Genomic DNA, 57,671 nt, shown 5'->3' with positions numbered 1-57,671 from the left:
TCGGTGTAGATGTTGCCGGTGGCGTGGAGCAGGATGTCGACACCGGTCAGGTCGGCTGTGGCCAGCGGTCCCATCGCGTGGCCGAAGCCGAGCTTGCAGGCGATGTCGATGTCCTCGGCGGTCGCCACGCCCGACTCGTACAGCTTGGCGGCCTCGACGACGAGCGCCGAGATCAGACGGGTGGTCACGAAGCCGGCGACGTCGCGGTTGACGACGATGCAGGTCTTGCCCACGGACTCGGCGAACTCGCGGGCGGTGGCGAGCGTTTCGTCGCTGGTCTTGTAGCCGCGGACGAGTTCGCACAGCTGCATCATGGGAACGGGCGAGAAGAAGTGTGCGCCGACGACGCGCTCCGGCCGCTCGGTCACGGCCGCGATCTTGGTGATCGGGATGGCGGAGGTGTTGGACGCCAGCACCGCCTCGTCCCGTACGAGCTTGTCGAGCGCACGGAAGATCTCGTGCTTCACCTCGAGCTTCTCGAAGACCGCCTCGACGACGATGTCCGCGTCGGCGACCGCCTCGAGGTCCGTGGTCGTGGTGATGCGCCCCAACGCGGCCTCGGCGTCGGCCGCTTCGAGCTTCCCCTTGGCCACGAACCTGTCGTAGGACGTCTTGATGCCGTCGGTGCCGCGGGTCAGGGCCGCGTCGGTGACGTCACGCAGCACGACGTCCCAGCCCGCCTGGGCGGAGACCTGCGCGATGCCGGACCCCATGAGTCCGGCCCCGATGACGGCGAGCTTCCTGGCCACTGCTGCACCCCTTAACACACGTTTACATATCGGATCTCTGCGGAGGTTAGCGGCCGCGGGGCGCCGTGTGGCGGCGAAGAGATGCGCGTCACGTCTCAGATGACGGACATCACACCGGAAGTCGGGAGGGGGCCGCTCCACGCGCCGTCCCCGGCGGTGCCCGCACGGTCGCGCCGGGCCGGGACCCGAACACGCGGCGCCTCGGACGCGCACTCACCGGGTCGCCGCGGCCGCCCCGGCGCGACCGGCGCGGGGACGGGCCCGCCGTCCTGCGGCGGTACGCGCCGACGGACCGCGAGGACCGCCCTCCGGGCAGGGGCGGCGCAGCGTCGCGGACACGCCCTGAGGGCTGTCCCGTAATCACCGGTGGATCGGCGCGCGGCGTCAGATGGGGTGCATCGCAAGGCGGAGGGTCGTACTGGGCGTATTCGGGCGATCCGACAACGCAGCGAGGTGCCGCAGCTGTCGTTGTGCGCCCGCTGGGGATTACGGGACAGCCCTTAGGCTGGCCGCATGGTCAATCTGACGCGCATCTACACGCGCACCGGCGACAAGGGCACCACGGCTCTCGGGGACATGAGCCGCACGAGCAAGACCGATGTGCGCATCTCCGCCTACGCGGACGCCAACGAGGCCAACGCGGCCATCGGTACCGCCGTCGCGCTCGGCGGGCTCCCGGAGGAGGTCGTGAAGGTCCTCGTGCGGGTCCAGAACGACCTCTTCGACGTGGGAGCCGACCTTTCCACTCCCGTCGCGGAGAACCCGGAGTACCCGCCGCTGCGCGTGGAACAGCAGTACATCGACAAGCTGGAGGCGGACTGCGACCGCTTCCTCGCCGACCTGGACAAGCTCCGCTCGTTCATCCTGCCGGGCGGCACGCCGGGCGCCGCGCTGCTGCACCAGGCGTGCACGGTGGTACGGCGGGCCGAGCGCTCCACCTGGGCGGCCGTGGAGGTGCACGGCGAGACGATGAACCCGCTGACGGCGACCTATCTCAACAGGCTGTCCGACCTGCTCTTCATCCTCGCCAGGACGGCGAACAAGGAGGTCGGGGACGTTCTCTGGGTGCCCGGCGGCGAGCGCTAGCCGTACTGCGCCGCGTGGCGACGCCCGGCACGGCACCGACCGTACTGCGCCGCGTGCGCGCCGGCACCCGGGCCGTGTGCCGCCGGGTCGTGTCCCGCAAGGAGCGTCGTCCGCCCGGACGAAACTCTCGAAACACGACCTCACAAACACGACCGCACAGGGCAATACACCTAGGGCTCGGCGCGGGCCTGCTCGCGCCCGTCCTCGTTCTGGGCGCCCACCGGGGCCTTCTTCGGGAAGAGCGCGTAGCTCAGCGCGAAGAGCCCGTGGAAGGCCACGATCTGCCAGGAGGTGCGCATCCAGCTCTCCAGCGAACCCGTCCGCCCGGCATCGCCGACGTACCAGGCTGCGGCCTGCAGCAGACCGGTGGCGACGGCCGCACCGACCACCGTGCCCAGCCAGACCCGGCCCTCGTGCCGGGCGCGGGCGGCGCCGTGGCGCGGGGGCTTCACGGGCGGCGGGCCGCCCCCGAGGCGGTGCGCGGCATGGCCGTCGAGCCACTTGACGGTCCGGTGGCCGTGGCCCGCGGTGTAGCCGATGTAGAGCGCGGCGAGACCGTGCTTCCAGCTCGGCTCGGCCCCGTTCCTGAGGTCGAGGGCCGTCACCACCAGCAGGACGATCTCCAGCAGCGGCTCCATGAGCAGGATGGCCAGCCCGGTCCTCGGCATCCTGAGCGGATAGCGCGCGGCGAGCCCGGCGGCCAGTAGCACCCAGAAGCCGACCTCGCAGACGATGATCAGTGTGACGATCACGGTGGTTCCCCCTTCGTACCGGAACCAGGCTCCCCGACGGCGCACCCGGACGCGTCGTCGCCGGTGACGAACCGTGACTGCACCCTTCGATGTACCCGGGCTCCCCCCGGACGGGGAGGCCGGGAGGCTCCCCGGCGTGTTTCATGGGGTGGTGACCATCCCCCGCCCCCATCGCGACGACGTCCTCATCGCCGCCACCGGCCTCCTCGGCGGTCTGCTGCTGTGGTCGCTCGGTCTGCACACCACCGAGGGCGGCCGTCCGCTGTCCGGGCCGTGGGTCACACTCGTACCGCTCTTCGCGATGTCGGGGCTGGAGCTGCTGCGGCGGACCATGCCGAGGACGGCGCTCCTCGCCGGCACGGCCGCGATCGTGGCGGACCAGTTCACACCGGGGAACCTCGCGACGGTCCTGATGTTCACGGACATCGTGTACGCGGCCGTCGTGTACGGCCCGCCGGCCTCGGCCCGGCGCATCCCGTACGCCACCGGGCTGGTCACGGTCGGGGTGACGATCGGCTTCCTCACCTGGTTCCGGCATCCCTCCGCGCTGCTCGTCGGGGTGGTCGTGGGGCTGGTGTCGTTCGGCCCGGCCGCTACCGGCGCGCTCGTCCGCGACCACCGCGAGGCCGCGGAGGCGGCACGGCTGCGCGCGGAGCAGACGGCGCTGCTCGCCGAGATGGACCGGAGGGAGGCGATCATCGCCGAGCGCGCCCGGATGGCCCGGGAACTGCACGATCTGGTCGCCAACCACCTCTCCGCGATCGCCATCCACTCCACCGCGGCGCTGTCCCTGGACGAGCCCGCGACGACGCGGCAGGCACTCACCGTCATCCGGGAGAACAGCGTGGAGGGCCTGGCGGAGATGCGGCGGCTGATCGGGCTGCTGCGGGACAGCGGCGACGACGCCGAGCCCGCCGTCGCACCCACCCTGGCCGGCCTCGACGCGCTCGTGGCGCAGGCCCGCACCAACGGAGCCGCGAGCGGGCTGGAGTTCATGCTGGACGACGCGATCGACGCGGATACGGCGCCTCCCGTCCCGGTGGCGCTCGCGGCCTACCGGATCGTGCAGGAGTCGCTCACGAACGCGCTGAAGCACGCGGACGCGGGCGAGGTCGCCGTCCGGCTCACCGGCACCACCGGCCGGGCGCTGACGGTGACGGTGACCAGCCCGTACGGCAGCGGGCCGGGGCCGCGCGCGCCGGGGTCGGGCGCCGGGCTGGTCGGAATGCGCGAGCGGATCGCACTGCTGGGCGGTGAGTTCGAGGCGGGTCCCGAGCCCGGCCCGGCCGGCGGTCCGGCGAAGATCTGGCGGGTACGGGCGGTGCTGCCCATGGTGGACGACAAGGAGCCCTCGGCATGATCCGGGTAGTGGTCGCGGAGGACCAGAGGTCCGTCAGGGCCGGTCTGGTCCTGATTCTGGGCAGCGCCCCCGACATCGAGGTGGTGGGCGAGGCCGGGGACGGCGAGGAGGCGGTACGGCTGACCCGGAGGCTGCGGCCCGATCTGGTGCTGATGGATGTGCAGATGCCGCGACTGGACGGGGTCTCGGCGACCCGTCAGGTCGTCGCGGAGGGTCTCGCGGACGTCCTGGTGCTGACGACGTTCGACCTCGACGAGTACGTCTTCGGCGCACTGCGCGCGGGGGCCGCCGGCTTCCTGCTCAAGAACACCGAGGCGAAGGATCTGATCGAGGGGGTGCGCACGGTCGCGCGCGGCGAGGGCCTGGTCGCGCCGGCGGTGACCCGGCGGCTGCTCGCCGAGTTCGCCTCGCCCACGCCCGTGCCGTCGCCGGACGCTCCGGACGCCGCCGTGCTCGACGTGCTGACGCGGCGTGAGCGCGAGGTGCTGTCCTGTCTGGGCGAAGGGCTGTCGAACGCCGAGATCGCGGTGCGGCTGCAGATGGCCGAGGCCACGGTGAAGACCCATGTCAGCAGGCTGCTGGGCAAGCTGGAGCTGCGGAGCCGGGTGCAAGCGGCCGTTCTGGCACAGGAGTTGGGGGTCTGACAGCTCCGGGGCACCCCCACCCACCTCTGGTCTGGACCTCTTGACGATTGGTCCAGACCTTCCTACGCTCGCCGCACGCACACCGCGGTGAGCCCCGCGGAGTGCTCTGCACGGACCGACCCCCGACCCCGTCCGTCCGCGAACTCGAGGAGCACCCTTGAGCACGAGTACCCCCCTCACCAGAAGCAGGTTCAGATCCAGAGCGACGGCGGGACTCACCGCCCTGCTGCTCCCCCTCGCCGCCATGGTCGGACTCGCCACACCCGCCCAGGCAGCCACCTCCGTCACCGCCGCGTACGCCAAGGTCCAGGACTGGGGCAGCGGCTTCGAGGGCAAGTGGACGGTGAAGAACACCGGCACCACCTCGATCAGCACCTGGACCGTCGAGTGGGACTTCCCCTCCGGCACCTCCGTGACCTCCGCGTGGGACGCCGACGTCACCGGCTCGGGCACCCACTGGACCGCGAAGAACAAGAGCTGGAACGGCACCCTCGCCCCCGGTGCCTCGGTGTCCTTCGGCTTCAACGGCACCGGCGCCGGCTCGCCCGCCAACTGCCGGATCAACGGCGGTTCCTGCGACGGCGGCACGGTCCCCGGCGACAACCCGCCGTCCGCGCCCGGCACCCCGTCCGCCGGCGGCGTCACCGACACCTCGGTGGCGCTCAGCTGGACCGCGGCCACCGATGACAAGGGCATCAAGAACTACGACGTCCTCCGCGACGGCACGCGCGTCGCGACCGTCACCGGCCTCACGTACACCGACTCGGGACTCACCGCGGGCACCGACTACTCGTACACGGTGCAGGCCCGAGACACCGCCGACCAGACCGGACCCGTCAGCGGCGCCCGCGCCGTGCGGACCACCGGCGGCGACCCCGGCCCGGGCCCCGGCCCCGGCTCGAAGATCAAGCTCGGCTACTTCACCAACTGGGGCGTCTACGGCCGCAACTACCACGTGAAGAACCTGGTGACCTCCGGCACCGCCGCCAAGATCACCCACATCAACTACGCCTTCGGCAACGTGCAGAACGGCCAGTGCACCATCGGCGACTCCTACGCCGACTACGACAAGGCCTACACCGCCGACCAGTCGGTCGACGGAGTCGCGGACACCTGGGACCAGCCGCTGCGCGGCAACTTCAACCAGCTCCGCAAGCTCAAGCAGCGCTACCCGCACATCAAGATCCTGTGGTCCTTCGGCGGCTGGACCTGGTCGGGCGGCTTCCCGCAGGCCGTCCAGAACCCGACGGCGTTCGCCAACTCCTGCTACAACCTGGTCGAGGACCCGCGCTGGGCCGACGTCTTCGACGGCATCGACCTCGACTGGGAGTACCCGAACGCCTGCGGCCTCTCCTGCGACACCAGCGGCCCCGCCGCCTTCAAGAACATGATGCAGGCCATGCGCGCCAAGTTCGGCCCGAACAACCTGGTCACGGCCGCCATCACGGCCGACGCGAGCTCCGGAGGAAAGATCGACAAGACCGACTACGCGGGCGCCGCGCAGTACTCCGACTGGTACAACGTGATGACGTACGACTTCTTCGGCGCCTTCGACGCGGACGGCCCGACCGCCCCGCACTCGCCGCTGACGTCGTACGCCGGCATCCCGCAGCAGGGCTTCACCTCCGCGGAGGCGATCGCCAAACTCAAGGCCCAGGGCGTTCCGGCGGGCAAGCTGCTGCTGGGCATCGGTTTCTACGGCCGGGGCTGGACGGGTGTCGCCCAGTCCGCGCCGGGCGGTTCGGCCACCGGACCCGCACCCGGCACGTACGAACAGGGCATCGAGGACTACAAGGTCCTCAGGAACAGCTGCCCCGCCAACGGCACCGTCGCCGGGACGGCGTACGCCCACTGCGGCTCCAACTGGTGGAGCTACGACACACCGGCGACCATCGGCAGCAAGATGGGCTGGGCGAAGAACCAGAGCCTGGGAGGCGCGTTCTTCTGGGAGTTCAGCGGGGACACCGCGAACGGTGAGCTGGTGAGCGCGATCAGCACCGCGCTGGGATAGCCGCAACGCCCGAGCGGGGGTGGTGCCCGGCACCACCCCCGCTTCCGGTACGGCGCGGGACGTCGGCGGCTCACCCCGCGCCCCGCCGCTGCCCTACACCGTCACCGGATAGGACAGCAGAAGGCTCACCGCCGCCAGCAGAGCCGCCACGGTGAGCCCGAGCAGCACCCACTGGGCGCGCCCCGCCCGGGACCGCCCGGCCACCGCGGCGAAGAACAGGACCAGGGCGAACAGCACGGCCGTCAGGACGTAGTTGTCCGATCGCTGGTTCGACTGCCGCGCCGTCGCCGACTTCCGTTCCGCCTGGCGGAGCAGGCGGTCGGCCGCCTCGTCGGCGGCGAGCCGGTACTCCGGCATGGCGAAGGGAGTAGGTGGCGCCTCGGGGTTCGCCAGAGGACGGTTCACGAGCCAGGCGGACATGGCCGGCTTGAACTCCTTCCGGAACCGTGTGAAGAGAAAACCGGAGACGCTGTCAGGGTCCGGTGTGTACACTCCCTCGGGCCGCCTCGACGGGTCGGCGACGATCTCCTCGTTGAGCGCGGTGAGCCACTGGGTGAAGGAAATGACGTCGATGGTCACGAGCTGGCCCGCCTCGTTGGAACGGCGTGACGACTCGGTGCGCGCCGCGGACGCCTGTGCGTAGGAGTTCGCCTGCACACCACTCCATTTGGCGCTCTGGAACCCGGCCCACGCCGTACCGACCGCAGCCAGCGCGAGGATGACCGTCAGAACGAGCTCGATCCGGTCCCGTGCGCGTCCCCCGTCCACCGGCTCGTTGCCGGCCCGGCTTCCCGTCCCCCCGCTTCCCCGGCCCGATCCGTCTTCGCCGGCGCCCGCCTCGGCACGCCCGTCCGCTGTGCTCATGGCGCGAGCCTATGGGTGCGGAGATCGGAAAGCGGCCCGAACCGGACCGCAGTCGTCCGGGCGGGGGGTGCAACGGGCCGAGTATCACCCGGACTACGTAAGGACACCGGGTCGCCCCCGGCGTTCGGGCCACCGCCAGCACGTGGCGCGACGCCCGCCGCCCCAGCCGAGGAGGCCCTCCGATCGGGCCACGTTGACCCTCCCTCAGGCTCCGTTCCGGGGGGAGTCCCTCTCATCAGGCCACATTGCCCCTCCCCCAGACTTCGTCCCGGGGCCCCCCCAACCAACGAGGACCCCTCCATCAGGCCACATTGACCCGCCCCCAGACTCCGTCCGGGGGCGCCCCCAACCAACGAGGAACCCTCAATCAGGCCACATTGACTCGTTGGCCGGGAGGTGCTGCCTCCAGCCAGGCCAGGAAGCCGGTCAGCGCGTCCTCGCTCATCGCCAGCTCGAGACGGGTGCCGTGGTGCAGACAGCCCAGGACGACCGCGTCCGACAGCAGCGCCAGCTCCTCTTCGCCCTCGGGCAGGCGCCGGGCGACCACCTCGATCGCCGAGCGCTCCAGGGCGCGTCGCGGGCGGAGGGCGTAGGAGAAGACCCGGAACCACTCGACCCGGTCGCCGTTGTAACGGGCCACGCCGTACACCCAGCCCTTGCCCGAGTGGTCACCGTCCTCCGGGACGTTCCAGCGCAGGCTGCAGTCGAAGGTGCCGCCCGAGCGCTGGATCAGTCTGCGGCGCAGACCGAAGACGAAGAGCCCGATCACCACCAGTGCGACGACCAGTCCGCTCACGAGCAGAGCGAGGAACATCTTCACCGACCTCCTCGCTTCGTCCCGTAGCGGAATACGACCTGCACCTGCATCTGCACCTGCATTGCCTCAGCCGCGACCTGGTCTGGAGAAGTCCAGTCCGGGCCGCGGCTGAGAGTGGTTCATCGGCGGGGTGCGCTCAGCGCACCGCCACCGCGCGCAGCCGAACCTCGGCGCGCCGCTCGGCGGCGGCGTCGTCGTCGGCCTTGGCGCGCTCCAGCGCACGCTCGGCGCGCTGGGCGTCGATCTCGTCCGCCAGCTCGGCGATCTCCGCCAGCAGCGACAGCTTGTTGTCGGCGAACGACATGAAACCGCCGTGCACTGCGGCGACGACCGTTCCCTCGTTCGTACGGATGGTCACCGGGCCCGACTCCAGCACACCGAGCAGCGGCTGGTGACCGGGCATGACGCCGATGTCGCCGGACGTGGTGCGCGCGACGACCAGGTTGGCCTCGCCGGACCAGACCTGACGGTCGGCGGCGACCAGCTCGACGTGCAGCTCAGCAGCCAAGGGTGGCTCCTCGGGTCACCACCCGGCGGTCATGCCGGGTGTTGGGTCATAAGTCTAATGGGGGCCCGGGCGCCGAAGCGCCCGGGGCCGTCCGGGGCCCGCCGCACGGGCGGCTGATTCAGGACCCCGGGAGGGCGTGAGAAGGGGGGCGGGACGGACCCCGCCCCCCGTCATGAGTCGCGGGACTCAGGAGACGCCGAGCTCCTTGGCGTTCTTCTTGAGGTCCTCGAGACCACCGCACATGAAGAAGGCCTGCTCCGGGAAGTGGTCGAAGTCGCCGTCGCAGATCGCGTTGAACGCGGCGATCGACTCGTCCAGCGGGACGTCCGAACCGTCCACACCGGTGAACTGCTTCGCCGCGTGGGTGTTCTGGGACAGGAAGCGCTCGACACGACGGGCACGGTGGACGACCAGCTTGTCCTCCTCGCCCAGCTCGTCGATACCGAGGATCGCGATGATGTCCTGGAGGTCCTTGTACTTCTGCAGGATCCCCTTGACGCGCATGGCGGTCGTGTAGTGGTCCTGCGAGATGTAGCGCGGGTCCAGGATGCGGGACGTGGAGTCCAGCGGGTCCACCGCGGGGTAGATGCCCTTCTCGGAGATCGGACGGGAGAGAACCGTCGTCGCGTCGAGGTGGGCGAAGGTGGTCGCCGGCGCCGGGTCGGTCAGGTCGTCCGCGGGGACGTAGATCGCCTGCATCGAGGTGATCGAGTGACCGCGGGTCGAGGTGATGCGCTCCTGGAGGAGGCCCATCTCGTCCGCCAGGTTCGGCTGGTAACCCACCGCGGACGGCATACGGCCGAGCAGGGTGGACACCTCGGAACCCGCCTGGGTGAAGCGGAAGATGTTGTCGATGAAGAACAGCACGTCCTGCTTCTGCACATCGCGGAAGTACTCCGCCATGGTCAGACCGGCCAGGGCGACGCGCAGACGGGTGCCCGGGGGCTCGTCCATCTGGCCGAAGACCAGCGCGGTCTTGTCCAGAACGCCGGACTCTTCCATCTCGGCGATGAGGTCGTTGCCCTCACGGGTGCGCTCACCGACGCCGGCGAACACGGAAACACCCTCGTGCAGCTTCGCCACACGCATGATCATTTCCTGGATGAGGACGGTCTTGCCGACACCGGCACCACCGAACAGACCGATCTTTCCACCCTTGACGTACGGGGTGAGAAGGTCGACGACCTTCAGACCGGTCTCGAACATCTCGGTCTTCGACTCGAGGTCCTCGAACTTCGGGGCCTTGCGGTGGATCTCCCAGCGCTCGGACTCCTGGCCGTTCGCCTCGGGCTCGTTCAGCACCTCACCGAGGGTGTTGAACACCTTGCCCTTGGTGAAGTCGCCGACCGGGACGGTGATGCCCTTGCCCGTGTCGGTCACCGGGGCCTGGCGGACCAGGCCGTCGGTGGGCTGCATCGAGATGGTGCGGACGACACCCTCGCCGAGGTGCTGCGAGACCTCGAGTGTCAGGGTCTTGGTGGTACCCGGGTTCGCCGGGTCCGGCACCTCGACGTTCAGCGCGTTGTAGATCTCCGGCATCGCGTCGACGGGGAACTCCACGTCGACGACCGGGCCGATGACCCGCGCGACGCGGCCAGTGGCCACGCCAGCAGGAGCGGTCGGCTCAACAGTGGTGGTCATTAGTAGTCACTCCCCGCGGTCGCGTCGGCCAGGGCGCTCGCGCCACCGACGATCTCGCTGATTTCCTGGGTGATGTCGGCCTGGCGGGCCGCGTTGGCAAGTCGGGTGTACGTGTTGATCAGATCACCCGCGTTGTCGGTCGCCGACTTCATCGCCTTGCGGCGGGACGCGTGCTCGGAAGCCGCGGCCTGCAGCAGGGCGTTGTAGATCCGGCTCTCGACGTACCGCGGAAGCAGTGCGTCGAGGACGTCCTCCGCCGACGGCTCGAAGTCGAACAGCGGAAGCAGTTCGTCCTTCCTGCCGCCCTCGGCCTCCGCCTTCGCCTCGTCGAGGCTGAGCGGCAGCAGCCGACCGTCGATCGGCGTCTGCGTCAGCATCGAGACGAACTCGGTGAAGACGATGTGGAGCTCGTCCACGCCGCCCTCGGCCGTCTCCTTCTCGATCGCCTCGATCAGCGGCGCCGCGATGTCCTTGGCGTTGGAGTACGAAGGGTTGTCGGTGAAGCCCGTCCACGAGTCCGCGATCTTCATCTCACGGAAGCCGTAGTAGGCCACGCCCTTGCGGCCGACGATGTAGGTGTCGACCTCCTTGCCCTCGCCGCGGAGCCGCTCGGTCAGCCGGGCGGCCGTCTTGATCGCGTTCGAGGAGTAGCCGCCGGCCAGACCGCGGTCGCTCGTGAGGAGCAGGACAGCGGCACGGGCCGGGGACTCCGCCTCCGTGGTCAGCGGGTGCTTCGTGTTCGAGCCGGTCGCCACCGCCGTGACCGCGCGGGTCAGCTCGGTCGCGTACGGCGTGGAGGCCGCCACCTTGCGCTGCGCCTTGACGATGCGCGAGGCGGAGATCATCTCCATCGCCTTGGTGATCTTCTTCGTCGCGGTGACCGACTTGATACGACGCTTGTAGACCCGGAGCTGGGCTCCCATGAGTCAGGTCCCTTCCGTCGTCACTTCGAGACGTTGACGGTCGCCGGGGCGTCCTCGCCGAGCAGCTTGCCGTCGGAGGTCTCGAACTGCTTCTTGAAGTCGGCGATCGCCTCGGCGAGCTTCTCCAGCAGGTCGTCGGACATCTTGCCGCCCTCACGGATGGAGGTCATCAGCGTCTTGTGCTCGCGGTGCAGGAACTCGAGCAGCTCGGACTCGAAGCGGCGGATGTCCTCGACCGGGACGTCGTCCATCTTGCCGGTGGTGCCGGCCCAGATGGAGACGACCTGGTTCTCCGTCGGGTACGGGGCGTACTGCGGCTGCTTCAGCAGCTCGACCATGCGCTTACCGCGCTCCAGGGCGGCCTTCGAGGCGGCGTCCAGGTCGGAACCGAAGGCGGCGAACGCCTCCAGCTCGCGGTACTGGGCCAGGTCGACACGGAGTCGGCCGGAGACCTGCTTCATGGCCTTGTGCTGGGCGGAGCCACCGACGCGGGAGACCGAGATACCGACGTTCAGGGCCGGGCGCTGACCGGCGTTGAACAGGTCGGACTCCAGGAAGCACTGGCCGTCGGTGATGGAGATGACGTTGGTCGGGATGAACGCCGAGACGTCGTTGGCCTTGGTCTCGACGATCGGCAGACCGGTCATCGAGCCGGCGCCCATGTCGTCGGACAGCTTGGCGCAGCGCTCCAGCAGACGGGAGTGCAGGTAGAAGACGTCACCCGGGTAGGCCTCACGGCCCGGCGGGCGGCGCAGCAGCAGCGACACCGCGCGGTAGGCGTCGGCCTGCTTCGACAGGTCGTCGAAGACGATGAGGACGTGCTTGCCCTCGTACATCCAGTGCTGGCCGATGGCCGAACCGGTGTACGGCGCCAGGTACTTGAAGCCGGCCGGGTCGGACGCCGGGGCGGCGACGATCGTCGTGTACTCGAGGGCACCGGCCTCCTCCAGCGCGCCGCGCACGGACGCGATGGTGGAGCCCTTCTGGCCGACGGCGACGTAGATGCAGCGGACCTGCTTCTTCGGGTCGCCGGAGCGCCAGTTGTCGCGCTGGTTGATGATCGTGTCGACGGCCAGGGCGGTCTTGCCGGTCTGGCGGTCGCCGATGATCAGCTGCCGCTGGCCGCGGCCGACCGGGGTCATCGCGTCGACGGCCTTGTAGCCCGTCTCCATGGGCTCGTGGACCGACTTTCGCTGCATGACCGTCGGGGCCTGCAGCTCGAGGGCGCGGCGGCCCGAGGTCTCGATCTCGCCGAGGCCGTCGATCGGGTTGCCGAGCGGGTCGACAACGCGGCCGAGGTAGCCCTCGCCGACGGCGACGGACAGGACCTCGCCGGTGCGCTGGACCGGCTGGCCCTCCTCGATGCCGCTGAACTCACCGAGGACGATGGCACCGATCTCGCGGTCCTCGAGGTTGAGGGCGAGGCCGAGGGTGCCGTCCTCGAACTTCAGCAGTTCGTTGGCCATCGTCGAGGGAAGACCCTCGACCTTCGCGATGCCGTCGCCGGCAAGGCTGACCGTACCGACCTCCTCGCGCGAGGCCGCGTCCGGCTTGTACGACTGGACAAAGTTCTCCAGCGCGTCCCGGATCTCCTCCGGCCGGATCGTGAGCTCCGCCATCTGGGTTCCCTGCTCTCCTTGTTGGGCCCGAAGTTTCTTTGGGGGTCTGGGGCTGTGTCCATGACGGCTCGCGCCGCGGGACCCCCAGGAATCCTCTGCGGCCCAACCGGGCCGCTCTAGCAATTCTTGTTTGACTTGGTGGCCGGTCAGCCCGCGAGACGGCGCTGCGCCTCGGCGATGCGGTCCAGGACCGTCCCGTCGATCAGCTCGTCGCCGACCCGCACCGAGATCCCGCCGAGGACCTCGGGGTCCACGTCCAGGTTCAGGTGCATCTCGCGGCCGTACACGTTCGCCAGTACGGCTCCGAGGCGCTGCTTCTGCCGGTCGGACAGCGGTACCGCGGAGGTGACCACGGCGACCGTCCGGTTCCGGCGTCCGGCGGCGAGCTTGGAGAGGGACTCGAGTCCCGCTTCCAGGCTACGTCCACGCGGGGCCGTGACGAGACGGGCCACGAGCCGCTCGGTGCCGGCCTTGGCCTTGCCTCCGAGGAGGCTGCGGACCAGCTGCGACTTGGCGGCCGCCGTGGCGGTCCGGTCGGTCAGCGCGGCGCGCAGTTCCGGGTTGGAGGAGACGATCCGGCCGAACCGGAACAGCTCGTCCTCCACGTCGTCCAGGGCGCCGGCCTTCTGCGCGGCCGTGAGCTCGGCGATGGCCGCCAGCTCCTCGAGCGCGTCCACCAGGTCGCGGGACTGCGACCAGCGGGAACGGACCATGCCGGAGACCAGGTCGACGGCCTCGCCGCCCACCTGACCGCTCAGCAGTCGCGCGGCCAGCTCGACCTTGCCCTCACCGGGCTGCGCCGGGTCGGTCAGGACCCGACGCAGCGACACCTCGCGGTCGAGCAGCGCGGTAACGGCGACCAGCTCCTCGGCGAGCTTCGCCGCGTCGACCGACGTGCTGTCGGTCAGCGCGTCGAGACGCTCGCGTGCGGCGGCCAGTGCCTCGCGGCTCGCTCCGTTCATCGGGCAGCCTCGGCCTTCTCCTCGAGCTCGTCGAGGAAGCGGTCGATGACGCGGCTCTGGCGGGCGTGGTCCTCGAGGGACTCACCGACCAGCTTGCCGGCCAGGTCGGTGGCGAGCTTGCCCACGTCCTGGCGCAGCGCGGACGCCGCGGCCTTGCGGTCGGCCTCGATCTGGGCGTGACCGGCGGCGACGATCTCCTCACGCTGCCGCTGGCCTTCCGCGCGCATCTCGGCGATGATCGCGGCGCCCTGCTCCGTGGCCTCCTGGCGCAGACGCGCGGCCTCGTGACGGGCCTCGGCGAGCTGAGCGCGGTACTGCTCGAGCACGCTCTGGGCCTCGACCTGGGCCGCCTCGGCCTTCTCCATGCCGCCTTCGATGGCCTCGCGGCGCTCTTCCAGAACCCTGTTGATGTTCGGGAGGAGCTTCTTGGCGAGGAAGAAGAAGACGATGGCGAAGGCGATCGTGCCGACGAGCAGCTCGGGGCCCGGGGGAAGGAGCGGGCTCTGCTCCTCCCCGGCCGCCAGCTGAACGAGGTTGGCGATCACATCAATGCCTTTCGTCGAGAAGTGTCAGGTAGCTGAGAATTAGCGACCGAACACGAACGGCATAACGATGCCGATGAGGGCGAGCGCCTCACAGAAGGCGAAGCCGAGGATCTGGTTGGCACGGATCAGGCCGGCAGCCTCGGGCTGACGGGCCAGAGCCTGGGTGCCGTTACCGAAGACGATGCCGACGCCGATACCGGGGCCGATGGCGGCGAGGCCGTAGCCGATGGAGCCGAGCGAACCGGTGACAGCGGCGAGGGTCTCAGTGGCAGCCATGCTGATTCTTCCTTTTCATTCACGGACCGGTGGGGGTTGGCCACCGGACGTTCGGGGGGTGGTGCGGGCGAGGTACGACTCAGTGGTGCTCGGCGAGAGCGCCCTGAATGTAGGAGCAGGCCAGCAGGACGAAGACGTATGCCTGGACGGCCTGGACGAAGAGCTCGAAGACGATCATGGCCATCGTCATCGCGAAGGAGACGCCGGCGGCCGGGATCATGTAGCTGTTCAGCAGGTACCAGGAGGCGACGGTGAACATCACCAGCATCAGGTGACCGGCGAACATGTTCGCGAAGAGCCGGACCGCGTGCGTGAACGGGCGGACCAGCAGGTTCGAGAACAGCTCGATGAACGAGACCAGCCACTTGATGGGGCCGAGCGACGGGTCGTATCCCGTGATGTTCTTCCAGCCGCCGATGAAGCCGTGACGCTTGAAGGTCAGCGACACCCAGATCACGTAGACGAGCACCGCGAGGACGACCGGGTACGCGATGATCGACGACACCGGGAACTGGGCCAGCGGGATCACGGACCAGATGTTCATGATCCACACGAAGAAGAAGATCGAGACCATCAGCGGGACGTACTTCTCGCCCTCCCGCTTCCCGAGGGTCTCGTAGACGATCCCGCGACGCACGAAGTCGTAGCCGGCCTCGCCGATCATCTGCAGCTTGCCCGGGACCACCTTGGCCCTACCGAAGGCCACCCAGAAGAAACTGACGACGACGAGCGTGGTGAGCAGCGCGAGCAGCATCACCTTGTTGAACTCGAAGCCGCCGACGGTGGCGATCGGCTGGAAGAGGAAGGAGTGCAGGCCCGGTGCCGGAAAGCCACAGCCGTTGTCGGCCATGATGCGGCAGCTCCAGTCAAAGGCGAGCGTGGTCTGTTCAGCACTCACCGCGGGCTCCTTCGGCGTGACGCATGGGTTCGGCAACCTCGTTGTGTCGGCGCGGCGCGCAGCCGCGAGTCGGCACCGGACTGGTGTTTCGGATGTGGGGGCGGCGGTCAGGCATCGAGGCCTCGCGATCGAGCAGGCGTCAGCTCAGATGCCCGCGCCCGCAGTGCCGCAGTTGGCACCGGACGATAGCAGTTTCTCGAACGCGCACTTATCCCGGCCCTACCCGTCACGTCGACGGCCCCGTCTTCTCGCCCTTGCGGGGATCCGACGGCTCCGGTTCGACGTAGAGGATCTTGGCCTTCATGTGGGCACGGGCCTGTGCGGCCACCCAGACGAGCGTCGACGCGACGATGGAGGCCGCGAACGTCCTGGGGTTGAACAGCGTGGTGTCCTTGAAGGCGGCGACGAAGATGAACAACACGAGCAACTGGGTCGTGTAGAGCATCAGGCCCATCGCCTGGAACAGCTGCGGGAGGTGCTTCGCCGTCCTCTGCAGGACGACGATCCCGATCCCCATGAAGACGATGACCACCAGGGTGCCGACGACCGCGCCGAGGGCCCCCTTGCCGCCGGCGAGCACACCGCTGACGATCGCGGCGATCACGCCGACGGCAGCGGTGGGCACGACGGTCTGCAGGAGGGTCCGGACGTCGTTGGACGGCATGGCGGCGGCTCCGCGGGGTGGTGGGGGCACTGGTGTCGTCAAGGACGAGCGTAGATCCGGTCCGAGGTGGGTCTCGGGCACCGAGGAGACCGTCGCACTGCGGCCTCCCGGCTCTGTCTCCGGTTCTCGTGAACCGTATCACAAACTATTTGAATAGGTCTTTACCCGCTGGTGTGCCAACTCTCACACATGAGAGTGAGGCCGCGCGTGTGTGCATGACGGTAGACCACTTTGTCTGGTAATGGCCTTGAATGTGCCTGGCTACCGGCATCCCGCGACACGTGGAGCGCGAGAACCGTGGACCCGCAGGCGCAAGGAGGAGCCGCCCCGGTCCGCCATCGGCACACTCCGTTCGTCACATTGTGTGGCCGATCGCACCACGCGTCTGTTGACGGCTACTTCCTCGCCGCCGTGAACCGCGAGCGCGCCCCGATCGCCGTCGCACCGTTGATACCCGCGGGCACCGGGATGCGCTGCTCGTCGGGGTCCACGGCGGCCGCGTCGGCGGGGTCGGTGGGGTCCGGTGCCGTGGCGGCCGGGAGACCCGGTGCCGTGGGCGGCGCCGGCGCCACGGGGCGCGGACGGCGGCGGTAGCGCGGCGGGACGAAGGACTCCGCCCAGCGCGGCGCCCGCGGGGTGAAGCGCGGCAGCAGCAGGAGCACCAGACCCACGAAGCTCAGCACCACGATCGCGAAGACGATCCACATCGAGGCGCTGTGCACCGAGTACAGGACCACGCCGAACGCGATCAGGGCCGACCAGAAGTACATGATCAGCACCGCGCGGCTGTGCGAGTGCCCGATCTCCAGCAGCCGGTGGTGGAGATGGCCGCGGTCGGCGGCGAAGGGCGACTTGCCCTTCCAGGTCCGGCGGACGATCGCCAGCAGCAGGTCAGCCACGGGGATCGCGATGATCGTCAGCGGCAGCAGCAGCGGGATGAAGACGGGCAGTGCCGCGTGGGTGGCCTGCCGGGTGCTTCCCTCGAACAGCTTCAGCGCGTCCGGATCCACCTGGCCGGTGACCGAGATCGCGGACGCGGCCAGGACCAGGCCGATCAGCATCGACCCCGAATCGCCCATGAAGATCCGCGCCGGATGCATGTTGTGCGGCAGGAAGCCCAGGCACATGCCCATCAGGACGGAGGCGAACAGCGTCGCCGGAGCCGCGGCCTCGATCCCGTAGCCGAACCAGATCCGGTACGCGTACAGGAAGAACGCCGCGGACGCGATGCACACCATGCCCGCGGCCAGGCCGTCCAGGCCGTCCACGAAGTTCACCGCGTTGATCGTGATGACGACCAGCGCGACCGTCAGCAGCGTGCCCTGCCACTGGGTCAGGGAGACCGTCCCGACGCCCGGGATCGGCAGCCACAGGATCGTCAGACCCTGCATCACCATCACACCCGCGGCGATCATCTGGCCGCCGAGCTTGATCAGGGCGTCGATCTCGAACTTGTCGTCCAGCACACCGATCAGCCAGATCAGCGCGGCGCCGGAGAGCAGCGCACGCGGTTCGTTGGACAGCTCGAACACGCTGTTGAGATTGCTCAGATGGTCGGCGACGAGAAGGCCGGCGCACAGGCCGAAGAACATGGCGATGCCGCCGAGCCGCGGCGTCGGTTCGCGGTGGACGTCGCGGGCCCGGATCTCCGGCATCGCTCCGGTCGCGATGGCGAACTTCCGCACCGGTCCGGTCAGAAGGTAGGTCACCGCAGCCGTGACACAGAGCGTCAGCAGGTAATCACGCACGGGCTGCCCCAGAGGAATCGCTGGCCATCTCAGCCCCACACCCTAGCTTCGTTGGCCACATGCTTGAGGACATACGAGCGGCCCGGACGGTTGCAGGGCCCTCGCTTCTACCCTCAATACGGCGGAAATCTCCCGACCAGTTCCCGCACTTCTTCGCGAACGCGGTGGATCTCCTCGCCTTCCGCCCGCAGCGCCGTGGTGAAGAGCACGGCGATCCTCGCCATCTCGGCCTCGCCCATGCCCTGGGTGGTGACGGCCGCGGTGCCGAGGCGGATGCCGCGGCCGTCGCCGTACGGCAGCGCACAGGTGTCGAGCACCATCCCGGCGGCGGTGAGCCGGCCGCGCGCCGTGCGGCCGTCCACACCCAGCGGCGCCGGGTCCGCGGTGATCAGATGGGTGTCCGTGCCGCCGGTGGTGACCGCGAAGCCCTCCGCCTCCAGCCCTTCCGCCAGGACCCTGGCGTTGGCCACGACGTGGTGGGCGTAGCCGGCGAACCCCGGGGTGGCCGCCTCGCCGAAAGCCACGGCCTTGGCGGCGATCGTGTGCATCTGGGCACCGCCCTGGGTGAAGGGGAACACCGCCCGGTCGATCCGCTCCGCCAGATGGCTGCCGCAGAGGATCATCCCGCCGCGCGGACCGCGCAGCACCTTGTGCGTCGTGGCGCACACGACGTCCGCGTACGGGACCGGGCTGGGGGCCGCTCCCCCGGCGATCAGGCCCATCGGATGCGCCGCGTCGGCGATGAGGTACGCACCCACCTCGTCGGCGATCTCCCGGAACACGGCGTAGTCGGGGTGCCGGGGGTAGGAGATCGAGCCGCAGACGATCGCCTTCGGCCGGTGCTCACGGGCGAGCCTGAGGATGTGCTCGTGGTCGAGCAGGCCCGACTCCGCGTCGACTCCGTACGGCACGAACGTGAACCAGCGGCCGGAGAAGTTGGCCGGTGAGCCGTGTGTGAGGTGCCCGCCGAAGGCCAGGCCCATCGCGAGGACGGTGTCCCCCGGCCGCAGCAGCGCCGCGTACGCCGCGAGGACGGCCGAGGAGCCGGAGTGGGGCTGCACGTTGGCGTGGTCGGCGCCGAAGAGGGCGGTGGCGCGGTCGATGGCGATCCGCTCGGCGGCGTCGACGAACTCACAGCCGCCGTGGTGGCGCGCCCCGGGATAGCCCTCGGCGTACTTGTTGGCGAGCGGGGAGCCCAGCGCCGCGAGGACCGCGGGCGAGGTGAAGTTCTCCGCGGCGATCAGCTGGAGGCTGTCGGCCTGCCGGGCCATCTCACCGAGTACGACCTCGGCGATCTCGGGGTCCTGGCGGCGCAGGACGTCGAGGTCGGCGGGCGTGGCAGGAGTGCGGGCGGGTGCGGGGGTACTGACCGGCATCGTGGTCTCCCGGCCTCACGTTGGGGTGTACGGCCCCTCCAATGTAGGCCCGGGCGGACATGGCCGCCCGGTGTCCGGCGGCCTGGATCCGCCCCGCTCGGCCGTCCGGCCCTCGCCACCGCCCACCGGCCCCGCGGCTGCCTGTCCGGTGACCGGCCGCCGCCCGGCGGCAGGGACGTGCGGCGTTCGGCGCGCCGCCGCGTACGCCGACCGGGACGACCGGGGACGAGGGGCGACCACGCCGGGACGTCGTGGGGTCCGGCGCTCCGGACCGGGTGCGCGCGGGGACGGGGCACCGGGATGGGTCCGGAGGCGTGAGCGTCGGCCACCGGCCGAAACGCCCCGGCACGGGACAGGGGCCGGCCGGCCCACCCGTGGGCGGTGCGACGAGACCGCGGACAGGGTGACGGGGACGTCAGGCGGATACGACAGGACCGCGCGCACCCCGGCAAGCACCTCAGGCGCATACGACGAGAGCGTGGGAAGCGCCCGCCCCGCCGCAGTCCCTCAGCGGCGGGCTGCCGGGACGCCCGTCAACGCCGTCAGCACGGGGTCGAGCGCCTGGTGGATCTCGTCGCCGATGGAGCGGAAGAAGGTGATGGGCCCCCCGTACGGGTCGTAGACCTCGTCCGCCTCCGCGCTCGGCGCCAGCAGCCAGCCGCGCAGTGCCGCGGCCGCCCGCACCAGGGCCCGGGCCCGCTCGACGACACCGTCGTGGTCGGGGTCCGGCAGGGTCGCCGGGTCTATCGCCCGGACGAGCCGGGTGAACTCCTTCAGTGTGAACGTGCGCAGGCCCGCGGAATGGCCCATGGAGATGACCTGCGCACGGTGGTCGCGGGTGGCGGTGAGCACCAGGTCCGCCCGGATGACGTGCTCGTCGAGCAGCTCGCGCCCCGTGAAGCCGCTGGGGTCCGCGCCGAAGTCGGTGAGGACCGTCGCGGCGTTCGCCTCCATGGGTGCGCCCTCGTGGCCCCAGGTACCCGCGCTCTCCACGAGCAGCCCTCCGGCGAGGGGGTCGCGCAGCCGGTGGCTCAGGGCATGCCGCGTCAGCCGCTCGGTGATCGGCGAGCGGCAGACGTTGCCAGTGCTGACGTGGAGGATCCGGAATGTGCCGCTGACGGCGGCCGTACCTTCTATGCCACGCCCCTCAGGGACGGTCACTGTGCCGGCCCCCGGCTGTTCGCTCCGGTCACGGCGCCACCTCGAGGTCGGGTACGACCTTGCGGAGCTCGTCCGCCTCCAGGGCGCCCGCGCGCAGCAGGACCGGCACCTTGCCCGTGACGTCGACGATCGAGGACGGCACGTTGCCGGGCGTCGGGCCGCCGTCGAGGTAGACGGAGACCGAGTCGCCGAGCATGTCCTGCGCGGCGTCGCAGGTCTCGGGTGCCGGATGTCCCGTCAGGTTCGCGGACGACACGGCCATGGGGCCGACCTCGGTGAGCAGTTCGATGGCGACCGGGTGCAGCGGCATACGGATGGCGACGGTGCCGCGGGTGTCCCCGAGGTCCCACTGGAGCGACGGCTGGTGCCGGGCGACGAGCGTCAGCGCACCGGGCCAGAAGGCGTCGACGAGCTCCCACGCCTGCTCGGAGAAGTCGGTGACCAGACCGTGGAGCGTGTTCGGGGAGCCGATGAGGACCGGGGTGGGCATGTTGCGGCCGCGTCCCTTGGCCGCCAGCAGGTCGGCGACGGCCTCGGAGCCGAAGGCGTCCGCGCCGATGCCGTAGACGGTGTCGGTGGGCAGCACGACGAGCTCGCCGCGGCGGACGGCCGAGGCCGCTTCGCGCAGGCCGGTGGTGCGGTCCGTCGCGTCGTTGCAGTCGTATCGCCGAGCCATCAGCGGGCCTCCTCGTTTTCGGTCACTCGGTTCTTCCCCCGGCCGCCGGCCGGGGGGACCCCCACCGAGCCGCTCGGGCGGGCGTCGACGGCCGGTCGTGCGCGGTCCCGGGCCGGCCGGGACCTTCGCGCGCTCACGGCAGCGCCTTGCGGGCCGTCGCGAAGCGCGGTCGGTTGTTCAGGTCGGGGTGGTCGGCCGCGTCCGCCCAGCCCGCCTCCTCGTTGAAGATCCAGGGCACCTGGCCGCCCTGGGTGTCGGCGTGCTCGACGACGACGAGACCGCCCGGGCGCAGCAGCCGATGCGCGGTGCGCTCGATGCCGCGGATGGTGTCGAGGCCGTCCTCACCGGAGAAGAGGGCCATCTGGGGGTCGTGGTCACGCGCCTCGGGCGCCACGTACTCCCACTCGGTGAGGGGGATGTACGGCGGGTTGGAGATGACGAGGTCGACCTGGCCGTCGAGCTCGGGGAGGGCGGCGAGGGCGTCACCGTGGTGGACGGTGACCCGGGAGCCCTCGGCGTTCTTCCGGGTCCAGCCGATCGCGTCGTCGGACAGTTCCACGGCGTGCACGCGCGAGCGCGGCACCTCCTGGGCGATGGCCAGCGCGATGGCGCCCGAGCCGGAGCACAGGTCGACGACGAGCGGCTCCACGACGTCCATGGCGCGCACCGCGTCTATGGCCCAGCCGACGACCGACTCGGTCTCGGGCCGCGGCACGAAGACGCCTGGGCCCACCTGGAGCTCCAGATAGCGGAAGAAGGCGCGCCCGGTGATGTGCTGCAGCGGCTCGCGGGCCTCGCGGCGCGCGACGGCCTCCCAGTAGCGGGCGTCGAAGTCCGCGTCCTTGACCATATGCAGTTCGCCGCGCTTCACGCCGTGGACGAACGCGGCGAGCTCCTCCGCGTCGAAGCGCGGTGAGGGCACGCCGGCGTCGGCCAGCCGCTGGGTGGCCTGGGCCACCTCGGCAAGCAGCAAGGAGCGGGGGTACCGGGGTCGTCCCCCGGGGAGCGACTGCACGCTGGTCCTCCGGGCTGGGCGGGGCTGTTCGGGGTGTCGCGGACTACGCCGCGGCGAGCTTCGCGGCGGAGTCGGCGTCGACGCAGGCCTGGATCACGGCGTCCAGTTCTCCGTCGAGCACCTGGTCCAAGTTGTACGCCTTGAAGCCGACGCGGTGGTCCGAGATGCGGTTTTCCGGGAAGTTGTACGTACGGATCTTCTCGGAGCGGTCGACCGTGCGGACCTGGCTGCGTCGGGCGTCCGCCGCCTCCTGCTCGGCAGCCTCCTGGGCCGCCGCGAGAAGCCTGGAGCGCAGGATACGCATGGCCTGCTCCTTGTTCTGGAGCTGGCTCTTCTCGTTCTGGCAGGAGGCGACGACTCCGGTCGGGATGTGCGTGATGCGCACGGCCGAGTCCGTGGTGTTGACGGACTGGCCGCCGGGGCCGGAGGAGCGGTAGACGTCGATGCGCAGATCGTTGGGGTTGATCTCCACGTCGATCTCCTCGGCCTCGGGGGTCACGAGGACGCCGGCGGCGGAGGTGTGGATCCGGCCCTGGGACTCGGTCGCGGGGACCCGCTGCACCCGGTGCACCCCGCCCTCGTACTTCAGGCGCGCCCAGACTCCCTGGCCGGGCTCCGGCGTCGCGTTGCCCTTGAGCTTCACGGCGACCTGGACGTCCTTGTAGCCGCCGAGCTCGGACTCGGTGGCGTCGATGATCTCGGTCTTCCAGCCGACGCGCTCGGCGTAGCGGAGGTACATCCGCAGCAGGTCGCCGGCGAACAGCGCGGACTCGTCACCGCCCGCGCCCGCCTTGATCTCCAGGATGACGTCCTTGTCGTCACTGGGGTCGCGGGGCACCAGCAGCAGCCGCAGCTTCTCTGTGAGCTCTTCGCGCTGCTTCTCCAGCTCCTTCACCTCGGCGGCGAAGTCCGGGTCGTCCGCGGCGAGTTCACGGGCCGTCTCGATGTCGTCCCCGGTCTGCTTCCAGGAGCGGTAGGTGCCGACGATCGGGGTCAGTTCGGCGTACCGCTTGTTGAGCTTGCGCGCGTTCGCCTGGTCGGCGTGGACCGAAGGGTCGGCGAGCTGCTTCTCGAGGCCGGCGTGCTCGCCGACCAGTTCCTCGACCGCTTCGAACATCGAAGGCTCCTGGTTCTCGTACGGCTGGGTGGCTGCGGGAGAGACGGCAAAGCGCCGGTCCCGGCCGCCCGCGCAGGGGCAGCCGAAGACCGGCGCAGTGGCTCGCTACTTCTTGGCGGAGCCGGCAGCCTTGCCGAAGCGGGCCTCGAAGCGGGCCACACGGCCACCGGTGTCGAGGATCTTCTGCTTGCCCGTGTAGAACGGGTGGCACTCGGAGCAGACCTCGGCGCGGATGTTGCCGCCCTGGATCGTGCTACGGGTCGTGAACGACGCGCCGCAGGTGCAGCTCACCTGGGTCTCGACGTACTCGGGGTGGATGTCGCGCTTCAAGGGTTTCTCCTAGGTTCGGGAGGGCGCCGGGTCGCACGCGCGGGATGCGCGGACGTGAACCGGGGCCGACGTACCAGTCTGCCAGGACCGGCCGCATCTCCCAAAACCGGGGGTCGCCGCCGGATATTCCCGGCCGTCCCGGCCTGCCGGGTCCCGCCCGGGGCCGGCTCGGCCGTGGTCCCGGTCCGCTGCGGAGCCCGGTCGCGGGTTGCCGGGCCGGGCTGCGGCTCGCGCCCCTGGCCGGTCCGACCGGCTACTTCACGATGCCCTTGGCCTGCCCGTCCGCGGTGCCCTCGGTGGCGGAGGCGGGGATGGGCAGATCGTTGCGCAGCGCCGTCCAGACCTGCTCGCCCTGCTTCTCCAGGGGCACGACGCGGTTCGGGTCCCGCTTGTCGTAGTCCACCGGCATGGTGATCATCTGGATGTCGGCGGGCCCGAGGCCCTTGAGGCCGTTGGCGAAGCCGATGAGCTCCTGGACGGAGTCGAGCCCGGAGTCGGGGGTGATCGCCTTGGTGGCGGTGTCGGCGAGGTCGTACAGCTTCTTCGGGTTGCTGAACACACCGATGTCCTTGACCTGCTGGATCAGCGCCTTGATGAAGGCCTGCTGCAGCTGGATCCGGCCGAGGTCGCTGCCGTTGCCGACGGCCTTGCGGGTGCGCACCAGCCCGAGGGCCTGCTCCCCGCTGAGCGTGTGTGTGCCGGGTTCGAGGTCGAGGTGGCTACTGGAGTCCCTGATCGCCTCGGTGGTGGTGACGTCCACGCCGCCGAGTTCGTCCACGAGCTTCTTGAAGCCGGTGAAGTCGACCTCCACGTAGTGGTCCATGCGGATGCCGGAGATCTTCTCGACGGTCTTCACCGCACAGGCCGGGCCGCCGACCTCGTACGCCGTGTTGAACATGGCGCGGCTCTCGCCGGGAACGCCGTCGCCCCGGCTGTCGGTGCAGCTGGGCCGGTCGATCAGGGTGTCGCGGGGCACGGACACGACGGCGGCCTTCCTGTGGCCCTCGTACACGTGCACGATCATCGCCGTGTCGGAGCGGGCGCCGCCCTCGTCCCTGCCGTACTCGCCGTTCGCACCGGCGCGGGAGTCGGAACCGAGGACGAGGATGTCCATGGAGCCGTTGTCGACGTCGTCCGGGCGGTCGGTGCCGAGCTGGCCGCTGATGTCGACGCCCTGGATGTTGCCGTCGAGCTTCAGGTAGACCCAGCCGAGCCCCGATCCCCCGACGAGCACGAGCCCTGCCGCGGACCATGCGGCGAGCGTCGCGGCCCGGCGCCGCACGGTGGGCGGCTTACGGCGACTGCCCGTACCGCGTATTCGGCCCTTGCTCTGGTCCGCCATGGCTCCCCAAGTCCTCGTAGGTCCCGTTACCCCCGGCCACGGTCTTCAGGCACGGTTTCATCCACCCTGTCAAGCTTTGTTACTCCACCTGTGAGACCGGCGAGTGGCAAGAAGGGTTGCACGCGCCCCTAAGAGGTCCATGAGAAACGCATGGAGAAACGCATGGAGAAGGGCCTGTGCGCACCGAGGGTGAGTCGGTACGCACAGGCCCTTGGTGACCTGCGGTGACGCTCCGGCCTGCGGCGGGGGCCGAGGGCCCCGTTCGCCGTGGACCGCCGCCGGGGCGTGTGGTGGACGTCCCATCACGCCCCGGCGGCTTCCGCCGGTTCTGTCCAGGTTCGCACCCCTGGCGGGCGGGGTCAGCCGAACAGGTTGTACGCCTGCCAGCCGCTGCCCATCGCGACGCGGGCGTTGAAGCGGCCGTTGCCCTTGCCCGGGTAGAGCCAGAGCTTGCCCGCGGTGTCGCGGGTCAGGACGTCGGCATGGCCGTCGCTGTTGACGTCGCCGGTGGTGACGATGGCGTTCATGGCGCCGAAGGCGCCGACCAGGAAGGGGGTCGCGAACGGCCGGGCAGCGACACCGGTGCCCTTGTAGAGGTAGGTCTTGCCGTCGCTCTTGCGGGCGAAGACGTCGGGCTTGCCGTCGGCGGTGAAGTCACCGTGGCCGCGGACCATCGTGAAGGCGCCCCAGCCCGAGCCGATCCTGATGGGCGCGGCGAAGCCGCCGTTGCCCCTGCCGGGGTAGACGCGAAGGGTGCCGGTGGAGTCGACCGCGAGCATGTCGGGCAGCTCGTCGCCGGTGACGTCGCCGGGGGCGACGATGTGCTTGTGCTTGCTCCAGCCCTTGGCCACGAGCTTGGACGCCCAGTCGCCCTCGGTGCCTCCGGGGCCGGGCACGTAGTGGTCCCAGTACACGTCGCCGTTGCCGACGCGGTACAGCAGGTCCTGGTTGTCGTCCCGGTCCAGGTCGGTCTGGACCAGCAGGTTGACGCCGCGGAAGTTGCCCAGGTTGTGGGTACGGGTGAGGCTCGTCACCTTGGAGTGCCAGCTGAACAGGGAGTTGTCCGAGGCACGGCGGGCGAGCAGGTCCGCGGTGTGGTCACCGCTCCAGTTGGCGTCGTCGACGCGTGACTGGATCGGCGCGGAGTACGTGGCCGCCTTGGCGTACACGCCGTACTTGCCTGCGGCCGAGCAGTCCTCGTCGCCCCAGGAGACGATGCCGGCGAGCTTGCCGCCGACGACCAGCGGGCCGCCGGAGTCGCCGTTGCAGGTGGTCTCGCTGGTGGCGTCCTCGCCGGTGGGCGCGGCGCCGGCGCAGACCATGTGGCCCTTGATGAAGCCGTCGGGGTACGCGGCGGCGCACGAGGCGTCGGAGACGATGTCGGCGTCGGCGACCTTCAGCGTCTGCGAGGAGCTGTTGGGGTTGGTGGAGCTGGTGCGGCCCCAGCCGTACACCTTGCCGTCGCGGCCGGCCTGGTACAGCGCGGAGTCGGTCGGCTGCGCGAGCGGCAGCGTCTTGACCGTGGACGGCACCGGCGAGGTCAGCGTCAGCACGGCCACGTCGTTGTCGACCGTGTACGGGCTGTACTGCGGGTGGTGCCACTGGCGGTAGGCGCCGAGCAGGGTGCCGCCGTGGAGGTCCAGGGAGCCGTCGGTCTTCTGGGTCGGCGTCCGGTCGGTGCCGACGACGACCGTGCCGTCCCGGTACCACTTGATGCCCTTGACGCAGTGCGCCGCGGTGGCGACCTTGGTCGGGGCGATCACGACGCCGCCGCAGAAGTAGCTGCCCTCGGCGTCGGAGAAGTAGAGCTGCGCCATCCAGGGCGCGGTGGAGATGGTGGTCGTGGAACCACCGATGATGCGGGCGCTCGGTGCGCTGCGGGTGCCCTCGGCGGCGGAGTCGGGCTGCTCGATGAGGGACCGCTCGTTCTCGGCGTCGGCCTTCATGGCCGCCACCACGCGTCCTCGCAGCTCGCCCTGCGACGGCTGCGCGGGCTTCTGCGGCTCGGCGGTGATCTGCGGTGTCTCACCGGCCTCGGCCGACCCGGAGCCGGTGATCGCGATGCCGGCGCCGGTCAGCGCGACGATGGCGGCGACAGCAGGTACCGCGAGTCTCATGCGGCGCTTGTGCCGGCCACCGCGGGTGCGTATCTGCACTCGGTAACCCCTTGGGTAGACCCGGCAGAGCGCGACCGCCCCACCGGAGAAATCTCTGGTGACAGTGGGGCACAGCTGGCTTAGTGGGCAGCACGCGTCAGGAGGCCCCCCGGCCTCGGCTGGTGCCGCGCAGTGGATCCCCCCCACCCGGATCCGCCGATGATACGCGTGTCAACTGACGGTTGACCAGTGGACGGTGGGGCTCCGGCGAGACGAGACCGCCCCGTCACCTTCGGGGTGACGGGGCGGTCCGGTTGCCGATGACGTGACGTCAGTCGCCGTTGCCCGGCGCGGGCGTCGTCTTCTGGATCTGCAGCAGGAACTCGGCGTTCGACTTCGTCTGCTTCATCTTGTCGAGCAGCAGCTCGATCGCCTGCTGCTGGTCGAGCGCGTGCAGCACCCGGCGAAGCTTCCAGACGATGGCGAGCTCCTCGCCGCTGAGCAGGATCTCCTCCTTGCGGGTGCCGGACGCGTCGACGTCCACCGCGGGGAAGATGCGCTTGTCGGCGAGCTTCCGGTCGAGCTTGAGCTCCATGTTGCCGGTGCCCTTGAACTCCTCGAAGATCACCTCGTCCATGCGCGAGCCGGTGTCGACCAGCGCGGTGGCCAGGATGGTCAGCGAGCCGCCGTCCTCGATGTTGCGCGCGGCGCCGAAGAAGCGCTTCGGCGGGTAGAGCGCGGTCGAGTCGACACCACCGGACAGGATGCGGCCGGAGGCCGGGGCCGCCAGGTTGTACGCACGGCCCAGCCGGGTGATGGAGTCCAGCAGGACGACCACGTCGTGGCCCAGCTCGACGAGGCGCTTGGCGCGCTCGATGGCCAGTTCGGCGACCGTGGTGTGGTCCTCGGCCGGGCGGTCGAAGGTCGAGGAGATGACCTCGCCCTTGACCGACCGCTGCATGTCGGTGACCTCTTCCGGACGCTCGTCGACGAGGACGACCATCAGGTGGCACTCGGGGTTGTTGTGGGTGATCGCGTTGGCGACCGCCTGCATGATCATGGTCTTGCCGGTCTTCGGCGGGGCCACGATCAGACCGCGCTGGCCCTTGCCGATCGGCGACACGAGGTCGATGATCCGCGTGGTCAGCACGCCCGGGTCGGTCTCCAGGCGGAGCCGGTCCTGGGGGTAGAGCGGGGTCAGCTTGTTGAACTCCGGGCGGCCGCGGCCGGATTCGGGCGCCATGCCGTTGACGGAGTCCAGACGGACCAGCGCGTTGAACTTCTCGCGGCGCTCGCCCTCCTTGGGCTGCCGGACCGCGCCGGTGACGTGGTCGCCCTTGCGCAGGCCGTTCTTGCGGACCTGGGCGAGGGACACGTACACGTCGTTCGGGCCGGGCAGGTAGCCGGAGGTCCGGATGAACGCGTAGTTGTCCAGGATGTCGAGGATGCCCGCGACGGGGATCAGCACGTCGTCCTCGGCGAGCTGCGGCTCACCGCCGAACTCCTCGCGGCCTCGACGGCCACGGCGGTCGCGGTACCGGCCGCGGCGCCCGCGCCGGCCGCCCTGCTCGTCGTCGAAGTCGTCCTGCGGGCCGCCGCCCTGCCGCTGCTGCTGGCCGCCCTGCTGCTGACGCTGGCCGCCGCCCTGCTGGTCGTCGCCCTTGCCGCCGCGGCGGTCGCGCTGACGGTCACGGCGGTCGCCGCGCTCACCGCGGTCGCGCCGGCCGTCGCCGCGCCGGCCCTCGGCGGTCTCGGTGGCCGCCTCGGCCTTGGCCTCCGGCTGTCCCTCGGTCCTGGTCTCGGAACGGACCTCGGTCTTGAGGTCGCCCTTCGCCTCGCCCTTGGCAGCGTCGCCCTCCGGGCTGCCCGCGGGAGCAGTGGCCCGGCGGCGACGGCGCTCGCCCGCCGGGGCGTCGTCGCTGGCCGGCTGACCGGGGATGTCGATCTGCTGCTGGGCGGCGGGAGACTCGGCCTTCGGCTCGGCGGCGGCCTCACCCGTACGGGCCTTGGAGGCGGCGCGGCGCTTCGGCTTCGTCTCGGCTGCGCCGCCGCTCGCCTCGGAGCCCTTCGCGGGGGCTCCTCCGGCGGCCTGCGCCTCCTTGATGACCTCGATCAGCTGGCTCTTGCGCATCCGCGCGGTGCCCCTGATCCCGAGGCCCGAAGCGACCTGCTGGAGCTCGGCCAGGACCATGCCCTCGAGGCCGGTGCCGGAACGGCGGCGCCGGGAGGTGGTGCCAGTGGCAGCACCTGCGGCGGGCGCGGCGGTGTCGACACTGTTGTCGGCAGTCACGCCCATCAGATCGGTGGTGTCGCTCACGAAGGGTCCTTCCCTGGAGCGGACGTCGGCCTTCTGGCTCGGCGACCGGTTGTGCTGTCCGGCGCGGTCTTCGATCTTTCTGATCGCGGACCGGAACCGGGGCGGTGGTCCGCCGGGGTACGGCGGAGGAATGTACGTGCAAGGTCCGGCCCGAGTTCCCCCTGCTCGGCCCTCTCTTCGGGAAAAGCGAGGGGTGTCGTGCCGGTTCCGGAGCGTGCTCGAAACTGCTCAGGCAGGCTGCTCAGGCAGTTGGGGAGGCTCCCGGAAGAATGGTGGTCCCGGAAAGGGACACGAAGCACGGCGCCACAAGATTGTGGGCTGCGTACTTGAGGTTAACACTACCGGCTCCAACAAACATTCCCCCTCTCCGTCACCGGCAATCCCGTGTCGCTACGAAGCGAGCGGGAGAACGCTGGCTCCCGCGGCGTCGAGGGCGAGCCTGTTCGCCGCCCAGCCCTCGCCCGCCAGCCGTGCGACCTTGTCGGCCGCACCCTCCTCGGCCAGCGCGAGCACGGTGGGGCCCGCACCGGAGATGACCGCGGGGACGCCGTCGGCGCGCAGTCGGTTCACCAGGTCCACGCTCTGCGGCATCGCTGGGGCACGGTACTCCTGGTGGAGGCGGTCCTCGGTGGCGGGAAGCAGCAGCTCGGGGCGCCTGGTGAGGGCCTCGACGAGCAGCGCGGCCCGGCCCGCGTTGACGGCGGCGTCCACATGCGGGACCGTGCGCGGCAGCAGCCCGCGGGCGGTCTCGGTGAGCACCGGCCTGCTCGGCACGAAAACCACCGGAACGATGGATTCGGATGGGTCCATCCTGATCGCACGGGCCGCGCCGGCGTCGGTCCAGGCGAGGGTGAACCCGCCGAGGAGGCAGGCGGCGACGTTGTCGGGGTGACCCTCGATCTCGGTGGCGAGCTCCAGCAGAGCCGCGTCGTCGAGCCTGGTGTCGCCGCCTATGGTCACCGCCCGGGCGGCCACGATGCCCGCGCAGATGGCGGCCGAGGAGGAACCGAGCCCGCGACCGTGCGGAATGCGGTTCGCGCAGACGACCTCCAGACCGCGGGGCTGCCCGCCGAGCAGGTCGAAGGCCGTGCGCAGCGAGCGGACGAGGAGATGGCTCTCGTCGCGCGGCAGCGTCTCGGCCCCCTCGCCGGCGATGTCGATGTGCAGCCCGGTGTCGGCGACACGGACGACGACGTCGTCGTACAGGCCCAGCGACAGGCCGAAGGCGTCGAAGCCCGGTCCGAGGTTGGCGCTGGTGGCGGGCACGCGCACTCGGACGGCGGCGGCACGGAACGCGGGACCGGCCATCGATCGACGACACTCCTTGGGTTCTGATCGGCGCTGATCTCGATGATCTGTGTGATCGGGTCTGATCGGCGTGATGATGACGTGAAGATGGGAAGACCCACGGGCCGGTGACGGCAGCGACCGCGGCATATGCGGCGGCGGGGTTGCGTACAGCCTATCCAAGGAAGGTTCCTTGGCGACATAGGGCGCACAGGAGGCGCACGATGCGTGTCGCACTCCCCTGTGTGCCTCATCGGGGCATGCTGGGCGACTTGCCGTCTACGCGCGCCACGCTCGCGAGACGCGGCCCGGCGCACGGGAACCCTCTCGAGGGCGCCCGCGTCCCCGCGGCACCGCCACCGGTGGCGGGCACGCGAGCCGGTGGCGGGCACGGTCGCACCCACTCGTGCGGCCGCTCCCGCGCACGGCACGACGCCTCCCCGGCACGCTCCGCAGCCCCGGGACCGGTGCCGACAGCACCGGACACCCCGGACGGGAACGTCTCAGACGAGCCCGAGCTGCCGCGCCGCCGCGGCCGCGTCCACCGGGACCGTGAGCGGCTGGGGCGCTCCGGCGACCGCCCAGTCGGGGTCCTTCAGGCCGTTGCCCGTGACCGTGCAGACGATCCGCTGGCCGGCGTCCACCTTGCCCTCCTCGGCGGCCTTGAGCAGACCGGCCACCGACGCGGCCGAGGCGGGCTCCACGAAGACGCCCTCGCGCGAGGCCAACAGCTTGTAGGCGCGGAGAATCTGACGATCGGTCACCTCGTCGATGAAACCACCCGACTCCTCCTTGGCCGCCAGCGCGAACTCCCAGGACGCGGGATTGCCGATCCGGATGGCGGTCGCGATCGTCGACGGGTCCTTGACGACCTCGCCGCGCACGATGGGCGCGGAACCGGACGCCTGGAAGCCCCACATACGGGGGGTACGGGCCGACATCCCGTCCGCCGCGTACTCCTTGTAGCCCCTCCAGTACGCCGTGATGTTGCCGGCGTTGCCGACGGGCAGCACATGGACGTCCGGCGCGTCGCCGAGCGCGTCGACGATCTCGAAGGCCGCGGTCTTCTGGCCCTCGATCCGGACCGGGTTCACCGAATTGACCAGCGCCACGGGGTAGTTCTCGGACAGACTCCGGGCCAGCACCAGACAGTCGTCGAAGTTGCCGTCGACCTGCAGGATCTTCGCCCCGTGGACCAGCGCCTGCCCCAGCTTGCCCATCGCGATCTTGCCCTGCGGGATCAGCACGGCGGACACCATTCCGGCACGGCCCCCGTAGGCCGCCGCGGACGCCGAGGTGTTTCCGGTGGAGGCGCAGATGACGGCCTTCGCACCCTCCTCCTTGGCCCTGGTGATCGCCATCGTCATCCCGCGGTCCTTGAAGGACCCGGTCGGGTTTGCGCCCTCGACCTTGAGATATACGTCACACCCGGTGGCCTCGGAGAGGGACTGCGCGANTCCCGCGGTCCTTGAAGGACCCGGTCGGGTTTGCGCCCTCGACCTTGAGATATACGTCACACCCGGTGGCCTCGGAGAGGGACTGCGCGAAGACGAGCGGCGTGCCGCCCTCGCCGAGCGTGACGACCGGCGTCGCGTCCGTCACAGGAAGCCGGTCGCGGTACTCCTCGATGATGCCGCGCCACTGATGTGTGCGAGTGCTCATGGGCCCTTACTCTCCTTCAACCCGCATGATGCTGGCGACACCGCGCACGGTGTCGAGCTTGCGCAGCGCCTCGACGGTCCCCGAAAGGGCGGCGTCGGGCGCGCGGTGGGTGACGACGACGAGCGATGCCTCGCCGTCCTTGCCCGTCTGGCGCACCGTGTCGATGGATACGCCCTGCTCGGCGAAGACCGTCGCCACCTGGGCGAGCACACCCGGCTTGTCGGCCACGTCGAGGCTGATGTGGTACCGCGTCACGACCTCGCCCATCGGGCTGACGGGCAGTTGCGTGTACACCGACTCGCCCGGCCCCGTCGCCTCGGCGAGCTTGTTGCGGCAGACGGCGACCAGGTCGCCGAGGACGGCGGAGGCGGTCGGCGAACCGCCGGCCCCTGGGCCGTAGAACATCAGCCGGCCGGCCGCCTCGGCCTCGACGAACACCGCGTTGTACGCCTCGCGGACGGAGGCCAGCGGATGGCTCAGCGGGATCATCGCCGGGTGCACGCGGGCCGTGACCGACCGGCCGTCCGCCGCCCGCTCGCAGATCGCCAGCAGCTTGATGGTGCAGCCCATCTGCTTGGCGGAGGCGAAGTCCGCGGCGGTGACCTCGGTCATGCCCTCGCGGTACACGTCGTCGAGGCGCACGCGGGTGTGGAAGGCGATTCCGGCGAGGATCGCCGCCTTGGCGGCGGCGTCGAAGGCCTCGACGTCGGCGGTCGGGTCGGCCTCGGCGTACCCGAGGGCGGTGGCCTCGTCCAGTGCCTCGGAGTAGCCGGCGCCGGAGGTGTCCATCTTGTCGAGGATGAAGTTCGTCGTGCCGTTGACGATGCCGAGGACCCGGTTGACCTTGTCGCCCGCGAGGGACTCGCGCAGCGGCCTGATCAGCGGGATCGCACCGGCCACGGCGGCCTCGAAGTAGAGGTCCCGGCCGTGCTTCTCGGCGGCGGCGTACAGCGTGGCGCCGTCCTCCGCGAGCAGCGCCTTGTTGGCCGAGACGACCGAGGCGCCGTGCTCGAAGGCGGTGGTGATCAGCGTCCGGGCGGGCTCGATACCCCCGATGACCTCGACGACCACGTCGATGTCGCCGCGCGAGACGAGCGCCTTGGCGTCGGTCGTGATGAGCTCCTGCGCGATCCCCTCACGGACCTTGGCGGGGCGACGGACGGCAACCCCGGCGAGTTCCACCGGGGCCCCGATCCGCGCGGCGAGGTCGCCGGCGTGCGTCGTCATGATGCGCGCCACCTCTGAGCCGACCACTCCACAGCCCAGCAGCGCCACCTTCAGCGGACGCGTACGCATCATCCGACCTCGATTCCTTCATAAAGCAGAGTGCGAACCAGTCTCACCCACCGCACGGGGCTTTCCGCTCCCCGTCCGGATTCTGAGACATATATTTCATCAGCCGACATCCAGACGCAGGAGATCTTCCTCCGTCTCACGCCGGACGATCACCTTCGCCTCGCCGTCGCGCACGGCGACGACGGGCGGGCGGAGCGCGTGGTTGTAGTTGCTGGCCATGGAGCGGCAGTACGCGCCGGTCGCCGGCACCGCGATCAGGTCGCCCGGCGCCAGGTCGGCGGGCAGGAAGGCGTCCCGTACGACGATGTCGCCGCTCTCGCAGTGCTTGCCGACCACGCGGACGAGCATCGGCTCGGCGTCACTCGCCCGCGAGACGAGGGCCACGCTGTACTCGGCGTCGTACAGCGCGGTCCGGATGTTGTCGGACATGCCGCCGTCGACGCTGACGTACGTCCGCAGCCCGTCGAGCGGCTTGATCGTGCCGACCTCGTACAGGGTGAAGGCGGTCGGCCCGACGATCGCCCGGCCCGGCTCGACGGAGATGCGGGGGGTGCGCAGACCGGCCGCCTCGCACTCACGGGTGACGATCTCGCTCAGCGCCTTGGCGATCTCGTGCGGCTCGCGCGGATCGTCGTCGGATGTGTACGCGATGCCGAGGCCGCCGCCGAGGTCGATCTCGGGGAGCTCGACGCCGTGCTCGTCCCGGACCTCCTTCAGCAGTCCGACCACCCGGTGCGCGGCCACCTCGAAGCCGGAGGTGTCGAAGATCTGCGAGCCGATGTGCGAGTGGATGCCGATGAGCTCCAGCCCGTCGAGCCGAAGGGCCCGCCGCACCGCCTCGGCCGCCTGGCCGCCGGCGAGCGCGAGACCGAACTTCTGGTCCTCGTGGGCGGTGGCGATGAACTCGTGGGTGTGCGCCTCGACGCCGACGGTGACGCGGATCTGGACGCGCTGGCGCCTGCCGAGGGACCGGGCGGTGTGCGCGACACGGACGATCTCCTGGAAGGAGTCGAGGACGATGCGCCCGACACCCGCCCGTACCGCCTTCTCGATCTCCTCCGGGGACTTGTTGTTGCCGTGGAAGGCGATGCGCTCGGCGGGCATCCCGGCGTCGAGCGCGGTCGCCAGTTCGCCGCCGGAACAGACGTCGAGGTTGAGCCCCTCCTCGTTCAGCCAGCGCACGACGGCGCGGGAGAGGAACGCCTTGCCCGCGTAGAAGACGTCGGCGTCCTTGCCGAAGGCATCGGCCCAGGCACGGCAGCGGGCGCGGAAGTCGGCCTCGTCGAGGAAGTAGGCGGGGGTGCCGAACTCCTCGGCGAGCCTGGTGACTTCGATGCCGGCGACAGTGACGACGCCGTCGCCCGATCGGTTCACGGTGCGCGACCAGACCTTCTCGTCCAGCACGTTGAGGTCGGCCGGCGGGGCGGTGTAGTGGCCCTCGGGGAGGACGTCGGCGTAACGGGGCCCGGCGGGGTGTGCGGAACGGCTCATTCTTCTCTCACATCTACAGGTGTTCGGGTGCGCTGATGCCGAGCAGGGCCAGGCCACCGGCCAGCACCGTCCCGGCGGCTTCGGCGAGGGCGAGCCGGGAACGGTGGGTGGCCGAGGGTTTCTCGTCACCGAGGGGCAGCACGGTCTGCTGGAATCCGAGCAGGGCGTCGGCGGTGGCCTCGAGATGGCGCGCGACCCGGTCGGGGGCGCGCAGCCGGGCGGCGGACTCCAGGACGGCGGGATGGTCGCCGAGAGCGGTGAGGAGGGCGGAGGGGGCCTCGGTGCCGCGGGCGGGACCGGACGGGAGCGGGCCCTCGGTGCCGCGAACGGACCTCGACGGGAACGGGCCCTCGTACGCATCGTGCGCGAGGGAGAGGTCGCCGACGTGCGAGGCGCCCCCGTCGCACGCGACGTTCCCGTCGTGCGGGACATCCCCGACGCACGAGACATCCTCGTCGTACGGGATGCCGCCGTCGTACGCGACGGGGATGCCGAGCCGGTCGGCCGCGCGCAGGAGGGCCCTGCTGCGGGAGTACGCGTACCGGACCCGGAAGAGCGCGTTCGACTCCTTCTGTACGAGCAGGGCGCCGTACGCGAGTGGCTGGTCGTGGGCCGCGGGCCGGAGCAGCGCCCAGAGGGCGGCATCACGGCCGGCATGCTCGAAGATCGCCTCGTCCTGCACGGGCAGTGCGGTGATCCGCTCACTGCTCCCGGGCTCGACGACGGCCGTCGCGCCCTGGGCCGCCAGCAGCCGCACGACGGTGTCGGTGACCACCCGGGCGCGGAGCTCGCGGGCGGGCTCGAAGCCGAAGCGGACCCCGGCGAGGCCGTCGCCGTGCCCGTACTCAAGGCCGCGGTCACCGATCGCACGCAGGAGCACGGCCGCCGGATTCCCGCGGAGGGTGAAGTTCAGGAAACCGGGGCCGGTGATCTCGACCCGGGCGATTCCGGGAGTGTCGGCGATCCGGACCCTCAGCACTTCCGCGACGTCCCGGGCCTGCCGCCCGCTGGGCCCGGCGAGGCGGAGGGCGACATTGCTGGCGTAGTCACCTCGTCCTCCGGGGCGGGGACGCTCGACCTTGATCCGCTCGGGTACGGGTGCCCGCAGGGCGCCCTCCTCGACCGCACGGCGCACGGCGCCCAGCACGGTACGTGAGAGATCTGCGGGGGTCACGGGACAAGCGTATGGGAGAGAGGGGGTGTGATCGCGAACCGGTTTCGCCATGCGGTCAGCCCCGCGTACTCCCCGCCCTCCCGGCACCATGCCTGCCGTCTACGGACGGCGGGTCCTCCCCGTACCTCAACCGCCGGACGAGCCGCACCAGCTCGGCGGGCTCGAAGGGCTTGGCGAGAAATGCGTCGACGCCTGCGGCGATACCCGTGTCGACCTCGCGCTGCGTACAGGCGCTGATGATCGCGACGGGCACGCGCCTGGTCCTCGGGTCCGAGCGCAGCCGCGCGGCGGTCCGCAGCCCGTCGAGCCGAGGCATCACCACATCGAGCGTGATCACATCCGGCCGCACCTCGTGGACGACCTCCAGGCACTCGGCACCATCAGCCGCGGTCACGACCTCGAAGCCCTCCAGCTCGAGATTGACCCTGATCAGCTGCCGGATCACCCTGTTGTCGTCGACGACGAGCACCCGGCCGGACACGCCTGACACAACTCGAGAGTAGGTCCGCGAACGCACCCGCGTCCGGCTTTTCCACACTTCTGCCCCGGACGGGGGCGTGGAAAGGGTGGAGGGGCATGCGGATGGGGCGCCTGACGGGGCAGCCGGAGCGCGGGGTGGGTGGGGAGTACGGGTTGCGTGGGGAGTACGGGTTGGGCACGCCCGGCGGGGACGGCCGGGGGAGCGGGGTGTCCCGGGCGCGGGCTTGGGCCGGGATCGGGCGGCGGGCGCGCGGGCGGCCTGGGGGCGAACGGCCGGCGTCCCACAGGGGTCTGCCGCCCCTCGGTCACGGGCTGGAAATACCTGTTCACGGGCACCCCATCAGAGCTGGTAGGGTTCTACCCGTCGCCGCCGAGAGCGGCGGACGCCCCCGTAGCTCAGGGGATAGAGCAACGGCCTCCGGAGCCGTGTGCGCAGGTTCGAATCCTGCCGGGGGCACCTTGCATGAGGTGCCCAAAGACCCCGTCACCAGCGGAAACGCTGAGGCCGGGGTCTTCGTGTTTGTGCAGCCGTATGCCGCTCGGAGCGGCTGTATGTCGGAGTCTGTGGACGAGGCGTGGACGGGATCTTGCTGCATCGCCGCAGGTGAGGTCCACGAAGCGCGGAAGTCCGCGTCCAGTCCAGACGGCCTCTCCCGGACGATGGCCGCGCCGTGGAGACTGCTCGCAGTACCCATGGGAATGATCGGTGCCCAGCTGAATGGCCCGGCTCAAGCCCTGCTCCATGCCTGGCGATGGCGAGCGACGCTATACACCTGCTCAACCTGCTCGGCCGTCAGCACCCCGGAGAGCGGCGCCAGTGCTGCTACTTGGCGCTCCTGGTACACCCGGACGCTGAGTTGCGTGGCGACCACCTTGAGATCGGTGACACCGACGAAGACAAGTACTGGCTCGACCTGCACGGGAAAACCGCAGTAGTGCTCAAGCACCCGAACCACGCGCTTGGCCTCCGCTCGGCTCTTGCGTGCGTAGGGCGCCGGTTTTCCGTGATTGACCTTCACGGCATCGTCGCCGACCCATACGGCCTTGTTGTGGTGGTGCTTCGTATTGATGCTGAACACCCCGCCCGGCCCAATCAGCAAGTGATCGACGTCCACGTCGTTGGCCAGGGGGATGGAATGCAGGACCCGCCATCCGCGACGCGCCAAACGGTCCAGCTCCGCTCCTACTCGCCTCTCCCCCGCCAGGCCCTGACGCCACGAGTGCCACTCCGAGGGACGCCGCAGAAGCCGTGAGACGACTCGCTCGATCAGTCCTGGGCCGGATGTGGCGAGCAGGTCACGGAGGGATTCTCCGGGGCGGTTGGTGGACAGGTCGTCTGCCTGCGTCAGAGGCGGCAGCATCGGACGGCCTTCAGCTTCAGATGCCCGCTGCGGCAAGACCAGCTTGTGGTGGTCCCGTAAGTGGTGTGTCAGCAGGGCGATCACGTCGTCGCGATGCTCGTCGCCTAAGACGGTGATCTCCCCCGTCCTTACGTCCGCCCAGCCGACCGCGGTTCCATCAGGAACATTCGCGTACAGGCGATCATGTCCGTACCGCTTCCAGCGCGTGACCTTCAGCTCCATGAGGCCCCCTCTTCCGCTCTCGGCTCGAAGCATCGCAGCAGGTGAGGCCTAAAACGAGAGAGGCCCCGGACAAGATGCCCGGAGCCCCAAACGGGATGCAGAGTGTCTCACTCGTATTCGCGAAGGAGGTCCTCAATACGGCGGTTGGCAACGTCCTGCCGTCCGTCGAGGCACTTCGCGTAGCGGGTCAGCAGGACCTCCACGCTGTTGCCGGCGCGTTCGGCCACCTCGGTAGGGTCGACCCCCGCGTTCAGCCACGTCGACAGCGCCGAGTGGCGGAGGTCGTACGGCCGACTCGCGAGCGGCGAAGACGCTACGGCCGGCGGAAGCGCGAGAAGCCGGGCTTCCTGCCACACGCGGTAGTAGGTCGAGGACGGGACGACCGAGCCTTTCTCGCTGTAGAAGAGCCGGCCGTCATCGGCGGTTCCGAAGGTGGCCAGGTGTTCGCGGAGCACGGCGACGAGGTGAGGCGGGATCGGCACTCGCCTCACGTCGTCGGTCGGCCGGTTCTTCAGACCTCGGTCGTCGTGGGTCTCCCCCGAGTCGGTCCACTGCTTGCCGACCGAGGGGCGGGTCCGGTGGAGGAGAGCCGAGCCCCAGCCCTGTTCGGGGAGGGTCAGATCCGTCTCGACGAGGCCGACGGCTTCCGCCGGTCGAAGGCCACCGAAGTACATGGCGGCGAACAGGCCCACGAGGCGACGGCCGCGGGCACGCCGGTATCCGCCCACATAGGAGACGGCCGCCAGGAGGTTGCGAGCCTGCTCGGGGTTGGCGACGACGCGCGGATCCACCTGATTGGACACCTTCGGTTTCTGCCAGCGGACAGCAGTGACGGGATTCTCGCGCAGCTCCCCCAGGTCGACCGCGTAGTTGGCGGCGTTGACCAGTGTCCGACGCTTACGCCGCACGGTTTCCGCCGCGGCTGCCGTGCCATCGAGCTTCAGCTTCAGCGAGTCGAGGACCGCGCGGGCTGTGGCGGGCTCAGCAAGATCAGCGAGCGGTCGAGAAGCCTTGGACACCCAGTGGAGAACGTTCCGCACGTCATCGGGGAGCTCCCGATCAGCGGGGCCCGGCAATACGAATGCCCAGTTCCGCAGAGCCCTGCGGAGCGCCTCGTCAGAGGGCCGGCCCGCACGCTCGTCGAGGAGTTCCACGGTCACACTCGTCAGTGACTCGTTGATGCCATCGCGCGTGTTCGGAGCGGCGTGCGGCCACTTCATCGCCAAGTACCTGAGAGCGAAGTCGTACCAAGACACGGTGGCTTTCTGCTGTTCCATGGACGCTGGGAGCCCGGATTCCGTGTCGAACTCCTCGCCGTCCCGCATGGCCCGCATCAGCTTCGAGCGGTAGTGATCAGCAAGCGCCTTTGTCCGGAAGCTGTCGGAGAAGACGTTGCCGGCCACAGACCAGCGGACACCGTACGAGGGCGTCTTGGTGTCACGCTTCCGAACACCCCAGACCTTCACGTCGAGAGACTTCACGCCGCCGCCTCCAACTGTCGCAGCCACGTCGTGAAATCACTCCGCCACACCCTCAGCTCACCGTTGGGGAGCTTGAAAGCAGCAGGTCCCAATCCCAGTTCGCGCCAGCGATAGAACGTCCGACGGGACACGCCGCCAAGTTCGTCGAGGACCTGCGGGACAGTCATGAGTTCGTCGCGGCGGTGGTCCATGTCGGCTCTCCTTCCGTACCGGGAGCAGGTTCGAGGGATGCGGCAAGCCAGGTTTCGCCCGAACTGAGGCCCGTTCCGGCGAAGACCCAGTGCGCGAGGACGAGCGTGGTTTCGCCGTCCTGGAGTGTGGGCGGGGCGACTTGGGCGCGGCGCCATTCGGCGCGGGCGTCGCGGAGGGCGCCGAGGGTGGTGGAGTAGCGGCGGGACTTGGTGGAGAAGTGGCCGCGGAAGCCGAGCATGTGCGCCCAGGCCCGTAGGCGGAGGTCTGCCAGTTCGGGGCGTGCGCCGAGGGTCCAGGCGGTTCGGATCATGCGGCGGGCGTGGTCGGTGATCCGGGCGCCTGCCAGCTCGGCGAGGAAGCGGATCGGCCGGTCAAGGGTGCCGGTCGCCGTCTCGGCGCCCTTGGTTGCGTACTTGGCGATGTACGCCGCTACGGCCCGCTCGGTCAGCTCCTGGCCGCCGTCGAAGTCGGCGGAGCGGATCGGACGGACATCGAGCTGACGGCCGAAGGTGAAGGTGTGGGCCCGTCCCTCGACGGTCGGCCCACCGACGCGAGCAGCGGTGGCAGCGGCATGAATTGCGTCGCTCAGCAGCTCGGCCGTGGCCCAGGCCGGGGGCGAGGTGTCCCCGCCCTCGGGGCCGTCGAGGCGGATGACCGCGTGGAAGTGGACGGCTCCGCGCTTCTGGTACTCGGCGACCTTGGCGAAGGAGATGCGGGCGTGGTCGCGGAAGGCACGTTGGGTGAGGCTGGCGCGCTTGGCGACCTCACGGCGGAGGTAGATGGAGAACCGGCGCCACAGAGCCCCGGCGTGCGCGTTCCAGAGCACGGCCGCTTCGTAGTCGTACGTGTCCGGGTCGAGGGGCGTGCCGAGGGCCGGGTCTGTGTCGTCGTGCCGGGCCCCGCAGCGGCAGGGCCGCCCGCTGGAGGGGCGGTTGTGGACCGGGCCGAAGCTCGGCGCGGTGAACGTGGCGAACACGCGCGGGTGCGTGTCCACCTGCTCAGGGGTGCCCTTGCCGCCGCGGAGCCCGGCGGTGATCAGGTGGTAGGTGTCGCGGCGGTAGACCTCGGAGCAGGCCGGGCAGCGGGTGGCACGGCGGTTGTTGCAGCGGACGAGGAGGTTTCCAGCGGGAAGGGCGGTGGAGTCGAGGTGGTGCAGGACGCGTCCGACCTCACCGGTCGTCGTGTCGACGGCGTACTCGGTGCGGTGGCCGTCGAGGCGTACGGGGTGGGTGCAGCCGCCCAGGCCGGAGAGTTGGCGGGCGAGTTCGGGCAGGGTGCCGAGTGAGGCGAGCATGGAGAGTTCCGCCAGCGGTGGCGGAGTCTGCCGGGTGATGATGGGTCTTCCTTTCGGCTGTTTCGGCGGTTGGGAGGGACGGCCCCGGGGCGGCGGGATGCTTGGCGGCTTGTTGCCGCCCCGGCGGCCGGTCAGCGCTTGGGCGCGCTGTTGACGAGGGAGCGCAGGACGACGGCGGTGATGGCCACAGAGATGGCTGAGACGGCGACCGCCGCCAGGAGCGCGGTGAGGACGACGCCCACGACGACCACGGCGGCGACCGCGCCGACACCGACGCCCACGAACGGGGCGATCGGGCGGCCGGCGGAGTGAGCCGGAGCCGGGGCGTGGTTCTGCGGGATGTGCGTGGTGATGCTCGGGACGTGCGGGGTGTCTGGCAGCTTGGGACGGAACACGGCGGGTCTCCTTTGCCGGTTGTGTGCGGTCGTTGGCTCAGTCGTGGTTGCCGTTGACGACGTCAACCCCGGAGCGGGTGCCGGACTCGATGGCTGGGGCGAGGAAGGTGTGCGAGAGCCAGAAGCCGAACAGGGCGATCACGACGGCGACCCATAGGCGGATGCCGAGGAACTTGATCGCGGCCCAGGCGATGACGCCCAGGACGAAGACGAGCGGCAGCGAGACGGTCACGGGATCTCCTCGGGGGTGTCGTCTCGGATCAGCGGACGGCGCAGCGGTGGGTGCGTGCGGCCAGCTCGGCGGCGGCCCGGCTGTCGTAGTCGGTCGAGAAGCCGCAGCGCGGAGCCGTGCAGGCGGCGGTGTGCTTCTCACGGCCCCGGCCGTCGTAGTAGGTGGCGACCTGGACGGGACCGATGCGGACGACGTTGCGGAAGCGGCGGTTGGCGGGCATCAGGGGCTCTCCTTCTGGTCGTTGCCGGTCTCGCCGGTGAAGTCGGTGACGTGGTCGGCGAGCCAGCGCAAGATCTCGTCGCCTTCGTAGGTGTCGGCGGCGAGGATCACGGGTTCGGCGATGAGCACGGCTTCGGTGAGGCGGTTCTGTCGGGTCAGCTCGGCGGCACGCTTGAGTGCGCGGAGCGTGGACGGTCGCAAGGTGGAAAGTCCTCCGAGGTCAAGTGAGTTGCGCGGCGATGGCTTCGGCCAACGGCAAAGGGACGCCGAGCCGAGCGCGAAGGGTTGGAGTGTCGATGGGGCTGCCGGTCCGGGCGTGGTGTTCGTCGGCGACCTTGCGGGCGAGGGCGACGAGGGCGGGCGGTACGGGAGCGGACGGCACGGACGCGAACGGGGGCTGAGCCGACCCGACTTCGACGGTCGGAAGCTCGGCCACCGTCACGGGCGGCTCCACCTCTATGGCGGGCGGTTGGGGCGCCGGGTCCGTGATCGTCGAGGGCGGTTCGGTGTCGACCACAGCGCGGGATGTCTTCGGTGCACCGTGGGCGAGGAGCGTGCCGCCGAGGAAGGCGACCGCGGGCCAGCCGGCGACGAGGATGCGCAGCCAGGCGGGAACGTCGTCCAGGTCGAGCAGTCCGGCGGTGGCGACGTTGGCGCCGAGAGAGGCCGCCAGAGCGACGAGGAACCAGCACCACCCCGCCGCTTTCGACTCCCCCGAGCGGAGTCGCCGCCAGGCCGCCACCATCAGCAGGTCGACGGAGACCGGGTAGGCCCACGCCTTCCAGCCGTCCTGTCCGGCGGCGGATGCAAGGTCGTGCAGGTGGGCGAAGGACAGCGCGGCGGCGATGAGCGCCTGGACGAGTACGGCGTCCACGCGGACGGGCAGGGCACGCACGGCGCACTCCTTCCGGTTTCGGGGCATGGGTGGGGTAGGGACATGGCGCGGAAGGTCGCGCCGACCGTGGGAACGGGTGCGCTACTCGGCGACGGGGCGAGGAGTGGCTACCGGCCCGGACGCCTCCACGGGTACGGGCGGGACGTAGGGGCGGAACGGCGCGAGCGCGGGCACGTCGGGTGCGAGGTGGGCCGTCTCGTGGCAGATGGCCGCCGCTTCGGCGAGGGTCAGGTGGGGCGTGCGGATGCGGGACCAGCCACCAGACGTGTCGCCGACGACGGCGAGGCCGGGCAGCTCGGGTGCGATGGCACAGGCCGCGTAGACCGCTTCGGGGGCGATGTCACCGAGCGCCATCTTGGCGGAGGCTTCATCGTTGACGCGGTGGCAGACACGGCCGGTCAGCTGCGCCCGGAGCATGGTGGCGCCCTTGCCCAGCTCGGCGCCGAAGCGCTGCCCGCACACCTCCAGATAGATGCCGGCCGCGCGACCGAGCTGAGCGAGCCGGATGAGCTGGGTGACCATCTCGTCCCGCTGTTCCTCCTCCTTCCTGGTGGCGACGAGGAAGAGTTCCGCCACCTCGTCGATGAACAGCACGATGGGCGCCGGGCGTTCGTCGTCCGGCAGGCCCCAGATGTCCGAGGTGATCAACTCATCCGGAGTACCGGGGGCGATACCCTGCCGGGCCTTGATCAGGTCGTAGCGTTCCTCCATTTCCTTCACCAGCACGGGCAGCAGCTCGGCCGCCTGTACCGGGTCGGTGGCCAGGGCGGAGAGCCGGGCAGCGAACGGCGCCAGCTCCACACCGCGCTTGCAGTCGATCCCGACGAGGACAACCGGCTGGGCAGCCAACCCGGCGAGCAGGTTCCGCAGGAACATGGACTTGCCCGACAGCGTGGCGCCGAGGACGAGTTCATGCGGCACGGCCCGGTAGTCCCGTACGAACGCCGTCGCGTCCTCGCGCAGAGCCACCGGCACCCGAAGCGGCCCAGCGACGGTCCGACGAGGCATCCGCACGTTCCGCAGGACGTCGAAGCCGACGAGCCGCAGTTCCACGACTCCAGGCTTCACGTCCCGCACGTACACGGCGTGAACGCCCCAGGCGTGCCGCAGCCGTTCGGCCGAGGCCGCCACATCCGCAGGTTCCTGCCCCGGAGCCAGCCGCAGCCGGAGCCGCAGACCGGTCGAGGTAGGCCGGATCATGCCCCGCCGAGGCGGTACGGGCCGGATCTCCCGCCGAGTGGTCGCCTTGACGGCCAGCGCCCGCAACCGGGACGGCGGGACCGTCAGGCCGCACGCGTCCATGGTCGAGGAGTACGAGGCCAGCAGCCGGGCCACCGAGACCGGCAGCCCGACCGTGGACCAGTACGCCGCAGGGTGGGCGTGCCGGGCGTAGAGCGCACCGCCGCCTATCGCAGCGAACGGCGCACCCCACTCGGCCAGCGTCACCAGGTCGGTCACGGCGATCAGCCCGCCTGCGCCATCGGGAAGGCACCCGGAGCCACGGCGGTGGCCCGGTAGGCGATGCCGTGCCGCTGCTGGCCGTTGAACACGCTCTCCCACGGCCGGGCGACGAGCCCCGGCAGCGAGACGGGAGCACCGACCGTCAGACCGTCGGTCACACCACTCTCGGGGATGGTGACCTGGATCAGGGACGACTCACCCTCGTCGATGAAGACGACGCCGACCGTCATCAGTGCCTCACCGGTCACAGCATCCTTGGCGATCTCACCGGTCTGCCGGTCGCGCACCTTCGGCGCCGGCGCTTCGGTGAGCAGGATCGTGGCGGTCGAGGCGTCAACGCGGATCACACGCACAGAGATTTCTCCTTCAAGTCGATCAACTCGCCACCTGACAAGTTGACTTAGCAAGTTCGAAGCTAGAGATGACAGGTTGACTTGTCAAGTGGAGTTGTAGGTGAACTCGCCTGCATCAGACGTCAGTTCAAGCGATAGGTGTCTTCGAGTTCCTGGCGGTCAGCCGGAAGCAGCACATCAGAGACTTGCAGCGCCTGCCCGGACGCGTCGCACGCGATGACAAGGATGCTCAGCACGGGCACACCGTCAGGCAAGCCCAGAAGCTCGGCTTCACCACTCTCAGGCAGTCGAGCCGAGACCCGTTCCGTCACATGGTCATAGCGGACCTTCTTCCGAGCCTCCACATGCTCGCGCACACTGCCGCTGAGGGCATCAGTGCTCGCCAGCTCGGTCCCCCCGACTAGGCCGGCGGGGAAGTACGTCGAGATCAACTCGACCGCTTCGCCATCTTCCTCCGCCAGGAAACGACGCATGAGGACCTTGGCTCGCTTTGGGAGCCCGAGCGCGGAGGCGACCCGCGCCGGAACAGGCATTTCAGCGACTTCGACCAGGCGCCCGGAGGACCGCGACTCGTCGCGCTGCAGGACCTCTCGCCCACGCCGGTCCTGTTGCTCAACAACTTCAGGACGACCTCGGACGATCGTGCCGTACCCCTGCCGAGACTCCAGCCAGCCGTCCCGCTTGAGCAGTTCCAGGGCCCGCACGACGGTCGGGCGGGACATTCCGAAGGACTGCACCAACTGGTTCTCACTGGGCACCCGAGTGCCAGGCGGATAGGTACCGTCCTCGATGCGGCGCTGAATCGTCTGCGCGAGGCGTACGTACTTCGGTGCCTCCACTTCATACGCCATGAACGCCGCCGCCTGTCGAGATTGGCCAAGTCAACTGGTCAACCAGACTAGCGACAACTGCGCCGTCAGAACAGAACGGGCCCGAAGACCTCATCAGGCGACCATGCGTCGGCCATGGTGAACGCGACAACCGTCCCGCCGAAGCGGCTGGGACCGGAGTGCCACGAGTCGGCGATGGAGTCGACGAGGAGCAGTCCGCGCCCGTGGGCATCGCTGGCGTCCGGCTTCCGCATGCGCACACTCGCCGGGAATCCCGGATTGTGCACCTCCACCCGAAGCGCCGTCTCCACGCGGTACCACGCAACGCGCACCACCCAGCTCTCATCAGCCCGCCCATAGAGAATGGCGTTGGTCACCAGCTCCGAGATCATCAACGTGCAGTCGTCGATCGAGCAGGCCGGGTTGTACGGGGCGATGAACTTCCGGAACCAGCGCCGAGCCCGAGGCACGGACTCCGCGACGGGGTGCAAGGTCATGGCACCGAGCCGCGGCGAGTCCGCAGAGGGATAGCGGTCGATTGAGTAGGCCATCCGCACTCACTCCTTGCCACTGCCGTCGCAATCGAGGCAGCGTCGTTTCGACGTGGCACGGACGCGGTCATTGGCCGTCGAGAGCGCCAGAGCCGTACGGGAGCCGACGCGCTTCCAACCGCGCCCCCGGCATCCCCGGCAAGTTGCACGCGCGCCCTGGTCCGGCCGCTGACTCGTCACTCCGTGCCCCCTTCCGAATCCAAGTGGCCTTAGCCACTTCCTGGATAGTGGCATTAGCCACTTGGACTGTGCAAGCGATTCGACACAACTGCCAGGTCCATCAGGTGAGCGGGTAGCCCTGCTCAAACGCCCAGCGATGCGGCGGGTACGTGGCTTCGGCGAACTCCAACGGCCGGTCCTGGAGGTCGAAGACGACATGATGAACGATCAACACGGCTGACCCGGACTGCAGTTGAAGATCCGCAGCCTCCTCCTCCGTCGCATCGCGAGCACACATGCGATCTTCGGCATAGCTGCCCTGACGCCCAGTCATGTTCTCGACGTACATGAGCGTCCCTTCCTGAATCCGCTCCGGCTCCAGGAGCTTCGGCGCACGTTGGCCGACATCCGGAGCGAACCACGAAGTGGACAGCGTGATCGGCCCGTCCTGGTTGTTCGTCACCCGCCGCCGATGCACGGCCCGACGGTCCTTGACCAGGCCCAAAGCCTCAACGACGTGATCCGGCGCATCCATCCAGCCAGCCGAGGTGATCACCGCGTACTCACCAGGCGTGTAGATCTTCCCAGTCTGCCGAGCCCGCCCGTACAACTCACGCGCCCGCCGGTTGACCTCCAGACTGCGCACGTACGTGCCCGACCCCTGACGCTTCTCGACGAGCCCCTGATGGCTCAGCGCCTCCAACGACCGCGCAGCAGTCGGACGGGACACGTTCCAGCTCGCGGCCAACTGCCGCTCCGAGGGAACTTCGTCCCCCGGCCGCAGGTCACCCCGAAGAATCTGATCACGGATGTAGTGCGCGATCTGGAGATACTTCGGCTGAGCCTCCTCGATCTGCGGCATGCCTCCTCCTCGCCTTTCCCGTAGCCAAGTGGCTATGGCCAGTAGCCACTATAGGATGAGTGGTCAACCCCCGACCCCGTAGGCTGAACCGCATGAAGCGGTTGATCGTCGCAGCAGGAGGAGGGGGCGACGCAGTCGCCGCCGCAATGCTTCACACCGCCCTCTACGGCGACGAGGACCAGGCGGTGATCCTCACGTACGCGTGGGACCGCCTCCTGATCGACCCGGTACCGGGCCCCCGGGGACCGAACAACTTCACCGGCCTACAGCACCTCACCCCAGCAGTCCGGGCAGTGCCGGCCGAGGCCCGCCCGATCGCTCCAGCAGGCTCCACCCTCCCTCGACTCGCGGCAGAGCTCCCGCACACCTTCACCCTGATCGACCCACACCACGGAGTCGAAGGCATCACCCGCCAACTCGAAGAGCTGGTAAGCCACTTCTCACCGGAGTCGATCGATCTCCTGGACGTCGGCGGAGACATCCTCGCCCGAGGCGATGAGCCGACACTCAAGAGCCCGCTCGCCGACGCCGTCACGCTCGCCGCATGCTGCCAGGTGAACGCACCGATCCGCCTCCTGGTGGCAGGCCCCGGCCTGGACGGCGAACTGCCTCCTGAGGACCTGCGAGCCATGCTCGGCCCGCTCGTCCATAACTTCACGGCGAAGGACGTGGAGCCGGTCAGCTCGGTCCTGGAGTGGCACCCCTCCGAGGCAACCGGGATGCTCGCGGCGACAGCCCGAGGCGTACGCGGCACGTGCGAAATGCGGGACGCTGGCCTTCCCGTCCCTCTCACCGACGAAGGTCCGACCGTCCATGAGGTCGACCTAGACGAAGCGCTGAGCCGCAACCAGTTGGCCCGCGCCATCACGACGACCGCCACCTTGAACGAGGTAGAAGCCCACAGCCGCGAGATCTGCGGATACTCAGAGATCGACTACGAGCGCAACAAGGCCACGTGGCTCAAGGACCAGCCACCGGCGAAGCTCGACCCCCAGTCGGTCCTGGCCCAACTCGATCAGTTCGAGGCCGAGGCCCGAAGCCGCGGAGTCACCCACACAACGTTCCGCCGCATCACCGAGGCACTGAACTTCAACGGCTCCCTACGCGAGGACCTGCGCCAACTGCTGATCAACAGCCGTCCGGAGAAGCACGACGCACCCTTGTGGCGGATCACAGCCCCTGCTGAGTAACAACCTTCTTCACGGGTTCAAGGCGGCTCGCTCCGCTCCCCGCGCGCGGCCCGGCCCCCGGCCGGGCCTGCGCTCCAGTCTCCGCCCCGCTCCAGCCCGGCCGGCGCCCGTGCCGCGCGCTGAGAAACCAAGACAGGACCATCGGAGCACCTTTTGTAGACATTTAACCCATATTGTCCCAAATAAATCTGCCGAGATCGCTCATTCGTGTGATACAGACTGCCCCCGAGTGCCTTTACGATCTGCTTGGAGACAACTGATCTCGAGCGATCGACAGAGAGCGAACGGTGGCATCACATGGCGGAGCAAAATTCACGACCTCAAGCTCACGATCAGAGCCTTTTCCCCGTAGAGGAAGATGCCACCGCAAGGCAGTCTCCAATCCTTCTGCCTGGTGAGCGAGTCAACTTTCAAGAGAACACCGACCAGAGAATAGACGAAGCCGCGAAGCACAGGCAAGGCGACTTCCGCATCGTGACGGAACAAGCCCGGTACCAGGTCGCTCAGATTCCCGACCTGGTGGCCGGGAAAGAATGGAATCTAAACCCAGATTTCCAGCGCCGCCATCGATGGAACCCCGATAAGCAGTCTAGACTCATCGAATCCATCATGCTTAACGTGCCCATTCCTCCGATCTTCCTTTACGAGGCAGAACTCAGCAAGTTCGAAGTCATGGACGGCCTTCAGCGCCTAACTGCCATTTCTGAGTTCTATAAAGATAGCTACACCCTCCGAGATCTCCAGTACTTCCCGCAGCATAACGGTAAGCGCTACTCCGACTTGGATGAAATGTCGCAACGCGGCATCGACCGGCGCTACCTTAGCGCTGTCATTCTGTTGCATGAAACTGGCGGACCTTCAGGCCGCGAAGCAGATCTACTGAAACAGCTCGTCTTCGAGCGCATCAATAGCGGTGGCGTAGATCTGACTGCACAGGAATCTCGGAATGCCCTGCTGCCGGGGCCTATGAACCGCCTGTGCCTTGATCTGGCTGAGACGCCTAGCTTTCGCCGCCTCTGGGGTATTACGACTACGAGCAATGAGCAAGACGGCGAAGAGGGCGAATCGTCACCAGAAAACCACCCCTATTACCGATCGATGTACGACGTCGAATTGGTGCTACGGTTCTTCGCATACCGGCAAAGATTGATTGCCGGGTCGCGCAACCCAAGGAATCTGAAACTCTTCCTTGACTCCTACCTCAAGGCTGCGAATGGGTACAAGCCCGAGCTTCTGACCAAGCTGGGAGCATTGTTCGTTCAGACCTCTAATCTGGTAGAGCAAGTCATGACCCACCGCGCGTTCTGGCTAAAGCGTTTCCGGAACGGGCAGTGGCAATGGATTGAAGAGCCGGCCATCGTTGCGTACGAACCTCTCATGCTTGCTTTTAGCCAAAGACTCTCACGAAGCACCGAGCTAGTGGATAAACGATTCGCGATCCGTGAAGGGATCGACCGGTTCTACGAAGAAAACGGAGATCGAATCGACGGTCGCAGGGTCAATACTCGCGACCTAGCCGAGCGCAACAAGCTTTACCTAGGTTTTCTTGACGGTCACTTGGACGGCCGGAGCTGAGCATGCATGGAATCTTGCAGGCCGCTCTCGCGCGCTTCGACGAAATCCTCTCAGCTCTGGAGTTCGATGAGAAGCTGCAGTCACTTACAGAGACAAGGGAATCAGCACGAAACTCGGAATGGCGCCGCCTCGTTTACTCGGGCTCTATCATCAATCTATATGGGTGCCTCGAGCAGTTCGTGGATGACATCATTGCGCGTTACGCATCCCTGTGCGCCACTTTTTTTCCCGAGTACACAGACTTGCCCGAGAACATTCAAAAGGCCCATGACAGCCAAGCCCGGCAACTGCTTACCAGGGATAGCGGGGGCCGTCTAGATCGAAACGATATCGATGAGATGCTACGCAGTTTGGCGTCATGCCTCGACGGAGCGGAGGATTACACCCTCAGCGGAATTGCGCTCAGCTTCCATGACAGGAACCTTAAAGGCGACATGCTGTCAGATTTGCTGAGGAGGGTAAACGTAAACTTTAGCGACTCAATCAGTAAGATCGACATCAAGACGCTACAGGATGGACTCTTGTCGGGACTGTACAAGGATGTCGAAAGCATTCTAGCGGACTTGGTCAGTCGTCGAAATGAAATCGCGCACGGAGACTACGTCGATTTGGCTAGTTCCGACATCCTGACAGCAATCTGCGAGGTCCTCAAGAAACTGGTCACCGCGATATTCGACGAGATCAGAAAAGCAACCTTCCTGCATCTATCCCCGGCGCTTGTCGGTTACGTCAAGCAGTACTACGCGAAGCCAAAGGCTCATATCATCGCTCTAGAGGCCACGGAAATCTCGGTTGGTGACACGGTCTTCGGCATTGAAAAGGGATCGTCACGGTTGCGTGCAGCAAGAATCCACACTCTCAAAGACGAGGACATTCAAGCGCATTGTCTGGCAAAGGATGCGTTGCAAGCAGAGGACGGTTGCATCGGAATGACGCTGACGCCGGACGTAATCTTCGTTGGGAAAGTTAGTTCTCTCAGCACAGAGATCTCCGCGCTCCTCGCAGATGCGGAGTTCCTTGATTCCGTTGCCGGTGAAACGTCAGACGAGCACGACAGCGGTCGACCGCAGGAGACAGCAAACACCACCTGATCAGCGCGGCAACGGCATCCTTTCTTGAGGTCATCACCCATCACCGCTGCCGATGTCAACAACGCCAGATAGCCCCTGACCCTGGTCGACCTCTCGCCCATGACTGGCAAGCCGCGCCGTCCGCGCATGGCCCGACAGCACGAATTGCGCGGGTCGCGTATCCGGTCGATTCCAGCAACGATGCAGTGGGACCAGCAGAGCTCGATCCCTCATTCCAGGATCCTAGCCAGCCCGTGCGGCCGGGTTCAGGGCCCCGGTTCTGCGTGCAGTGACCGACGCAAGCGATGAACCAAAGCTATCTCTGCAGTTCGCTCCATTTATCGCGTAGAGCCTGACCGTCCTGTGTCGCGCGCATAGGCATCAGCCACCTGACGTTACAGAAACCGTGCCTGGGACGGTCGGCTCCGCGACTTTAGCCAGCCACTTTGGCGCGAGCCTCGAAGATCATGGCCCCAACGTCGTGCTCTAGCGGGCAGGTCCACAGACTGCCCGACGCGCCGGAAGCTTACGGGGCCATGATCACTCGCGCCAAAGCAGCTCCCGGCCAAAGTCGCTACGCCAACCTCGCGTATCAGCCGGCCGAAGCGCCAGTGTGGTTACTGCTGACCCACAAAGCTCATCGCATCAGCCGCTGGCACTCGAACTGCAGAGACGAACCACGCTCCTGCTCGTCAGAGACTCGGCCAGCTCTGACAGGTCTGAAAGAGTCAGTTCTTGGCCAAGTGTGTAAGTCGCGAGCACATGCCCACGGATTACCGATTTTACGTCCCCGACGCCAACGTCAATACCTGCCTCCTGCAATTCACGCAGTAGCCTCTCTCCTCGGGCCGCTGCAGCGTCGGGCGAGTCGGAACCAGGAGGAATTTCTTTCCTTTTCCTGCATACGATGATCGAATCAAGGTTCGAGGGTTCATTTCCACCCTTCGTGACACTCGTGCTCATCTCACCCTTGATGGGTTGAATAGCCGTAACTCCAAGTCCGGCGTTAGCTAGTGCCTCCACAAGGCTTACCCACCCTGTCAACCGAGCCTGGTGAAAGGTGAAAGCCAGCAGGCCTCCCGGCTTCAAGATGCGCTCGCATTCCTTCCAAACACGCGAGATCGCATCACCGAACTGCCTCGGATCAGCGCTCTGAACCTCTTCCGTACTTCTTGTTGTCAGGGCAAATGATGGGTATCCCGAAAAGGGCTCCATCCCCATGAGCCAAGCGTGGAAAAAGTCGGCAAGTTCCGAATAGTGGACGTTATCCATATAGGGTGGATCAGTCACGATGAGGTCCACGGATCCTGAAGGCAGATCGGTGCGGGACGAATCACCGTTCCGGATGTAAACCTGCCTGGTTCCAAGCCCCTGCTCCGGCCATGCGTCGAGGGGTTTCCCCTCGAACGGGACGGACAAACCTGTGGTCCTCTGTACAGCGCCATTAACCAGCACCTGGTCAAAGGGCTCCGTCTTGTAGTCGTGTGCGCGAATAATACGGCTACGGAAGAGCGTAGAAAATGATCCAGACGACGCAGGTGTGCCCCAAGGGTGTGCCTCGAGAGGCATACGTTCAGGTTTGAGGATGTGATGACTGAACATGTGCCTGACCGCACCTGTCCCTTCCCCCTTGAAGGAACAGAACATGTTGTTAAATTCGAGCGTTCCTGAAAATAGTGCAACTAGGGCCTCTCGCTCGGCATCGCCTGCGCTTACATCGCGAATCGCAGAACCGAGCAACCCCAGCGAATAAAGTTGCCGCTCATTAAAGAATTGACGCCATTCCGTGAATCCCCAGCGCATCGCCTGGCGGGTATTCTCCCCCAGCTCAAGTTGACCGCACGGCAACACGAGGTCACGTTCATTGGTTTGCAGCAGGTCAACGCACTCTGCATACAAAGACCTATCAAAGGCATTGATGGGTTCATACCGCTTCTTCCCGTCAAACCCTAGAACAAGCTTTGCATACATTTCACGCTTCGGGGCTTTGCCCTTCAAAGCATCAAGCACCTTAGAGGTATGCCCGTTGGCGCACGTAACTTGGGTGCGATTCACTGCGCCGACGCGCTCAAACTTATGCCCATTGCGGCATTCCGCTGATTTAAAGTCGTATCGTCCAGCTTGCACATCCAAGCATACCGGGCAAACGATTTGCGCCTCAGGAACCCTTTTAGGATAAGCGTGCTGCGAGAAAACATGGGTCGAGAAAAGGCGAGTTTTTGCCTCGCAATGGGGGCAGTGAGCTACTGTGACCCAGAAGTAGTACAGAACCGGCTCGCCGCTTTCAGTGCGATGAACTCGATCAATCTCTTCACGGCATTGTGACTCGACAAGCTTGAAGGCTCGGCGCAATTCAGAAACATCCCATTGCTGCACAGCCTGACGTTGAACCAGAGTAGCAACCGGGTTGATATCCGAACCGATGACACTTGCGCCCATTTTCGCTGCTTCGACAACAGTCGTGCCGGAACCCGCGAACGGATCAAGTACAACCAAACCGTCAAGATTCGCAGGACTGCTATAAGTCTTAAGGGCGTCGCCGTCTGCTTCAGTTACTGCAGCCGCAATGATGCCGCGGAACACACTCCCCAAGCGCTTGGCCCACCATTTATGAGTACTCGTAGCCGGCCGATGAACTTCCTTACGCCATGACTCATTCTCTGCGATCTTGCTGAGTTCGACCGCAGGAAACGCCGCTTCCAGCGCGGACGAGCTTGGGATGCCCCGATGACATTGCACGTCAGCGTCGAAGAGAGCCAAGTGATCAGAATGGTTCATCGTTCTCATCCAGTAGGGGCTGTCGTGGGATACGCCTCACGGGCTTCATGCCAACTTCACCAGCCGGATCACTCTTTGCCCTAAACGCAGTGAAGGCGCGAGTGAACCCGGCTGTCGGATTATCTGCCAACTCTGTGCGCAATGAGTTATCGCGGAAGTCGAAGGTGTACTTAGCTGCAATCTTATCAGCATCGCTCCGAATCAAGGAGCCGACCTCCCTTAGACTATCAGCCCCGTCAAGCACCTCGTCTTTTGGTGCGATCAATGTGCAATTCGAGGTCAGGCCATCCGCCAACGCATAAGGCGTAGGAGCGACATACATTTTCCGATCGCGCACCAAGATATCGCCATAGGATCCAAAATCGCGGAAGCTGTCATTCTTATGCACATAGTCATGGTGGGCGTTCAGAAAATCACCATGACAGATTACTAGGTCAAGGACTGGGAACTGATCTCCCTCGAACCTTTTCGGGTAGCGTCCAAAGACGTAGTAAACTGATCTTCCTTCGTGCATGCCCGTCGCGAGCTGACTATTGCAGTCGAAATCTGCCTGCCTCCCGGGAGTCTCCAATCCCTTTACCTCGAATCCTTCGAGGTAGTCAGTCATGACGTAGTCGGGATATTTGTTCCGCTTGGTTACTTCCCATGAAAATCCTGTTTCAGTGATTCGGTCACCGACCCAATCCTGAAAGTGGAACTCTTTATCCCGCCTGTTCCTGCGGCGAATCAATTCTCCACGCTGCATGGCGTTGTAGCAGGAGATGAAAACTGAGGCAACTGTCACAATTGTCACGATTTCGCCCTTTTATGCCGTCCCGTGGCCACCTCGACTTGCCGGGCAACACTAATGGCACCGTGGACCATGCGTGGACGGATCACGTCCTTCAGGGAACACGCAGGGCTGCGACCAGCTACTTCTCCTAGGAACGCAACGGCCTCCGGAGCCGTGTGCGCAGGTTCGAATCCTGCCGGGGGCACCTAGCATGAGGTGCCCAAAGACCCCGTCACCAGCGGAAACGCTGCGGTCGGGGTCTTCGCGTATAGGCAGGCGGATGCCGTCGAAGGCAGCCATTTGCCAGTGATCACGTAATGACGACGTAATGATCTTGGTGGGCTTTCCCGCAGGTCAGCGTCCGTTCCCGGGGCCTTGAGCGTAACCGAGTGGACTATACGTGGACTGACGAACGGGAGCCCCGAACCTCTGTGGTCCGGGGCTCCCGTTCGTCGGTCGTGTCGTTGTGTCAGTCCGGGGCGCCGTCCTCCCTCAGCCCCTGCATGATCCGGTCGTTCATCTCCTGCTCCTGGCCGTCGATGCACTTGGCATAGATCTTGAGCAGGACGTCCACCGAGTGACCCGCGCGAGCGGCGACCTCCGGCGCCGGGACACCGGAGTTGAGCCACTGGGAGACTCCGGCATGACGGAGGTCGTACGGCCGGAAGGCCAGGACCGACGACACCTGATGCGGCACGAGCGCCAGTTCCCGAGCCTGTTTCCATGCCCGCGAGTACGACGAGGCCGCGATCACGTTGCCCCGCTCGCTGGAGAACAGCCGGCCGTCCCCCGCTGTACCGAACTCCTTCAGATGCTCGCGGAGCAGCCGAACCAGCGGAGGAGGAATCGGCACGATGCGCACCTCACCGTCGGCTCGCTGCTTCAGGCCGCGCCGGTCGTGTGCCTCGCCGGAGTCGGTCCACGCCTTTCCTGCCGTGGGACGGGTCTCCGTGAGTTCGATGCGGCCCCAGCCCGAAGCCGGAAGCGTGCAGTCGGACCGGCGAAGCCCGAGCGCCTCCCCTGGCCGCATGGCCGCGTAGCACAGGCACCCGAAGAACGCCCGCAGTCGTCGGCCGCTGGCCCGGTCGTAGCCACCCACATAGGTAAGCGCGGTAAGCAGCTCCCGAGCCTGCCGAGGGTTGACCACCACACGGCGGTCAACCTCCTGCACCGGCCGTTTCCCGCGCTTGCGCCGGACCCGGCTCAGCGGATTGGACGGCAGGTGTTCGAGTTCGACCGCGTACTCCAGCGCGTTGAAGACCACTGCTCGACGTCGCCGGTAGGTCTGCGTTGCCGCAGGCTTACCGTCCAGCCTCCGGCCCAAAGCGTCGATCAGATCATGCGTACGAGTGATCTCCTGCAGCTCGCCCACCGGAAGCGAGGTCTTTTCGATCCACCGGACCGCCGCGGCGATCTCCTCAGGCCGCTCCCGCTCCCTGCGCGGCACGGGCAGAACGTAAGAGCGCAGAGCGCGCCGCAGCATCTCCGGAGAGGGCTGCCCCCGCCCAGGCTTGACCAGGGCGGGAACGACCGTTGCCAGTGCGTCGGTCATGCTGTCCCGCTGCTTGGCGGACGCCTCCGCCCACCGCGCATCCACGTACTTGACCGCCAGGTCGAAGAACGACAGCGCCGCCTTTCCACCGCGCAGCGAGTCCGGCAGACCGGTCACGGTGTCGAACGGTTCACCCTTGTCAGCGGCACGAAGGAGCTTTGCCCGGAAGCGGTCTGAGCTGTACCGAGTTTCGTAGAGTCCGATCTTGATGGTTCAGGCGGACTGCGCGACTTGCTCCTGGCTCCGCCAGAAGGCTTGCTCGTACTCGGCGGGCGGTACGTAGTCGAGTGCGGAGTGGAGGCGTTCTTCGTTGTACCACGTGATCCACTGGAAGATCGCCCGCTCGACCTGTTCGACGTCCTTCCAGGGGCCCTGCATCTCGATGAGCTCGGCCTTGAAGGTGCCGTTCAGGGCCGAGGAGTTCGGCCGTGATCCTGGGGACGCCGTAGGTGCCGTCCGACGCGCGGTGCACGGCCCGTATCCGGGCGGCGAGGCGGGCGTCGGCCGCCTGCCGGGCGGCCCGGTCCGCGGCCGTCCGACGCCAGTAGTAGAAGCTGGAGCGGGCGATGCCCAGGATGGTGCAGAGCCGCTTCACGCCGTAACGGCGCTGATGGTCGGCGACGAACTGGAAGCGGTTCACCAGCGCGTCTCCCCGGCGAAATACTTCGCCGCCTTCCGCAGGATCTCGCGCTCTTCCTCCAGCTCGCGGACCTTCTTCCGCAGAGCGGCGTTCTCCGCCTCCAACGGTGTCGGCGGCTCGGCAGGCACCTCTGCTCGGCGCCCGCGGGGCCGGCTCGCTCCGGCCGCTCGTACCCAGTTCCGCAGGGTCTCGGGGTTGATCCCCAGATCGGCGGCGACCTGCCGGATCGTCGCCTCGGGCCGCGACCGGTACAGCGCGACCGCGTCCGCCTTGAACTGCGGCGGATAGTTCTTCATGACCACGAGATGTCCGTTCTCAGATCCTCAGGATCCAGTGTCTCGTGTGTCCAGGATCAAGGGTCAATGCCCCCGTGATCACTCGCCCCAAAGCAGCTCCAACCCAAAGTCGCTACGCCAACCGCGCGGTAGCCTGCACGCATGGGGTGTTCATGAACGACCGGGATCTGCTCCCACACAAGCCGATGTTGACCATCGAGCGGGATCGGCGGGATCTCGTATGACTCTGCTTGCTGCCGCCGACACCGGCGGTCCGGTCCTCCCATGGTGGGCGACTATCCTGATCATCGTGGCGGGTGCGCCATTCATGGTGGTGCGTCTGTACCGCATGTACCGCCGCCACGACCGCTAGATGAATGAGTCCGATGTTTTCAGTGGTCGTAGGCGATCAGTGATCGTTTGGT

The 57,671-nt window shown here is 68.2% G+C and carries 53 protein-coding genes, 1 tRNA gene and 3 pseudogenes (1 of these 57 running past the window's edge); 9 read left to right on the top strand and 48 right to left on the bottom strand.

The window, feature by feature from the left end; genetic code table 11:
• Positions 1 to 749, bottom strand: the 5' portion of a protein-coding gene (locus tag QMZ92_RS18515) for a 3-hydroxyacyl-CoA dehydrogenase family protein (protein ID WP_283298477.1). It extends 100 nt beyond the left edge of the window; the window shows 749 of its 849 coding nt (coding positions 1–749); the start codon lies at positions 747 to 749; its stop codon lies off the left edge, out of view.
• A gap of 513 nt (positions 750 to 1,262) precedes the next feature.
• On the opposite strand from QMZ92_RS18515, the gene QMZ92_RS18510 reads away from it, so the two are divergent.
• Positions 1,263 to 1,835: a cob(I)yrinic acid a,c-diamide adenosyltransferase gene (locus QMZ92_RS18510; protein WP_283298476.1), complete on the top strand. Its 573-nt coding sequence runs from the start codon at positions 1,263 to 1,265 to the stop codon at positions 1,833 to 1,835.
• A 170-nt stretch (positions 1,836 to 2,005) separates the two neighbouring features.
• Here QMZ92_RS18510 and QMZ92_RS18505 read toward each other — a convergent pair whose 3' ends face one another.
• Entirely contained in the window at positions 2,006 to 2,587 is a 582-nt protein-coding gene (locus tag QMZ92_RS18505) for a hypothetical protein (RefSeq protein WP_283298475.1), read from the bottom strand.
• Positions 2,588 to 2,735: 148 nt separating this feature from the next.
• Between QMZ92_RS18505 and QMZ92_RS18500 the strand changes: the two genes are divergently transcribed.
• The 3 genes from QMZ92_RS18500 (at position 2,736) to QMZ92_RS18490 (ending at position 6,602) form a co-directional block, all read left to right on the top strand.
• Positions 2,736 to 3,947 carry a sensor histidine kinase gene (locus QMZ92_RS18500; protein WP_283298512.1) on the top strand — a complete coding sequence of 404 codons (1,212 nt, stop codon included), beginning with the start codon at positions 2,736 to 2,738 and terminating at the stop codon, positions 3,945 to 3,947.
• Positions 3,944 to 4,591, top strand: a complete 648-nt coding sequence (locus tag QMZ92_RS18495) for a response regulator (RefSeq protein ID WP_283298474.1) — start codon at positions 3,944 to 3,946, stop codon at positions 4,589 to 4,591. Before QMZ92_RS18500 ends, QMZ92_RS18495 begins: the two co-directional genes overlap by 4 nt.
• 157 nt (positions 4,592 to 4,748) lie before the next feature.
• Positions 4,749 to 6,602: a glycoside hydrolase family 18 chitinase gene (locus QMZ92_RS18490; protein ID WP_283298473.1), complete on the top strand. Its 1,854-nt coding sequence runs from the start codon at positions 4,749 to 4,751 to the stop codon at positions 6,600 to 6,602.
• A 93-nt stretch (positions 6,603 to 6,695) separates the two neighbouring features.
• Here the strand turns inward: QMZ92_RS18490 and QMZ92_RS18485 are convergent, their stop codons facing one another.
• The 27 genes and pseudogenes from QMZ92_RS18485 to QMZ92_RS18355 form a co-directional block, all read right to left on the bottom strand.
• The gene (locus QMZ92_RS18485) at positions 6,696 to 7,466 is read right to left on the bottom strand and encodes a hypothetical protein (protein ID WP_283298472.1); all 771 of its coding nucleotides are present in this window, start codon (positions 7,464 to 7,466) and stop codon (positions 6,696 to 6,698) included.
• A gap of 367 nt (positions 7,467 to 7,833) precedes the next feature.
• Complete coding sequence (locus QMZ92_RS18480; protein WP_138057415.1) at positions 7,834 to 8,280, bottom strand: DUF2550 domain-containing protein; 447 nt, start codon at positions 8,278 to 8,280, stop codon at positions 7,834 to 7,836.
• Between the two features lie 139 nt (positions 8,281 to 8,419).
• Entirely contained in the window at positions 8,420 to 8,791 is a 372-nt protein-coding gene (locus tag QMZ92_RS18475; RefSeq protein WP_138053096.1) for a F0F1 ATP synthase subunit epsilon, read from the bottom strand.
• Between the two features lie 186 nt (positions 8,792 to 8,977).
• Positions 8,978 to 10,432 carry a F0F1 ATP synthase subunit beta gene (gene atpD / locus QMZ92_RS18470; RefSeq protein ID WP_283298471.1) on the bottom strand — a complete coding sequence of 485 codons (1,455 nt, stop codon included), beginning with the start codon at positions 10,430 to 10,432 and terminating at the stop codon, positions 8,978 to 8,980.
• On the bottom strand, positions 10,432 to 11,355 hold the full coding sequence (locus QMZ92_RS18465) for a F0F1 ATP synthase subunit gamma (protein ID WP_283298470.1): 924 nt from the start codon (positions 11,353 to 11,355) through the stop codon (positions 10,432 to 10,434). Before QMZ92_RS18465 ends, atpD begins: the two co-directional genes overlap by 1 nt.
• A gap of 20 nt (positions 11,356 to 11,375) precedes the next feature.
• Entirely contained in the window at positions 11,376 to 12,974 is a 1,599-nt protein-coding gene (gene atpA / locus QMZ92_RS18460) for a F0F1 ATP synthase subunit alpha (protein WP_283298469.1), read from the bottom strand.
• Between the two features lie 146 nt (positions 12,975 to 13,120).
• Complete coding sequence (locus QMZ92_RS18455) at positions 13,121 to 13,936, bottom strand: F0F1 ATP synthase subunit delta (protein ID WP_283298468.1); 816 nt, start codon at positions 13,934 to 13,936, stop codon at positions 13,121 to 13,123.
• Entirely contained in the window at positions 13,933 to 14,481 is a 549-nt protein-coding gene (locus QMZ92_RS18450) for a F0F1 ATP synthase subunit B (RefSeq protein ID WP_017949947.1), read from the bottom strand. Before QMZ92_RS18450 ends, QMZ92_RS18455 begins: the two co-directional genes overlap by 4 nt.
• Before the next feature lie 39 nt (positions 14,482 to 14,520).
• Positions 14,521 to 14,757, bottom strand: a complete 237-nt coding sequence (gene atpE, locus QMZ92_RS18445; RefSeq protein WP_017949948.1) for an ATP synthase F0 subunit C — start codon at positions 14,755 to 14,757, stop codon at positions 14,521 to 14,523.
• 79 nt (positions 14,758 to 14,836) lie between these two features.
• A complete protein-coding gene (gene atpB, locus QMZ92_RS18440) occupies positions 14,837 to 15,655 on the bottom strand; it encodes a F0F1 ATP synthase subunit A (RefSeq protein ID WP_502962087.1) in 819 nt (272 codons plus the stop codon).
• A gap of 226 nt (positions 15,656 to 15,881) precedes the next feature.
• Positions 15,882 to 16,319, bottom strand: a complete 438-nt coding sequence (locus QMZ92_RS18435) for a Cg1360 family ATP-synthase-associated protein (RefSeq protein WP_138053102.1) — start codon at positions 16,317 to 16,319, stop codon at positions 15,882 to 15,884.
• A gap of 395 nt (positions 16,320 to 16,714) precedes the next feature.
• Entirely contained in the window at positions 16,715 to 18,067 is a 1,353-nt protein-coding gene (locus QMZ92_RS18430; protein ID WP_283298467.1) for an MraY family glycosyltransferase, read from the bottom strand.
• Positions 18,068 to 18,180: 113 nt separating this feature from the next.
• Positions 18,181 to 19,443 (bottom strand): serine hydroxymethyltransferase, encoded by a 1,263-nt coding sequence (gene glyA, locus QMZ92_RS18425; RefSeq protein WP_283298466.1) that lies wholly within the window; start codon positions 19,441 to 19,443, stop codon positions 18,181 to 18,183.
• A 507-nt stretch (positions 19,444 to 19,950) separates the two neighbouring features.
• Complete coding sequence (locus QMZ92_RS18420; protein WP_283298465.1) at positions 19,951 to 20,604, bottom strand: arsenate reductase/protein-tyrosine-phosphatase family protein; 654 nt, start codon at positions 20,602 to 20,604, stop codon at positions 19,951 to 19,953.
• A 28-nt stretch (positions 20,605 to 20,632) separates the two neighbouring features.
• The gene (locus QMZ92_RS18415) at positions 20,633 to 21,280 is read right to left on the bottom strand and encodes an L-threonylcarbamoyladenylate synthase (RefSeq protein WP_283298464.1); all 648 of its coding nucleotides are present in this window, start codon (positions 21,278 to 21,280) and stop codon (positions 20,633 to 20,635) included.
• 133 nt (positions 21,281 to 21,413) lie between these two features.
• On the bottom strand, positions 21,414 to 22,295 hold the full coding sequence (gene prmC / locus QMZ92_RS18410) for a peptide chain release factor N(5)-glutamine methyltransferase (protein WP_283298463.1): 882 nt from the start codon (positions 22,293 to 22,295) through the stop codon (positions 21,414 to 21,416).
• A gap of 43 nt (positions 22,296 to 22,338) precedes the next feature.
• A complete protein-coding gene (prfA, locus tag QMZ92_RS18405) occupies positions 22,339 to 23,412 on the bottom strand; it encodes a peptide chain release factor 1 (protein ID WP_283298462.1) in 1,074 nt (357 codons plus the stop codon).
• A gap of 105 nt (positions 23,413 to 23,517) precedes the next feature.
• Positions 23,518 to 23,742: a 50S ribosomal protein L31 gene (gene rpmE / locus QMZ92_RS18400; RefSeq protein WP_093662507.1), complete on the bottom strand. Its 225-nt coding sequence runs from the start codon at positions 23,740 to 23,742 to the stop codon at positions 23,518 to 23,520.
• Between the two features lie 253 nt (positions 23,743 to 23,995).
• Positions 23,996 to 25,084, bottom strand: a complete 1,089-nt coding sequence (locus QMZ92_RS18395) for an LCP family protein (RefSeq protein ID WP_283298461.1) — start codon at positions 25,082 to 25,084, stop codon at positions 23,996 to 23,998.
• Positions 25,085 to 25,443: 359 nt separating this feature from the next.
• Positions 25,444 to 27,201, bottom strand: a complete 1,758-nt coding sequence (locus QMZ92_RS18390) for a trypsin-like serine protease (RefSeq protein ID WP_283298460.1) — start codon at positions 27,199 to 27,201, stop codon at positions 25,444 to 25,446.
• Positions 27,202 to 27,511: 310 nt separating this feature from the next.
• On the bottom strand, positions 27,512 to 29,497 hold the full coding sequence (gene rho, locus QMZ92_RS18385; RefSeq protein ID WP_283298459.1) for a transcription termination factor Rho: 1,986 nt from the start codon (positions 29,495 to 29,497) through the stop codon (positions 27,512 to 27,514).
• Between the two features lie 390 nt (positions 29,498 to 29,887).
• Entirely contained in the window at positions 29,888 to 30,805 is a 918-nt protein-coding gene (gene thrB / locus QMZ92_RS18380; RefSeq protein WP_283298458.1) for a homoserine kinase, read from the bottom strand.
• Between the two features lie 482 nt (positions 30,806 to 31,287).
• Positions 31,288 to 32,446 (bottom strand): annotated as a pseudogene (gene thrC, locus QMZ92_RS18375) (threonine synthase).
• 6 nt (positions 32,447 to 32,452) lie between these two features.
• Positions 32,453 to 33,742, bottom strand: coding sequence for a homoserine dehydrogenase (locus QMZ92_RS18370; RefSeq protein ID WP_283298510.1), 1,290 nt, complete (start codon positions 33,740 to 33,742; stop codon positions 32,453 to 32,455).
• Positions 33,743 to 33,841: 99 nt separating this feature from the next.
• Positions 33,842 to 35,233: a diaminopimelate decarboxylase gene (gene lysA / locus QMZ92_RS18365; RefSeq protein ID WP_283298457.1), complete on the bottom strand. Its 1,392-nt coding sequence runs from the start codon at positions 35,231 to 35,233 to the stop codon at positions 33,842 to 33,844.
• Between the two features lie 13 nt (positions 35,234 to 35,246).
• On the bottom strand, positions 35,247 to 36,407 hold the full coding sequence (nrtL, locus tag QMZ92_RS18360; RefSeq protein ID WP_283298456.1) for an ArgS-related anticodon-binding protein NrtL: 1,161 nt from the start codon (positions 36,405 to 36,407) through the stop codon (positions 35,247 to 35,249).
• Positions 36,408 to 36,462: 55 nt separating this feature from the next.
• Complete coding sequence (locus QMZ92_RS18355; RefSeq protein WP_283298509.1) at positions 36,463 to 36,888, bottom strand: response regulator; 426 nt, start codon at positions 36,886 to 36,888, stop codon at positions 36,463 to 36,465.
• Positions 36,889 to 37,272: 384 nt separating this feature from the next.
• Between QMZ92_RS18355 and QMZ92_RS18350 the strand changes: the two genes are divergently transcribed.
• Positions 37,273 to 37,344, top strand: a tRNA-Arg gene (locus QMZ92_RS18350).
• A gap of 271 nt (positions 37,345 to 37,615) precedes the next feature.
• Here QMZ92_RS18350 and QMZ92_RS18345 read toward each other — a convergent pair.
• The 14 genes from QMZ92_RS18345 to QMZ92_RS18280 all read right to left on the bottom strand — a co-directional run bounded on the left by QMZ92_RS18345 (position 37,616) and on the right by QMZ92_RS18280 (position 47,394).
• Positions 37,616 to 38,470 carry a nuclease-related domain-containing protein gene (locus QMZ92_RS18345; RefSeq protein WP_283298455.1) on the bottom strand — a complete coding sequence of 285 codons (855 nt, stop codon included), beginning with the start codon at positions 38,468 to 38,470 and terminating at the stop codon, positions 37,616 to 37,618.
• Between the two features lie 107 nt (positions 38,471 to 38,577).
• Positions 38,578 to 39,951 carry a tyrosine-type recombinase/integrase gene (locus tag QMZ92_RS18340; RefSeq protein WP_283298454.1) on the bottom strand — a complete coding sequence of 458 codons (1,374 nt, stop codon included), beginning with the start codon at positions 39,949 to 39,951 and terminating at the stop codon, positions 38,578 to 38,580.
• Positions 39,948 to 40,142: a helix-turn-helix transcriptional regulator gene (locus tag QMZ92_RS18335; protein WP_046913264.1), complete on the bottom strand. Its 195-nt coding sequence runs from the start codon at positions 40,140 to 40,142 to the stop codon at positions 39,948 to 39,950. Before QMZ92_RS18335 ends, QMZ92_RS18340 begins: the two co-directional genes overlap by 4 nt.
• On the bottom strand, positions 40,115 to 41,437 hold the full coding sequence (locus tag QMZ92_RS18330; protein ID WP_283298453.1) for a replication initiator: 1,323 nt from the start codon (positions 41,435 to 41,437) through the stop codon (positions 40,115 to 40,117). Before QMZ92_RS18330 ends, QMZ92_RS18335 begins: the two co-directional genes overlap by 28 nt.
• Before the next feature lie 131 nt (positions 41,438 to 41,568).
• Entirely contained in the window at positions 41,569 to 41,832 is a 264-nt protein-coding gene (locus tag QMZ92_RS18325; RefSeq protein WP_283298452.1) for a SpdD protein, read from the bottom strand.
• A gap of 37 nt (positions 41,833 to 41,869) precedes the next feature.
• Entirely contained in the window at positions 41,870 to 42,064 is a 195-nt protein-coding gene (locus QMZ92_RS18320) for a hypothetical protein (RefSeq protein WP_134034363.1), read from the bottom strand.
• A 28-nt stretch (positions 42,065 to 42,092) separates the two neighbouring features.
• Positions 42,093 to 42,284, bottom strand: a complete 192-nt coding sequence (locus QMZ92_RS18315) for a mobile element transfer protein (protein ID WP_283298451.1) — start codon at positions 42,282 to 42,284, stop codon at positions 42,093 to 42,095.
• Positions 42,284 to 42,484, bottom strand: coding sequence for an RING finger protein (locus QMZ92_RS18310; RefSeq protein WP_283298450.1), 201 nt, complete (start codon positions 42,482 to 42,484; stop codon positions 42,284 to 42,286). Before QMZ92_RS18310 ends, QMZ92_RS18315 begins: the two co-directional genes overlap by 1 nt.
• A gap of 19 nt (positions 42,485 to 42,503) precedes the next feature.
• Positions 42,504 to 43,178 carry a DUF2637 domain-containing protein gene (locus tag QMZ92_RS18305; protein ID WP_283298449.1) on the bottom strand — a complete coding sequence of 225 codons (675 nt, stop codon included), beginning with the start codon at positions 43,176 to 43,178 and terminating at the stop codon, positions 42,504 to 42,506.
• Positions 43,179 to 43,259: 81 nt separating this feature from the next.
• Entirely contained in the window at positions 43,260 to 44,636 is a 1,377-nt protein-coding gene (locus tag QMZ92_RS18300) for an FtsK/SpoIIIE domain-containing protein (RefSeq protein ID WP_283298448.1), read from the bottom strand.
• 5 nt (positions 44,637 to 44,641) lie between these two features.
• Positions 44,642 to 44,992 (bottom strand): SCO3933 family regulatory protein, encoded by a 351-nt coding sequence (locus QMZ92_RS18295; protein WP_250747897.1) that lies wholly within the window; start codon positions 44,990 to 44,992, stop codon positions 44,642 to 44,644.
• A gap of 122 nt (positions 44,993 to 45,114) precedes the next feature.
• Positions 45,115 to 45,843, bottom strand: coding sequence for a GntR family transcriptional regulator (locus QMZ92_RS18290; protein ID WP_283298447.1), 729 nt, complete (start codon positions 45,841 to 45,843; stop codon positions 45,115 to 45,117).
• 65 nt (positions 45,844 to 45,908) lie between these two features.
• Positions 45,909 to 46,373 carry an ATP-binding protein gene (locus QMZ92_RS18285; protein WP_283298446.1) on the bottom strand — a complete coding sequence of 155 codons (465 nt, stop codon included), beginning with the start codon at positions 46,371 to 46,373 and terminating at the stop codon, positions 45,909 to 45,911.
• 280 nt (positions 46,374 to 46,653) lie between these two features.
• On the bottom strand, positions 46,654 to 47,394 hold the full coding sequence (locus tag QMZ92_RS18280) for a GntR family transcriptional regulator (protein WP_283298445.1): 741 nt from the start codon (positions 47,392 to 47,394) through the stop codon (positions 46,654 to 46,656).
• A gap of 92 nt (positions 47,395 to 47,486) precedes the next feature.
• On the opposite strand from QMZ92_RS18280, the gene QMZ92_RS18275 reads away from it, so the two are divergent.
• The 3 genes from QMZ92_RS18275 to QMZ92_RS18265 all read left to right on the top strand — a co-directional run bounded on the left by QMZ92_RS18275 (position 47,487) and on the right by QMZ92_RS18265 (position 51,250).
• Entirely contained in the window at positions 47,487 to 48,584 is a 1,098-nt protein-coding gene (locus QMZ92_RS18275) for a DUF1152 domain-containing protein (protein WP_283298444.1), read from the top strand.
• A 297-nt stretch (positions 48,585 to 48,881) separates the two neighbouring features.
• On the top strand, positions 48,882 to 50,159 hold the full coding sequence (locus QMZ92_RS18270; protein WP_283298443.1) for a DUF262 domain-containing protein: 1,278 nt from the start codon (positions 48,882 to 48,884) through the stop codon (positions 50,157 to 50,159).
• 2 nt (positions 50,160 to 50,161) lie between these two features.
• Positions 50,162 to 51,250: an MAE_28990/MAE_18760 family HEPN-like nuclease gene (locus tag QMZ92_RS18265; RefSeq protein ID WP_283298442.1), complete on the top strand. Its 1,089-nt coding sequence runs from the start codon at positions 50,162 to 50,164 to the stop codon at positions 51,248 to 51,250.
• 624 nt (positions 51,251 to 51,874) lie between these two features.
• On the opposite strand, the gene QMZ92_RS18260 is transcribed toward QMZ92_RS18265, so the two are convergent.
• From QMZ92_RS18260 to QMZ92_RS36415, 5 genes and pseudogenes are all read right to left on the bottom strand, one after another.
• The gene (locus QMZ92_RS18260) at positions 51,875 to 53,989 is read right to left on the bottom strand and encodes a DNA methyltransferase (protein ID WP_283298441.1); all 2,115 of its coding nucleotides are present in this window, start codon (positions 53,987 to 53,989) and stop codon (positions 51,875 to 51,877) included.
• A 4-nt stretch (positions 53,990 to 53,993) separates the two neighbouring features.
• Positions 53,994 to 54,800 carry a hypothetical protein gene (locus tag QMZ92_RS18255; RefSeq protein WP_283298440.1) on the bottom strand — a complete coding sequence of 269 codons (807 nt, stop codon included), beginning with the start codon at positions 54,798 to 54,800 and terminating at the stop codon, positions 53,994 to 53,996.
• A gap of 448 nt (positions 54,801 to 55,248) precedes the next feature.
• A pseudogene (locus QMZ92_RS18250) lies at positions 55,249 to 56,511 on the bottom strand (tyrosine-type recombinase/integrase); the annotation flags it as partial.
• Between the two features lie 33 nt (positions 56,512 to 56,544).
• Positions 56,545 to 56,742 (bottom strand): integrase core domain-containing protein, encoded by a 198-nt coding sequence (locus QMZ92_RS18245; protein WP_349307740.1) that lies wholly within the window; start codon positions 56,740 to 56,742, stop codon positions 56,545 to 56,547.
• A gap of 7 nt (positions 56,743 to 56,749) precedes the next feature.
• Positions 56,750 to 57,273: pseudogene (locus QMZ92_RS36415) on the bottom strand (transposase); the annotation flags it as partial.
• 214 nt (positions 57,274 to 57,487) lie between these two features.
• Between QMZ92_RS36415 and QMZ92_RS18235 the strand changes: the two are divergent.
• Positions 57,488 to 57,619: a hypothetical protein gene (locus QMZ92_RS18235; protein ID WP_283298438.1), complete on the top strand. Its 132-nt coding sequence runs from the start codon at positions 57,488 to 57,490 to the stop codon at positions 57,617 to 57,619.
• Positions 57,620 to 57,671 lie beyond the last annotated feature (52 nt).

Source organism: Streptomyces sp. HNM0645 (assembly GCF_030056615.1).
Classification (GTDB): domain Bacteria; phylum Actinomycetota; class Actinomycetes; order Streptomycetales; family Streptomycetaceae; genus Streptomyces; species Streptomyces marianii.
This window is presented reverse-complemented; position numbering and strand designations above follow the sequence as displayed.

Coding starts and splice junctions, on each gene's coding strand:
- QMZ92_RS18290 (WP_283298447.1), bottom strand. CDS start 45,843: ATGGCGTATGAAGTGGAGGCACCGAAGTACGTACGCCTCGCGCAGACG.
- prfA (WP_283298462.1), bottom strand. CDS start 23,412: ATGTTCGAAGCGGTCGAGGAACTGGTCGGCGAGCACGCCGGCCTCGAG.
- atpA (WP_283298469.1), bottom strand. CDS start 12,974: ATGGCGGAGCTCACGATCCGGCCGGAGGAGATCCGGGACGCGCTGGAG.
- QMZ92_RS18370 (WP_283298510.1), bottom strand. CDS start 33,742: ATGCGTACGCGTCCGCTGAAGGTGGCGCTGCTGGGCTGTGGAGTGGTC.
- atpD (WP_283298471.1), bottom strand. CDS start 10,432: ATGACCACCACTGTTGAGCCGACCGCTCCTGCTGGCGTGGCCACTGGC.
- QMZ92_RS18270 (WP_283298443.1), top strand. CDS start 48,882: ATGGCGGAGCAAAATTCACGACCTCAAGCTCACGATCAGAGCCTTTTC.
- QMZ92_RS18335 (WP_046913264.1), bottom strand. CDS start 40,142: ATGGACCACCGCCGCGACGAACTCATGACTGTCCCGCAGGTCCTCGAC.
- QMZ92_RS18485 (WP_283298472.1), bottom strand. CDS start 7,466: ATGAGCACAGCGGACGGGCGTGCCGAGGCGGGCGCCGGCGAAGACGGA.
- glyA (WP_283298466.1), bottom strand. CDS start 19,443: ATGCCGGTCAGTACCCCCGCACCCGCCCGCACTCCTGCCACGCCCGCC.
- lysA (WP_283298457.1), bottom strand. CDS start 35,233: ATGAGCCGTTCCGCACACCCCGCCGGGCCCCGTTACGCCGACGTCCTC.
- atpE (WP_017949948.1), bottom strand. CDS start 14,757: ATGGCTGCCACTGAGACCCTCGCCGCTGTCACCGGTTCGCTCGGCTCC.
- QMZ92_RS18435 (WP_138053102.1), bottom strand. CDS start 16,319: ATGCCGTCCAACGACGTCCGGACCCTCCTGCAGACCGTCGTGCCCACC.
- QMZ92_RS18510 (WP_283298476.1), top strand. CDS start 1,263: ATGGTCAATCTGACGCGCATCTACACGCGCACCGGCGACAAGGGCACC.
- QMZ92_RS18395 (WP_283298461.1), bottom strand. CDS start 25,084: ATGGCGGACCAGAGCAAGGGCCGAATACGCGGTACGGGCAGTCGCCGT.
- QMZ92_RS18480 (WP_138057415.1), bottom strand. CDS start 8,280: ATGTTCCTCGCTCTGCTCGTGAGCGGACTGGTCGTCGCACTGGTGGTG.
- QMZ92_RS18285 (WP_283298446.1), bottom strand. CDS start 46,373: ATGGCCTACTCAATCGACCGCTATCCCTCTGCGGACTCGCCGCGGCTC.
- QMZ92_RS18345 (WP_283298455.1), bottom strand. CDS start 38,470: ATGGAGCTGAAGGTCACGCGCTGGAAGCGGTACGGACATGATCGCCTG.
- QMZ92_RS18495 (WP_283298474.1), top strand. CDS start 3,944: ATGATCCGGGTAGTGGTCGCGGAGGACCAGAGGTCCGTCAGGGCCGGT.
- QMZ92_RS18330 (WP_283298453.1), bottom strand. CDS start 41,437: ATGCTCGCCTCACTCGGCACCCTGCCCGAACTCGCCCGCCAACTCTCC.
- QMZ92_RS18415 (WP_283298464.1), bottom strand. CDS start 21,280: ATGGCTCGGCGATACGACTGCAACGACGCGACGGACCGCACCACCGGC.
- QMZ92_RS18390 (WP_283298460.1), bottom strand. CDS start 27,201: ATGAGACTCGCGGTACCTGCTGTCGCCGCCATCGTCGCGCTGACCGGC.
- QMZ92_RS18280 (WP_283298445.1), bottom strand. CDS start 47,394: ATGCCGCAGATCGAGGAGGCTCAGCCGAAGTATCTCCAGATCGCGCAC.
- thrB (WP_283298458.1), bottom strand. CDS start 30,805: ATGGCCGGTCCCGCGTTCCGTGCCGCCGCCGTCCGAGTGCGCGTGCCC.
- QMZ92_RS18265 (WP_283298442.1), top strand. CDS start 50,162: ATGCATGGAATCTTGCAGGCCGCTCTCGCGCGCTTCGACGAAATCCTC.
- QMZ92_RS18275 (WP_283298444.1), top strand. CDS start 47,487: ATGAAGCGGTTGATCGTCGCAGCAGGAGGAGGGGGCGACGCAGTCGCC.
- QMZ92_RS18315 (WP_283298451.1), bottom strand. CDS start 42,284: ATGCCCGCCAACCGCCGCTTCCGCAACGTCGTCCGCATCGGTCCCGTC.
- QMZ92_RS18455 (WP_283298468.1), bottom strand. CDS start 13,936: ATGAACGGAGCGAGCCGCGAGGCACTGGCCGCCGCACGCGAGCGTCTC.
- QMZ92_RS18465 (WP_283298470.1), bottom strand. CDS start 11,355: ATGGGAGCCCAGCTCCGGGTCTACAAGCGTCGTATCAAGTCGGTCACC.
- QMZ92_RS18235 (WP_283298438.1), top strand. CDS start 57,488: ATGACTCTGCTTGCTGCCGCCGACACCGGCGGTCCGGTCCTCCCATGG.